General features: G+C 28.5%; 28 protein-coding genes and 1 riboswitch. All 28 genes read left to right on the top strand.

Annotation, left to right across the window (positions count from 1 at the left end):
* The first annotated feature begins 571 nt into the window (after window positions 1-571).
* The 28 genes from CSGHG_RS24135 (at window position 572) to CSGHG_RS20085 (ending at window position 48047) form a co-directional block, all read left to right on the top strand.
* Complete coding sequence (locus tag CSGHG_RS24135) at window positions 572-1135, top strand: Rpn family recombination-promoting nuclease/putative transposase (RefSeq protein WP_235700110.1); 564 nt, start codon at window positions 572-574, stop codon at window positions 1133-1135.
* A complete protein-coding gene (locus CSGHG_RS24130) occupies window positions 1104-1607 on the top strand; it encodes an RpnC/YadD family protein (protein ID WP_235700109.1) in 504 nt (167 codons plus the stop codon). The genes CSGHG_RS24135 and CSGHG_RS24130 overlap by 32 nt, the downstream gene beginning before the upstream one ends.
* A 1941-nt stretch (window positions 1608-3548) precedes the next feature.
* Entirely contained in the window at window positions 3549-4163 is a 615-nt protein-coding gene (locus CSGHG_RS06780) for a hypothetical protein (RefSeq protein WP_010293659.1), read from the top strand.
* 182 nt (window positions 4164-4345) lie between these two features.
* Complete coding sequence (locus CSGHG_RS06775) at window positions 4346-5038, top strand: hypothetical protein (protein ID WP_010293658.1); 693 nt, start codon at window positions 4346-4348, stop codon at window positions 5036-5038.
* Between the two features lie 253 nt (window positions 5039-5291).
* Entirely contained in the window at window positions 5292-7619 is a 2328-nt protein-coding gene (locus CSGHG_RS21805) for a cell wall-binding repeat-containing protein (RefSeq protein WP_010293657.1), read from the top strand.
* A 1457-nt stretch (window positions 7620-9076) separates the two neighbouring features.
* Window positions 9077-10438, top strand: coding sequence for a TIGR00366 family protein (locus tag CSGHG_RS06760; protein ID WP_010293656.1), 1362 nt, complete (start codon window positions 9077-9079; stop codon window positions 10436-10438).
* A 528-nt stretch (window positions 10439-10966) separates the two neighbouring features.
* A complete protein-coding gene (locus CSGHG_RS06755) occupies window positions 10967-12052 on the top strand; it encodes a hypothetical protein (RefSeq protein WP_010293655.1) in 1086 nt (361 codons plus the stop codon).
* A gap of 333 nt (window positions 12053-12385) precedes the next feature.
* Window positions 12386-13735 (top strand): Ig-like domain-containing domain, encoded by a 1350-nt coding sequence (locus CSGHG_RS06750; protein WP_010293654.1) that lies wholly within the window; start codon window positions 12386-12388, stop codon window positions 13733-13735.
* Window positions 13736-13832: 97 nt separating this feature from the next.
* On the top strand, window positions 13833-13964 hold the full coding sequence (locus tag CSGHG_RS24600) for a hypothetical protein (protein ID WP_268869843.1): 132 nt from the start codon (window positions 13833-13835) through the stop codon (window positions 13962-13964).
* Window positions 13965-14171: a hypothetical protein gene (locus CSGHG_RS06740; RefSeq protein WP_010293652.1), complete on the top strand. Its 207-nt coding sequence runs from the start codon at window positions 13965-13967 to the stop codon at window positions 14169-14171.
* 773 nt (window positions 14172-14944) lie between these two features.
* Window positions 14945-19120 carry a cell wall-binding repeat-containing protein gene (locus CSGHG_RS20105; protein ID WP_010293651.1) on the top strand — a complete coding sequence of 1392 codons (4176 nt, stop codon included), beginning with the start codon at window positions 14945-14947 and terminating at the stop codon, window positions 19118-19120.
* 768 nt (window positions 19121-19888) lie between these two features.
* Window positions 19889-20023 (top strand): hypothetical protein, encoded by a 135-nt coding sequence (locus CSGHG_RS24595; RefSeq protein WP_268869842.1) that lies wholly within the window; start codon window positions 19889-19891, stop codon window positions 20021-20023.
* 1207 nt (window positions 20024-21230) lie between these two features.
* Complete coding sequence (locus tag CSGHG_RS21800; RefSeq protein ID WP_010293650.1) at window positions 21231-23501, top strand: cell wall-binding repeat-containing protein; 2271 nt, start codon at window positions 21231-21233, stop codon at window positions 23499-23501.
* Window positions 23502-24528: 1027 nt separating this feature from the next.
* Window positions 24529-24741, top strand: a complete 213-nt coding sequence (locus tag CSGHG_RS06720; RefSeq protein WP_010293648.1) for a hypothetical protein — start codon at window positions 24529-24531, stop codon at window positions 24739-24741.
* A 117-nt stretch (window positions 24742-24858) separates the two neighbouring features.
* Window positions 24859-27840 carry a cell wall-binding repeat-containing protein gene (locus tag CSGHG_RS06715; RefSeq protein ID WP_010293647.1) on the top strand — a complete coding sequence of 994 codons (2982 nt, stop codon included), beginning with the start codon at window positions 24859-24861 and terminating at the stop codon, window positions 27838-27840.
* A gap of 411 nt (window positions 27841-28251) precedes the next feature.
* Complete coding sequence (locus CSGHG_RS24590) at window positions 28252-29541, top strand: collagen-like triple helix repeat-containing protein (RefSeq protein WP_010293646.1); 1290 nt, start codon at window positions 28252-28254, stop codon at window positions 29539-29541.
* A gap of 286 nt (window positions 29542-29827) precedes the next feature.
* Window positions 29828-29953, top strand: a complete 126-nt coding sequence (locus CSGHG_RS24585) for a hypothetical protein (protein ID WP_268869841.1) — start codon at window positions 29828-29830, stop codon at window positions 29951-29953.
* Between the two features lie 542 nt (window positions 29954-30495).
* Entirely contained in the window at window positions 30496-31983 is a 1488-nt protein-coding gene (locus CSGHG_RS20090) for a cell wall-binding repeat-containing protein (protein WP_010293645.1), read from the top strand.
* A gap of 458 nt (window positions 31984-32441) precedes the next feature.
* A riboswitch (Lysine riboswitch) is annotated at window positions 32442-32619 on the top strand.
* Window positions 32620-32794: 175 nt separating this feature from the next.
* Window positions 32795-33175, top strand: a complete 381-nt coding sequence (gene kal / locus CSGHG_RS06700; protein WP_010293644.1) for a 3-aminobutyryl-CoA ammonia lyase — start codon at window positions 32795-32797, stop codon at window positions 33173-33175.
* 295 nt (window positions 33176-33470) lie between these two features.
* A complete protein-coding gene (gene kce / locus CSGHG_RS06695; RefSeq protein WP_010293643.1) occupies window positions 33471-34298 on the top strand; it encodes a 3-keto-5-aminohexanoate cleavage enzyme in 828 nt (275 codons plus the stop codon).
* Between the two features lie 128 nt (window positions 34299-34426).
* Window positions 34427-35470: an L-erythro-3,5-diaminohexanoate dehydrogenase gene (gene kdd, locus CSGHG_RS06690; RefSeq protein ID WP_010293642.1), complete on the top strand. Its 1044-nt coding sequence runs from the start codon at window positions 34427-34429 to the stop codon at window positions 35468-35470.
* A 146-nt stretch (window positions 35471-35616) separates the two neighbouring features.
* Entirely contained in the window at window positions 35617-36906 is a 1290-nt protein-coding gene (gene kamA, locus CSGHG_RS06685; protein WP_010293639.1) for a lysine 2,3-aminomutase, read from the top strand.
* Window positions 36907-36979: 73 nt separating this feature from the next.
* Entirely contained in the window at window positions 36980-38002 is a 1023-nt protein-coding gene (gene kamB, locus CSGHG_RS06680) for a lysine 5,6-aminomutase reactivase subunit KamB (protein ID WP_010293638.1), read from the top strand.
* A gap of 2 nt (window positions 38003-38004) precedes the next feature.
* Window positions 38005-39477: a lysine 5,6-aminomutase reactivase ATPase KamC gene (kamC, locus tag CSGHG_RS06675; protein WP_010293637.1), complete on the top strand. Its 1473-nt coding sequence runs from the start codon at window positions 38005-38007 to the stop codon at window positions 39475-39477.
* Between the two features lie 123 nt (window positions 39478-39600).
* Complete coding sequence (gene kamD, locus CSGHG_RS06670) at window positions 39601-41157, top strand: lysine 5,6-aminomutase subunit alpha (protein WP_010293636.1); 1557 nt, start codon at window positions 39601-39603, stop codon at window positions 41155-41157.
* Window positions 41157-41945 carry a lysine 5,6-aminomutase subunit beta gene (kamE, locus tag CSGHG_RS06665; RefSeq protein WP_010293635.1) on the top strand — a complete coding sequence of 263 codons (789 nt, stop codon included), beginning with the start codon at window positions 41157-41159 and terminating at the stop codon, window positions 41943-41945. Before kamD ends, kamE begins: the two co-directional genes overlap by 1 nt.
* Before the next feature lie 317 nt (window positions 41946-42262).
* A complete protein-coding gene (locus CSGHG_RS06660; protein WP_010293634.1) occupies window positions 42263-42529 on the top strand; it encodes a hypothetical protein in 267 nt (88 codons plus the stop codon).
* Between the two features lie 1963 nt (window positions 42530-44492).
* Window positions 44493-48047: a S8 family serine peptidase gene (locus CSGHG_RS20085; protein WP_010293633.1), complete on the top strand. Its 3555-nt coding sequence runs from the start codon at window positions 44493-44495 to the stop codon at window positions 48045-48047.
* Window positions 48048-48183 lie beyond the last annotated feature (136 nt).

The raw sequence follows: 48183 nt of genomic DNA, 5'->3' as shown, positions 1-48183 counted from the left end.
GCCGTCCGAGAGTTTAGGATGAAAGTGGTAACCATTTTCTTTTAAATCTAATCATATAATTTGCTTTGCAAATTTATATAAAAAAGTACGTTTAGCATTACTATGAACGAAGTGATTAGTAATAACCATAACTGTTAACTATTCACTATTAACTTTTAACTGTAAAAGTCCCACTTGTTGTGGAGCTAATACTGTAAGGGTTTGATTGCTTAGATGTGTTGCTAAAACTGGTGATGGGGACCGACTTTGAGTACTATTGGAGAGAAACTAAAATCAACAAAAGTATATATCCAAAAGAATAGGAAAGTAGCCAATTACGCGTCTGTCCCTCTTGTAATGGAGGTAAAACTTTGAACGATTGCATACTTAGATTTTGTTAGTAAAACTAGATTCAAAAATACGTTTAGCATTACTAGTAGTAAAGCGAATAGTAATAACCATAAGTTAAATAAAAAATGTGATAGCTCCCTAAAAATATAACTATGAGGTAGTGAAAACATATAATAATTTAGATATAATATAAGTATAAGAATATTATAAATATAAAAAATTAACTAATGAAAGTAGTGAAATGATGAATAAACATATAGATGAAGAAAAGCATAACAAGGAGCTTTTAATAGAACGACAACAAGGAAATGAAAAGAAAGATAAAGTAAAATTAGATATTGTATTAAAATACTTATTTTCAACATCAGAAAAAGTATTAATTAAATTATTAAATGGAGTATTTAATGAAAACTTTAATGTTGATGAAGTGAAAATTTCTGTAAGTAATAATGAGTTTGTGGATAGTGACCTAAACATAATTAGAGGTGATGTGTTTTTTAACATGTTAAACCAAGATGACAGTAAAGTGAACTACCATATAGAATTTCAAACTAAGAATGATAATACAATGGTTATTAGGATGTTTGAATATGGATTTAACAAAGGAAAAGAAGATTTAAATACAAATAATCAGAATAAAAATACTCAAGATCACATAAAAACAATATACTTTCCAAGACAAAGGGTAATATTCTTTGAAGAAAATAGAGAAATAGAAGACATACTAAAATTAAGAATAATTTTCTCTGATAATCAAAAAAATAATATATACAGTGCCAGTAATAAAATATTGGGAGTACACTGATGAAGAACTTATAGAGAAAAAGATGTACCCATTACTACCACTACAATTATTTAATCTAAGAAAAGAGTTAGACAAAGCGCAAAGAAAAAATGATATAAATAGAATAAAAGAATTATCACTACAGGCAAGAGGAATAGCATCAAAAATAGCTAAAGAATCACAAGAATTGTTGCAAGAAAATGAGATATTACATCAAGATTTTCATAAAATGTTACTTGCAATACAAAACCTAATTGAATATTTAAATAGAAATTACTTTAAAGATGAAAGAATAGAAGAAGAGGTGATTACAATGACAAAAACATTATATGATCCAGAAGTTGAAAAAAAGGGGATAGAAAAAGGAATAGAAAAGGGTATGGAAAAAGCAATAGGGTTAATGTTGAAAAAAGGTATGGATGCTGAAACCATAGCTGAAACATTAGAAGTAAGTTTAGATGAAGTTAATAAAGTAAAAGATAGAAAACAATAATAAAAAAGCCAATCTCTAATAAGAGGTTGGCTTTTTTAATTGACATTTGACAATGATAGAGGAAACTGGAGTTTAGTTAGTTAAGAGTTAAAAGTTAATAGTTCAGGTTGAAACTGGGCTGCCAGTTTCTTTGAACTATAGGAATTAAATTCTAAGTTTATGATATTAAATTAAACAAAGTTGTATTCAAAGTTTACAGCCGTAACAAATGGGACAGGCACGAAAGGTGTATACCCATAAAATAGAGAGCATCTGTTTAAATTTAGTTATCATAAATAAAAAAAGTTAGCCAGTCCCTTAAATAGTTAAGAGTTAATAATTAATAGTTAAGAGTTCAGGATGAAACTGGATCACCAGTTTCTTTCAATTTAATAGAGTAAATTCTAGGTTGGGGGTATAAAACAAACAAAAGCTAGATTCAAAATGTGTAACCATAACAAGAAGGACAGGCGTACCAAAGTATATTTTCCATAAGTTATTTTTACAGTGAAATCGAAAAGTTATCAATAAAACCTAAAGCAATCAAAGCCGGTCCTTAAGATAGTTAAAAGTTAATGTTTAGTTAAGATTACGGTTATTTGCTATTAAGATTTAGAAAATATAATTAAATCAACAAGAAGAAAGGTGGAGTTAATTATGAAAAAAGTATCAAAGGTTACAATGGAAGTTTTAAAAGTATTATTTATAGGGGTATTGGTAGACGGAAGAAAGTTATTACATTAATATAAGGAAATATTACAAAGATGAAATTTAATTTTAATCCAAATAAATTTTTAGTTTAAAGCAAAGAGAATATAATTAAATCAACAAGAGGAAAGGTGGAGAGATGAATGAAAAAAGTAATAAAAATAACAATGGAAATAGTAAGAGTAATGTTTATAGGGGTGTTAGTAGATGCTAAAAGCTTAGCAAAATAAAAAATCAATTAAATAATAAAAAAAGAAAGGTGGAGTTAATTATGAAAAAGGCATCAAAGGTTACAATGGAAGTTTTAAAAGTATTATTTATAGGGGTATTGGTAAATGAAAGAAAGTTATTACATTAATATAAGAAAACATTACAAAGATGAAATCTAATTTTAATCCAAATAAATTTTTAGTTTAAAGCAAAGAGAATATAATTAAATCAACAAGAGGAAAGGTGGAGAGATGAATGAAAAAAGTAACAAAAATAACAATGGAAATAGTAAGAGTAATGTTTATAGGGGTATTAGTAGATGCTAAAAGTTTAGCAAAATAAAAAAATTAAATAAATAATAAAAAAGAAGAAAGGCGGAATGAATTATGAAAAAAATATCAAAAGTTACAATGGAAATTTTAAAAGTACTATTTATAGGGGTATTGGTTGATGGAAGAAAGTTAGCATAATAATTAAAATAACATATTAAAATAAATATAATTAGATTAACAAAAGAAAGGTGGAAAATTAATGAAAAAATTTTTAGATTTATCAATAGAGATTTTAAAAATATTATTTATAGGCATATTAGTTGATGGAAGAAAATTAATACAATAATAATAAAGAAAGTTGGATATAAGAAATATGATAATTGAGAATTACTTTATAACGTAAGGCTATTTAATCTAGAAAAGTTAGATTAAATAGTCTTTTTTTATGGAATTAATATTACTATTATTACAGTAAATTACAAAGAACTTTATTGTATTAAAGTCTTAAATTACAAAATAGTTACAGTTTTTAAAAAACTATGTACTATTTTACATATTAGCAGTACAATGATGTTGAAATTAATTTTAAGTGTACATTTAAAGAAGAATTTATTAAATTTATGTTTCATTTTGGAGTTTTTTAAATAAAAAACTCTAACATATTACAAAAAACATATAAAAGTAAAAAATAATTTAAAAACATAAAATAAATATATACTATTTTATACATTAATGTTAAAACAAAAATAGTTAATTTTGGAGGTATTATACCATGAATTTTAAAAAGGGTTTATTAATTTTAATGTGTACTTTAACATTGGTGGGATGTAGTTCTTCAAAGGAAGAAAATAAAAAAGAAGAAACTAAACCTAAAACTGAAAGTACTGAGAAAAAAGACGATAATAAAATAAAAGAAGAAACTAAAAAGGAAGATGAAAAAAAGAATACAGATAGTGAAGATAAAGAAAACGTTTCACAAAAAGAAAATGGTGCAGTAGAAAATAAACAACAACAAACAATAACAGAAGAAAAAACATCAAATGAAAATGTATCAAAGCCTAAAGATGAAACAATAACAGAAGAAAGTGCAAAAGACCTTATAAAGGTTGCAGATTCAAAAGATGTTCTAAAGAACATAGAAGATGGAGGAATTTTAAATAAAGTAGAATATTCACCTGATATGGGATGGTGTGATGTTTCAAAACATTGGGATATTCCACAAGAGGAATTTATATATTTTACATTAAAGAATGACTCCCATGTAATAAGAAATTATGTTGTAGGAATGAGTTCAAAGAATGTATATAGAATATCAAGTCAAGGCGGTGTACCAGCATATGTTATGGAAAATGGGGAAAGAGTAAAAGAATATAAGTGGAAAGAATAGTTTTTTATTATACATTGTGTATTATTTTATCTTAGTAAAAGTGTACTTAAATTTATAGAAAAGAAGGTAGTTAATAAAAAAATTATAAAATGTGAGCATGAATATTTTTATTATATTAAAGAATTAATTTATTTATATTAATCAAAAGATTATTTTGGATTTATTTCAGGAGGAATTATACTATGAATTTTAAAAAGATTATATCAATTTTACTTTGTGCTTTAACATTACTTGGATGTGCATATCCAACAAAAAATGCTAAAAATAAAGAAGCTAATACTATAACTATAAGTACGGAAAAGAGAAATGATACTAAGGTTAATGAAAAATTAAAGGTGGAAAATAACACTAACAATATAGAAAAAACTAATATTAGTGGCTGTAATGACATCGAAGAAAATCAAGAAGAAATTCAAAAAGAAAACCAAATAGATGAAAATATAGTAGAACAACCACAATATGAAGAAGAAATAGTAAAAGAATCAGATGAAAATAAAGAGGAAAATAGAGAATCTCAAGTAGATGAAAAAATTGAAGAAAAAGAAGAACCTCAAAATCAAGTTATAACAGCAGATGAGGCAAGAGAGCTTTTAATAGCAAATGTAAATCTTGTTAAGAAGTTTTTAGAAGAAGGACATACTGTTGGAATAATAGAAGATAGCAATAATAACAATTGGAAAGAGATAGTAAAACATTGGGGAATACCAGAGGAAGATTTCATCTGTTTTGCTGCACCACAAGATTTAGAATGGTCAATGGTATATGCAGTAGGTTTAAGTTCAGGAAATGTATATGAACTACCAAATCAAGGCTATGTTCCAGCATATCTTATGCAAAATAATAATAGAGTTCAAGAATATAACTGGATAGAATAATTATTAAAACAACATCTTAAATATTTAAGGTGTTGTTTTGATTTTAAAAGTCAACATGGAACCCCAGAGTAGTGGTAGATAAATCAGTTGAAATGTGTTATGAATAAAAAACTTTTATTTATAATTTAAGGCTTAATTTTGAACTTTTGTAAAGTGTTATATTGTTATAGTGTAAAATTTTAGTATGAATTTACGATATAATAATTAGGTTATTGTGAATTTAAAATACTTATTATATAAAGGGGCAATATTTATGATATTAAAAAGTAAAAGGTTATTAAGTCTTTGCATTGCAGGTATGTTATCTTTAACTACTATTCCTGTTTTAGCTGTAGATAATGAGGGTGAAGTTATAAGATTGGCAGGAGAGAATAGAATAGAAACTTCAATTAAAGTAGCAGAAGAATTTTATAAAAATAATTCTTTAAATATAAATAAAGCTATTCTAGCACCAGCTCCTGATAAGAATTTAGTTGATTCTTTAACAGTGGCACCATTGGCTTATGAATTAAAGGCACCTATTCTTTTAAATGATTTAAAAGATAAAGTAAATAGTGAAGTTTTAAAAGAGTTAAAAAGTAGAAATGTAAAAAAAGTATATATACCAACAGGAGAGTCTAATATTTCTCGTAAAGTTGAATTAGAACTTTTATTAAATGGCATATTAACTGTAAGGTTAGGGGGAGGAGATAGATACGAAACAGCATTAAATATATTAGAAGAATATAAAAGTTTAAATGGTGATTGTAAAAATGTTTGTTTGGTATCAGGAAGTGCTATACCAGATGCACTTTCTATAGCACCAATAGCATCTAAAAATTCTATGCCAATAATTTTAGCAGAGGATAGATATAATATTTCATCACAATTAAAAAGTGTAACTTATGATGCAGAAAAGGTTTATGCTATTGGTGGAGAAACTTTATTGTCAGAAAGTTTAATAAAGAGCTTAAAAGCAGAAAGAATATTTGGAAAAGATAGATATGAAACCAATGGTGAAGTTATTAAAAAGTTTTATTCTAGTGATTTAGAAAGTATTTATATAGCCAATGGAAATAATAATCATTTAGTGGATTCGTTAACGGCATCAGTATTGGCTGGAGATACTAATGGACCAATAGTTTTAACTAACAATGAGATTACTGAAAAAACATTAAATGTTTTACAAGAAAAAGTCACAGATAAAACTAAAATAATTGCTTTAGGTGGAGAAAAGTTTGTATCAGATGAATTAATTAAGAGCATAAAATCAAAAAAAACTCCTAATACAGATAGTGAAGATGTTAAATGGGCAAAAGAAAATTTAACATTAGGTAATTTGTCAAATGTAACGGATAATTTGAATTTACCTATAAAAGGTGAAAAAGATGTAAGTATAAAGTGGTCAAGTAGTAATAATGTAGTTATAAGCAGTGAAGGAAAAGTAAGAAGACCAATATTAAAAGATACTACTGTAAAACTAACAGCGACTTTAAGTAAGGGTGAAATTTCTGATATAAAAGAATTTTATGCTACTGTGAAGAAAAAAAGTATTACTGGAGATGAAACAGTAGTTGTAAATTCACAGGAGGAATATAAAGCCGCCTTGAAAACAGCACTAGAAAAGTTTGATAATAATTTAGTTTTAAAGATAAGTAATTATGATGATAATGATTATAACCTGAAAAAAATTAATGAGGTTCTTATTGAGAATCCAGATATAAACTATGGATATACAGGTGCAGAAGCAAGTATTTCAGGTGGTACCAATAGTTCAGAAAGAATTTTAAATATAAATTTTAAGTATTCTTTAGATAAAGAAACTATGGATATGGAAAAAGCAGCAGTAAAAGTTAAAGTTAATGAAATTATAAAAAATATTATAATTGATGATATGAGTAGTGCAGAAAAGGAATTAGCCATACATGATTATATAGTAGAAAATGCTGAATATGATGTTGAGAATTATGAACAGGGAATATATGTTCCAGAAGACCATAATTCATATGGAGTTTTAATTGATGGAATAGGGGTTTGTGAAAGTTATGCAAAGGCAATGTATGAACTATTAACAGCTGTGGGTATAGAGTGTAAGTATGTTACAGGAAATTTAGAAGGCAATGTTGGACATGCTTGGAACATGGTTAAATTAGATGATGGACAGTGGTATAATGTTGATGCTACTTGGGACGACCCTACTTACACAAATTCTAGTGATAGAATGTTAAAGGTTTCCCATAGATACTTTAATTTGAATGATGCAAAATTTAATGAAGATCATATAAGAGGCGAATATGAGCAAAGTTTCCCAGCTGCTAATGGAACAAAATATTCTGCTGAAAACATGAATGTTTTAGAAACAGATATTAATGGAAATGAATTTGTAAGAGTTTATAGTAAGGAAGAATTAGATGAAGTAATAAAAAATTCTCTTTTAAATAAAGATGATGTATTAAATTTAAATATTTCACAACTTGGAATGACAGTGAATGAAGTATCACAACAAGTTTTTGAAGTAGTTAAGAAGTATAATGTAGATTTAAAAGGTTATACTTTACGCGTTTTAGAAGAGGAATATGTTTCATATAAATATCAGTGGTAAAAAATACTAAGATGTTGTCTAGATGTTAGACAATTATGGATTAAACTGGAGTTTAGATAGTTAAGAGTTAATAGTTAACATTTAAAAGTTAAGGAGGAAACTGGACTTTAGTCCAGTTTCTTTGAATTTAGGGGAGTAGATTCTAAGTTGAGGGTATAAAACAAACAAAAGTTATATTCAAAGTTCACAACCGTAACAAATGGGACAGGCACGAAAGGTGTATACCCATAAAATAGAGAGCAGCTCTTATAATTTAATTACTGTAAATAAAAAAAGTTAGCCAGTCCCTTAAATAGTTAGGAGTTAAGAGTTCAGGATGAAACTGGATCACCAGTTTCTTTGAATTAGAGGGAGTAAATTTTGAGTTTGAGGGATAAAATTAGCCAAAGCTAAATTCAAGGTATACAGCCGTAACAAGAAGGACAGGCGTATCAAAGTATGTTTTCCATAAGTGATTGTCACAGTTAAATCAAAAGGCCATCAATAAGATTTAAGTTAATCAAAGCCGGTCCTAAAATAGCAGCTTTGCTGCGTAGAGGTTCGGGACTGGCTTTGATTTATTAGTGGAAAAATAAAAAAAATAGGAGAGCATCAGATATTAGCGAAGAAAATATAGCTTACCGTGCCTGTCCCATTTGTTATGGAGCCAATGCTTAGAGGCATTGCTTGTTTAAATCTTTAGATAAAACTAAATTAAAAAATACGTTGAGAATTACTAGGAACGAAGCGAATAGTAATAACCACAACTGTTAACTATTCACTCTTATCTCTTAACTGAAAAAGTCCCTCTTGTAATGGAGGTAGAACTTTAGAGGCTTACTTACTTACTTAGATTTTGTTATCAGAACTAGGGTTAAAAATGCGTTTAGTATTATTAGGAACAAAGAGAGTAGTAATAACTAAAAATAAGTTATTAGTTATAAATTTTAAGAGATTTTCAAAAAAATAATAGAAAAATATTAGGTTATAACAAAATTTTAGTGAAAAATTTGTAAGGTTTTGTATTTTTTAGATATATAAGTTGAAAAATATGCTGTAGAATTGTATAATTATTTTGAATTGAAAAACAAATATAGTGAAATATTCCCACTTTTAATTTGTTCAAGAAATTATATATTTTCTTGATTTTAAATTGAACTTGAGCATATGCTCACTTTTTTGCTGCTCAAAATTAAAATTTAATTTCAGAGATATATAGCAAAATAATTTTAATTTTATTTTTTATATATTTAATGCATTAATAAATATTATTTTGCTATAAATTTCAAGGAAGAAAAAATCAAATAGGTTTTAGGTAATTAAGAAATGAGAGGTGGAATCAAAGTATTTGTTTTTGTAATATATGTAGCTTTAGATGAATTTTAAATGAAATAGGTTTAGTCGCAATAAATGAAATAACTATACAAAATTAGTAATACTCTTAATTCTCAATTGCTTAGGCAAGAGGAGGGTGTGTTATGTTTAAAAAATTTACAAATGGTTGTGTTAAGTTAGTTCAAAAATACTTACCAGACCCATTTATCTTTGCAGCAGTACTTACAGTTTTAGTTTTTGTTCTAGGTATGATTTTAACAGGTCAAACACCGGTTCAAATGGTTGGACACTGGGGAAATGGAATGTGGACATTATTAGCCTTTTCTATGCAAATGGCATTAGTTCTAGTTTTAGGACATGCTCTTGCAAATGCTCCAGCTTTTAACAAATTACTAAAAAAAATGGCGAAGGTGCCTAAAAATCAATTTCAAGCAATTATAATAGTTACTTTTATTTCATTAGTAGCATGTTGGATTAACTGGGGATTTGGACTTGTTATAGGAGCTATATTTGCAAAAGAGGTTGCAAGTCAAGTTAAGAAGGTTGACTATCGTTTATTGATAGCATCAGCATATTCTGGATTTTTAGTTTGGCATGCAGGACTTTCTGGTTCTATTCCATTAACTGTAGCAAGTGGTGGAGAAGATGTTAAGCAATTAACTAGAGGGGTTATAGATAAAGCTATACCAACAAGTGAGACTATATTTAACCCTGTTATGTTAATAACTTTAATAGTACTTATGATAACATTACCACTTGTTAATAGAGCTATGCATCCAAGTGAAAAGGATACTGTTATTATAGATCCATCTTTGTTAGAGGACTCTAAAGAAGAAGTTGCAAGTTCTGTAGCGGTTACGCCAGCAGATAAAATTGAGACAAGCCCTGTAATATCAATACTTCTTTGTGTTTTAGGATTTTCTTATATAATTTATTATTTTATAACTAAAGGATTTAATCTAAACTTAGATATTGTAAATACTATATTCTTATTTACTGGTATATTGCTTCATAAAACACCAAGAAATTATGTTGCAGCAATAGGGGATGCTGCTAAAGGTTCAGCAGGAATTATACTTCAGTTCCCATTCTATGCAGGAATAACAGGAATGATGATAGGCGCTAATGCTGATGGAGCATCATTGGCAGGAGTTATATCAACAGGATTTGTATCTATATCTACTAAGACTACATTTCCAATATTCTCATTCTTAAGTGCTGGTATAGTTAACTTCTTTGTTCCTTCTGGTGGAGGACAATGGGCAGTACAAGCTCCTATAATGTTACCAGCAGGTCAGGCTTTAGGAGTTCCAGCAGCAATAACATCTATGTCTATTGCTTGGGGAGATGCTTGGACAAATATGATTCAACCATTCTGGGCATTACCTGCACTAGGAATAGCTGGTCTTGGAGCGAAAGATATAATGGGATATTGTTTGGTTGACCTTATATATTCAGGAATAATAATAATACTAGGATTTTTATTGTGCGGATTTATATTTTAGGGGAGTAAAAGAAAGAAACTGGATTTCCAGTTTCTTTTTTTGTGGTTAAATAAGTTATTAAAGTGATAAATTTATAGAAAAATCTATATACACTAAAGTTTTAGTGAAAAGAATACGTTTATACTAATAAGGAGTATATTTAAAAATTATTAAACTAATTAGTGACAGAAATTTATATAGCAGATTATAAAACTAAGCATAGGGCTTAGTTTAAATTATTTTAACAGAATAATTTATCTAATAAGTTGAAAAAATGTAAAAATATACTATAATTAGAATGGGTTTCTTATATGGGTATAAAAACTTATATTTAAATTTATTCATCAAATTTTGTTATAAGTTTATAAAAAGTACCACTAGAATTATTAACAAAACATCAACTTGAACAAGCCACATCCATTAGTATTGTGAGAATAGTAACTTTTTCATTTGATAAGAGCATAAGTTTAAATTGAAATTTAAAGCGTTAAGTTGATAACAAGTTATGTTATGTAGAAAAGAATATTTAAAATAGGGGAGGCTTTTATTATGATTTATATAAATTTATCTGAAATTATGGAGATAGAAGGATTTAATGAAGAGGAAGATAAGGTCGAAATTGTATTTAATAATAAAAATTTTGAGTTTAAGACTTTCAAAGATTATGGTGATAAATCTTCTATTGTTTTAAAAAAAATTTGTGATGAAGAGTTAAATAGTTGTTGTGAAGATATAGAAATAGTTATGGAAGATGATAAAAATAATATATTAAAACTTGAAGAAGATGAAGTTTTAGATGAAAAAGTAAATATAGATATAGAATTGAATTTAAATAATAAAGAAATTGAAAGTTATGAAGAAAGTGAGCATGTAGAAGAAGTTAATGAAGTTATAGGGGAACCTTTAAAAATTTTAAATGCAGACTATAATATTTTAACAAAAACTTTTTCTTTAAGTTTAAATAGAAATTTAGATAGTAACTTAATAAAAAATGATTTCTTTGATATTTTTGAAATAAATTTAATGGAAGAGGATAATAAGTATCTTAAATTTGTAAATAAGATTGAAGAAGTAGAGTTAGAAGAGAATTTAGTTAAAATTAAGTTTGAAAGTTTTCAAAGTCTTGATTTAAGTAAGGCTATAAGTATGAAGTTTGTTGAAAATAACATAATAGAATATGTTAATTTAGAAAAGATAGATGTTAAGATAGTAAAATACTTTATAAAAAATGAAAAGGAGAAAGTAAAACTTTTTAGTGGACAGGAATTAAATAAGATATTAACAGAATTTCATTTTTCAGGTATCGTAGAAGAATTTGAAATGACTATGGAAGGTGCTGGATATCTGTTTACTAATAGTAATATAAAGATAAAGAAAGTAAATAACGATATGTTTGCAATTAATGATGAACAAAATATAAAATTTAAAGATAGTGAAGAAAAGTATGTAGGATATGTTGGATTTAAAGAAGCGAATATAAGCTTGAAACTACCTACAGGTATAAAAAAAGTTTTTAATTTATCATTTAAATTTTTAGATGATAAAATTATAGCTATATGGGATTATAATGATCTTATGAATGAAATTGTAGAAACTATGAAACTAGAAAATATAGTAGTTTCTGCGAGAGGATAAAATTTACAGTAAAAAGCTAAATAGTTAAAATTTAACTAACTAAAGTCCGTTCGGATAATGATTATTCAATAAGAACTAAGTATAAAATAATTGCAACTTTGAACTTCTTAGTATATAATATTTCATAAGATGCGTAGCATCTATGTGTACAATACAGAAATAAACTTCATAGAGATGATATTTTGTTCGCTAAATGTATTGTCAAAAAAACCTAGCAAATCCCCTACTTGCTAGGTTTTTAATTTTGAAAAAATTTAAAATACTGAATAATTTTATCGCTTCTAGGAAAACTAAAAGGGTATTATGTTTTTTTAGAAAGGGAGCGATATAGCAATGAAGAAAAAATTTTTATTTGGGTTAGTGGTAGTAGCTACTACAGTTACATTAGGTTCTTATAAAGTTGTGCTTGCTAAAGATAGTTTAGTTAAAGGTAATAATCAAATTGAAATGGTATACACTCTAAATTCTAACCCAGCTGAGGAATTTAAAGTTAACTCTGCAAAATTTAAAAATTCCAAAGAGTTAGAGATAGTTTTTTCACAAAAAATAGATAAGGATTATATTTTATATAAAGACGGAAGATTAATTGGTCAAAATATGTCTATAACATTAAAAGATGGTAAAGGTAAAGAGAATGTAAAAGGCAAGCTATCAGAAGATGGAAAGACAATTGTAATAACTAAAATTGATGGTTCTGATTTTGATGGAGAATATGTCATAACTTTGAGTAAGGATATTAAGTCTGCTACAGGCAACCCAATGGGAGAATTTACAATGAACTTATCAGTAAAAAAAGAAGCTAATATGAAAGAACCAGCTGAAACTGATAATAAAAATCAAAATAATAAAGAAAATAAAAATGTAAAAGAAGAAGTTAAAAATGAAAAAGTTAATATGATTAAAGAACCTAGAATTACACATGGTAGTGAAAAAAATAAAAATATCTTTGTAGCAAGGTTTAAGAAAGAAGTTGCTGATGAATCACTAACTAAAGAAAATTTTAAAGTTATGACTAAAATGGGTAAAGAACTTCCTATAACTTTAAAAAAAGAAGGTAACACTGTAATAATTACAGTAGAAAAGAGTTTAGTTGAACCAGATAAAAATGGACTTATAAAGATATCTAATGTTAAAAGTATAGATAATGAAATGTTTAAAGAAAAGCTTCAAGAGGTTGAATTAATAGGAAATAATAATTCTTTATCAACAAAAACAGAAGATGAAAAGACTGATGAGAAAGTTGAACCTATTGAAGAGATAAGATTAGAAAAAGAAAATTCTAAAGAAGATAGAATAAAAAATAAAGATAATAAAAAAGAAACTATAAACTTAGAAGAAGATAAAGAGGACAAAAAAGAAACTATAAACATAGAAGAAAACAAAGAAGATAAAGAAGATAAGAAAACTATAAACATAGAAGAAAACAAAGAAGATAAAGAAGATAAGAAAACTATAAATATAGAAGAAAATAAAGAAGATAAAGAAGATAAAAAAATTATAAATATAGAAGAGAAAAAAGAAAATGATAAAGATAAAACAGAAACAATAAATATAGAAGAAAAAGTAGATGAAGGTAAAACAAAAGAACATGAAACAGAAACTTTAAATAAAAATGATGAACTGAAAAATAAAAAAGAAAGACCTAATGCAAAAGAAATAAATAGTAATTTAAAAATGAAATAATACATGTAAAAACACTCATATCTCGTAGAGGATATGAGTGTTTTTGTAAATTGACAAATAAAAATTAAAAAAGTCCCATTTATAATGGAGCAATTGCTTGTTTAGGTTTTGGGGACCGACTTTGAGTACCATTGGAGAAAAACTAAAATCAATAAAAGTATCAAGTCTAAAGTATAGTAAAGTAGCCAATTATGCGTCTATCCCTCTTGTGATGGAGGTAGAATTTTGAGTGATTGCTTGCTTAGTTGATATAGAGAGTTTAAAAAAAATTGACAATGGACAATTGACATTTGACAATGATGGAGGAAACTGGACTACCAGTTTCTTTGAATTAGATGGAGTAAATTCTAAGTTTATGATGTTAAATCAAACAAAGTTAGATTCAGGGTTTGTAGCCGTAACAAATGGGACAGGCTCGAATGGTTTAGATCCATAAAATAGAGAGTAGCTTTTAAAGTTTAGTTACTATAAGTAAGAAAAGTTAGCCAGTACCTTAAATAGTTAAGAGTTAAGAATTAATAGTTAATAGTTCAGGATGAAAGTGGAAAACCACTTTCTTTGAAATGAAGTAGCTCTGCTATGTAGCTGTTCGGGACTGGCTTCGAGGTATTGTGTTAGTAATATAAATTTAGGAGAGCATCAGATGTTAGCGAAGAAAATAAACTTACCGTGCCTGTCCCATTTATGATAGAGGTAGAACTTTGATAAATTGCTTACTTAGTTGAGGTAGTTCTTTGGAAATTGACAATGGACAAAGGACAATTGACAATGATGGAGGAAACTGGACTACCAGTTTCTTTTGAATTTAAGGGAGTAAAATCTGAGTTTAGGATATAAAACAAACTAAAGCTATATTCAAGTTTTATAACCGTAACAAATGGGACAGGCTCGAATGGTTTAGATCCATAAAATAGCGAGCAGCTCTTTAAATTTAATTACCATAAGTAAGAAAAGTTAGCCAGTCCCTGAGATAGTTAAGAGTTAGGATTGAAACTGAAATTTGGTTTCTTTAAACTCAAATATTTAATATTGGAGTTTTGAATTTCGGAAGTATTTTCAATTTATAGTGAGTTTTGTATAAAATTTTCTATAAAAATTCCGATAATATAGGGTAAGAATTAAATATTAATATTAATATTTATATTAATATAAATACTAAATTATTTAATTCTTAAATAAAGAGGTAGTTTTACCAATGGGGGGATTTGATTGAAGAAAAGAAACATATTGGCTATGATTTTAGCTGGATGTTTAGTTTTTTCTAGTGGTACAACTTTTGCATCTACACAAAAGTATGTATTAGCAGGAGAAAATAGATATGAAACAGCAGTCAAAGTTAGTGAGTATGGTTTTAATAGAGCAAGTAATGTTGTACTAGTAAACGGAACATCAATAGCTGATGCATTATCGGCAACACCTTATGCAAAAATGAAGGATGCACCAATACTTTTAACAGAAAAAAATAGTTTAAATTTTGATACTAGAGATGAAATAAGAAGACTTAAAGCTTCTAATGTCTATATTGTAGGTGGAAAAAGTGTAGTTTCAGATAATGTTGTTAACGATTTAAAAAAACTTGGATGCAATGTTTATAGAATTGCAGGTTCAGATAGATATGAAACTTCATTAAATGTAGCTAAGGAAATGGACAAGAAAGAAGATATAAGTGAAGTTGCAGTTGTAAATGGCATAACAGGTTTAGCAGATGCATTATCGGTAGCATCACCGGCAGCTAGTAGACATATACCTATAATCTTATCTTCAAGAGATAACTTATGGGGTTCAGAAAAATGGATGAATGATGAAAAGATAAGTAAAAGTTATATTATAGGTGGAAAGGCAGCTATTTCTGTTGATGTAGAAAATAAACTAAATAATTCAGAGAGATTATTTGGTCAAAATAGATGGGAAACCAATGCAGAAGTTTTAGAATATTTCTTTAATACTAATGATTTATACAATGTTTATTTAGCCAAAGATGGTAGCTTAAATCAAAATCAATTAGTAGATGCCCTAGCAGCAGGTTCAGTTGCAGCTAAAGAAAATTCACCGGTTATATTGTTGGGTACAGAGTTACATGGTACTCAAGAAGAATATTTAAAATCAAGAAATTCAAAACTTTTAACAGAAGTTGGATATGGGCTAAATAGAAAGGCTGTAGAAAAAGTAAACTTTACATTGAATTTTAAAAATGTAGGGGAAACAGAGGTAGGATTTGTAGATTATAAGAACTGTGAGCAAATTCAAATACATTTTGGTTCACCGATAGATGAAAGTACTGTTATATATAATGGAAAGTTAAAGAGAGATGTAATAGATATTTCCGCAACTGATGACCATACAATAGAAGGAGATATTGATGGTTTAGATGAGTTTTATGCAAGACTTGAAAGCGATAAGAAAACTTTAACAATAACAAGAGATATTAGTAAGGGAAAAATATTTAATGGAACTTATGATATAAGAGTATCTGATAAGGTGAAAACAAAAGATGGATTATCATTAGAGCCTTATGTGGAAAGACTTAGAATAGTAGATCAAATAGCACCACAGGTAGAAAGTGTTATTTATAATGATACTTATGGAGAATTAACAATAAACTTTAGTGAACCTATTAAAAAATTTCCTAATATAACTATAGACGGAAAATATGTAACAGAAGATCAAAATGTATCTTTTAGTAATACTAAAGATAAAGTTGTATTAAATAGAAAAAAATTAAATGAACTTGAATCAATAGGTAAGACTGTACAAGTTGCAGTAAGTGGGGCAACAGACTATAGAGGATTAGAAATGGTGAGATACAATCAAAATATTAGACTTGTAAAACCTAGTGAGGAAAGAAAAGTTGAAAGTGTAAAACTAATTAACTCTAAAGAAATGGAAATAGTATTTGCATCACCAATAAATGTAAGCACAGTTTTAGATGGAAATGGGAAGATATTAAAAAATAATATTTCTATAACTTCTGTAGGCGATAACAAAACGGATAGTAATATAGATTTTAGTGATGAGTTATATGGTAAGTTATCTCCAGATAGAAGAACATTAGTTATAAAAAGGGATTTTAATAATAATAAATTTTTTGAAGGTAAATATAATGTTTTAGTAACAGAAAATGTTGTAACTACAGATGGCGCTAACATAGTTAGATATAATGAAACATTGACGTTGAAAGATTCAAAGAAACCAGAAGTTACATCAATAAGATATGATGAAAGAACTGGAGAAATCATAATAAGGTTTTCAGAACCTATAAAGGATAAACCAATAGATAAAGAAAATTATCCAATAGCCAATGTAACTATGACTGGTGGGTATATTAGTGAAAGTATTACGTTTAAATCAAATGAAATCACGTTAGATACATTAACTAGAGATACTGCAAGAGTAAGTTATGAAGCTATAAAAAGCCATGAATTAGTTAAACCTGATAAACCAAATGGTGAAGATTATCAAATATCAGTTGAAAAAGCTGAAGACTTTGCAGGAAATGTTCAAGAAAAATATGGACCTGAAAAAATTCATATAAAACCTATAAATGAAGGTTTCAAAGTAGATAAAGTAGAGATATATACAGATAAGTCGGGACATAGGGGAGCTGGAGAAAATATATTTTTAGTTTATTTTAATGAAAAAATAAACACACCATCTTTAGAAAGTTTTAGTCTTAGTGATGACAATGGAGAAATTGCTAAAAAGGCTACAAAAATTGACTTTATAGAAGATGAAGCAAATAAAGTGAAAAATCTTATGGTAGCAAAAGTTACATTTGGAGATGGTACTGTAAATGTAGGGAATACAAATGGTGATAAACCAGAATGGAATGCTACTTTAAATATTAATAACATAAAAGCTCAAAGTGGAAGGGTTTTAAAAGAAGCTAAAGGAACGGTAACTGTGAGAGATAATACTGCGCCAAAAGTTTCAAGTGCAACCTACGATGAGGAAAACAAGCAGTTGAAAATAACTTATGATGAAGATATGAATTTTAAATTTATGGATGAACCGGGTGCCGATTTTAAAAATAAGTACCTTATTGAATCTAAGATAGATAGTGATGTATATAATAGTAATGATATTGATATAGAAAGTGTAGAACGTATTGACAATAGAACAGTAAGTTATAAATTTAAAAGTTCTGATGATGAATACTTAAGGAAGTTAATGTCTGGTAAGGATTTTACATTAACTTATAAAGGGCTTGAACTTGATAGTAATGGTGTTGATTCTATAAAAGCAAATGAAAAAGATAAAGTAAGACCTATAGAAAGGTTACAAATAACGGTTGGATATATAAAACAAGATGAAAATTTAAAATATGAAGATAAATTTGAAATATGGTTTAGTGAAATGCCACAAATAACTAATAGTCATATTAATTTTATGAAGGATAATACAAAAATTATAGAAGCTAAAGATATAATTGTTGAGAAAGACAATAAATCTAATAATAAAGTGTATATATCTTTGAAAAAAAATAGTGTAAAAGAGTCAAAAGGTGGTGTAACTTTAACTATTAGGAATATAATTAATCCTAAAAAGCTTGTTGGATATAGTAGTGAAAATGTAAGTCTTAAAGAAAATATGGAAACTAAATTAGAAACGGCAGAGTATAATTCAAACGAAAATAAGATTACATTAACATTTGATAAAAATGTTTATGGTGCAACTGCTAAAAATTTATTTAATTCCTTTGATTTTAAAAATGAAAATGGAGATATACTTCAGAGTAAACCTTCAATCAAGCCATTAACTAATGGCCAAACAAATAAAGTAGAAGTTAAATTTAATATTGACGGTAACGATGTATGTAAGAAATTTTTAGATTTTATGACTACAAGTAAAAATATTACCCTTGTTGTAAAGGATACAACAAAGGGAATTAAAGATTATAGGGAATGGGATATACTCAGTGGTTCACAAGCTGAGTTTGAAAATAAAGTAGTTCCAGAGAGTAGAGAGATTGGAGATTGCAAAATAACAGATGCAACTTATTATCTTGAGGATAATGTTTTACAGATTAAGACTAATAAAAAGCTTGATGAGATAAGTATAAAAAATGGATTGTTTAACTCTATAAGCTTTTATTCAAGTCAAGGTAAGATATTATTTAACGGATATCCAGATATTTCTAAAGTAGATGAACCTTCTTTAGAAAATGATATATATACTTATAATATTCATTTTGAATCTGGTGGAAATTTAGAAACATTCATAAAAAATAATAGTAGAGTTTATATAAAGAGTGAAGATATATTCTTTAAACATATTGAAGGTAGCAATTGCTTTATGTATGATGAGGATGGATATAAATTAAGAAATGAACAAGTGTTATTAAAGGTAGAAGATAAAATTCCAGATGAAATCATAAAAAGTAAATAAAAAACATAAAAGTACCTAAGTGATTTATCATTTAGGTACTTTTTATTGTAATTAATGACTAGAGAATTTAAAAAATTGACAAAGGACAATTTATTTAGAATTGACAATGGACAATTGACATTTGACAATTATGGAGGAAACTGGAATACCAGTTTCTTTTGAATTTAATGGAGTAAAATTTGTATTTGGGAGATAAAACAAACTAAGGCTAGATTTAGGGTTTGCAACCGTAACAAATGGGACAGGCACGACTAATATAGCTCCATAAAATAGCGAGCAGCTCTTTAAATTTAATTACCATAAGTAAGGAAAGTTAGCCAGTCCCCTAAAATAGTTAAGAGTTAAGAATTAATAGTTAAAAGTTAAGAGTTCAGGATGAAAGTGGACTACAAGTTTCCTTAAAATAAAGCAGCTTTGCTGCGTAGTTGTTCGGGACTGGCTTTGATGTTTTAGGTAGAAATGTAAAGTTAGGAGAGCATCAGATGTTAACGAAGAAAATAAACTTACCGTGCCTGTCCCATTTGTGATGGAACCATACTTAGAAAAAGTTCTTATTTAGGAGGTTTACTTTACTATAGATAAATATCTTAATAGAGGAAATTTAAAATTTATTATATAGAATTAAGGGAAGGTTAATATCTAAGGGTACATCCATAACAAGAAGGACAGGCGTACCAAAGTATATTTTCCATAAGTTATTTTTACAGTGAAATCAAAAGATTATCAATAAAATCAAAAGTAACCAAAGCCGGTCCTAAAATAGCAGCTTTGCTGCGTAGTTGTTCGGGACCGACTTCGAGCAGTATTGGAGAAAAACTAAAATTAACAAAAGCATCTATCCCAAAGTATAGCAAAGTAGCCAATTACGCGTCTGTCCCTCTTGTGATGGAGGTAAAACTTTGAATGATTGCATACTTAGTTGAGGTAGGGAGTTTAAAAAATTGACAATGGACAATTGACATTTGACAATTATGGAGGAAACTGGAGTACCAGTTTCTTTGAATTAGAGGGAGTGAATTCTAAGTTTAGGATGTTAAATCAAGCAAAGTTAGATTCAGGGTTTGCAACCGTAACAAATGGGACAGGCACGACTAATATAGCTCCATAAAATAGCGAGCAGCTCTTTAAATTTAATTACCATAAGTAAGGAAAGTTAGCCAGTCCCCTAAAATAGTTAAGAGTTAAGAATTAAAAGTTAATAGTTCAGGATAAAACTGGACTACCAGTTTCTTTGAATTTAAGGGAGTAAAATTTGTATTTGGGAGATAAAACAAACTAAAGCTAAATTCAAAGCTCACAGCTGTAACAAATGGGACAGGCACGACTAATATAGCTCCATAAAATACAGAATAGCTCTTTAAATTTGATTACCATAAGTAAGAAAAGTTAGCCAGTCCCTAAAATAGTTAATAGTTAAAAATTAACAGTCAAGAGTTTGGGATGAAAGTGGACTACAAGTTTCCTTAAAATAAAGCAGCTTTGCTGCGTAGTTGTTCGGGACTGGCTTTGATGTTTTAGGTAGAAATGTAAAGTTAGGAGAGCATCAGATGTTAACGAAGAAAATAAACTTACCGTGCCTGTCCCATTTGTGATGGAACCATACTTAGAAAAAGTTCTTATTTAGGAGGTTTACTTTACTATAGATAAATATCTTAATAGAGGAAATTTAAAATTTATTATATAGAATTAAGGGAAGGTTAATATCTAAGGGTACATCCGTAACAAGAAGGACAGGCGTACCAAAGTATATTTTCCATAAGTTATTTTTACAGTGAAATCGAAAGATTATCAATAAAACCTAAATTAATCGAAGTCGGTCCTTAAGATAGTTAAGCGTTAAGATTTAAAAATATGTTGAGCATTAATTGCTTATAAATTTTGCTAAATTCTTTAAATTACTATTTTATGTATTAATTAAAGATGTCATCTTTCGATAATTTAAGAAGAAGTTAAATATAAAAATTATTATATTCTATTCTTGGATTTGATATATTTTTATAGTAAACTAAAGGGAAATAAGTATAATATTATAATTTTTATAATTTATTGTATTAAATTTGTTTATAAAGTAATTTTAAATATTTACATATTCTTTGAAAGGAGAAAATTTATGAGAAAAGGGTTAAAGCTTGTTGCCAACCTTTTGTTAATTTCAACTATTGTTTTAGGTTCTACATTAAGTTCTATAGAAGTTTTTGCAGCTAATAATGATTTAATGGGAATGAAAAAATTACATGGAAATGATAGATTCAGCACTGCTGTTGAAGTTAGCAAAGATGGTTGGGGATATAGTAATTATGTTATTATAGCTAATGGTTTTGGTTTTGCAGATGCATTATGTAGTGCACCGCTTTCTAAAACATTAGATGCACCGATACTTTTAACAGATAAAACATCTCTTCCAACTTCAACGAAAAGAGAAATTGAACGTTTAAATGCAAGAAGAGTATATATAGTTGGAGGAGCTGGTGCAGTTAGTGCTAATGTTGCAAACCAACTAAAAGATATGGGACTAGCTGTTAGTAGAATTAGCGGTAGTGATAGATATGAAACATCACTAAATGTTGCAAAGGAAATAAATAAAACTAACACTGTAAAAGATGTGGTAGTTGCATCTGGTGAACAGGTGTCCCAGGGGGTAGATGCATTATCTATTGCACCTATTGCTGGAGATGCAAAAATGCCAATAATATTAAGTCCTAAAAATTCTATGACATCATCATCTAGAACATGGTTAAATAGCAAACACGTACATGCAACTTATGTTATAGGTGGAACTACTGCACTTTCTAACAATGTGTTTAAACAAGTTCCAAATGGAAAAAGGTTAGAAGGCAGAAATAGGTATGAAACTAATTTAGAAATATTACAAGAGTTTAGTAACTACTTAGACTTTGACAGTGTTTATATGGCTAAAGGAGAAAAATCATCAGTAATTGATGCATTAACAGCAGGACCAATTTCTGCTAGAGAGGGAAATCCTCTAGTTTTAGTTAGTGATACTTTAGACTTAACACAAGAAAAGTTCTTATCAAAATATACTCCAACACATCTTACTGCTATTGGGGGACAACTAAAAGATGAAACTATATATCAAGTAGGCAGAGTTTTAAATAGAGAAATAGCAACAGGTGTAAGTAAAGTTATCATAAATGATAAGAGAAGAATAACAGTTGAATTTAATGGAATTGTTAATGGTTATGAGGCTTCCAAAAAAAATAACTATACTATATGCGGAAGTATGGTCCAAGAAGCAACAATACAACCAGATTATAGAACTGTTGTTTTAAGATTAAAATACGATTTAGATAAGAGTGCTCTTTTAAACTTTGAAGGTGAAGCAGAAAATATATTAGGAATAAATATGAACTATATATTTAATAAAGGTAATACTAATATAGAAGACAATGTAACTGACGGAGATAAACCAAGAGTTCTATATGTACAACCTTTAGATACTATAGAAGAAGGCGGAAATAAACTTTTAGTTAAATTCTCTGAAAAAGTTATGGAGTCAGATGCAAGAAGATTTGAAAATTATAGAATTAAGAGAAGAGATGGAAGTTATTTAAGAGTAAATGACATTGTATTCAATAAGGAAACAGAAGACGAGGCAATTCTATATACAGAAAGCTTAGATTATGCAGGTAGATATTTAATAGAAATTGATGGAATTAAAGACCTTGCAGAAAATATAATGGAACCATATAGTAACTATATCGATATATTTGATACAGGTGCATTAAAGGTTATTGAATATAAAGTTAGAACTGGAGAATACTATAATTCTAAAAAAGTTGATATTATATTTAATAAAAAAGTAGATAAGATAATGTCAACGCAAACTAGAAATTATAGGCTGTTAGATGCTCAAGGAAAACCTATAAATGATGCTGTTACTCCACCTATTTTTGATGAATATTCTAGGGATAGAGTAACTGTAGATCTTATAAATCTGAAATATGATGGAGATTATACTTTAGAGGTTTCAGGAGTTACAGATTTATCAGGTAATACTATTGCAAGAACTAAACTTGAATTAAGAAATTTAATAGTTGAAAAACCAAAAGTAATAGATACTGATAATATATATGTAAGCAATGTAGGTAGTGATGGAAAATGTATAGTTAAATTTAACTTTAATCAAGAGTTGAATAAAGATGATTCTACAGATTCCAGAAATTATAAACTTGTTTATGATGGGTATAACCATGATGCTAATATTGATGAAATTAAATATGACTATGGCAGTGGAAAATCAACAGTAACATTATATTTAAGTAATGTAACTGATGGTAATTATACTTTAACTGTTGATGGAATAAGAAATATTGAAAACTTTTCAATGAATATGCAACAGATTCATTTTAAGGTTAAATAATATAATATCTTAAATTTGAAAAGTTGACTCAAAATAATATTTTATTTTGAGTCAACTTTTAAATTATATATAAATATATTTTTCAATTATTTAACAAAATAATCACCAAATATCGATGCAGTTTTAAAATAAGTTAAAAAATAGGAAACTTTACAATATGTAAAAAAATAAAAAATAAATTTTAAGATTTAATAATAAAGAAAAAAGGTCATATAAAAAAATAAAAAGTCAAATAAAAAAATAAAAAAAGTGAGATTACGTTACAAGTTTCGACAAATTAATATAATGACATATGATATAGTTAAATTGTAGTAAAAATATATATTATAACCGAATACAAATATTATACTAACGCAATAGGTAACTTTTCAGTTATGTGACTAAGAGTAATTTTTAGAAAACAGAAAGAAAAGCTTTACTAAATTAATCTCAAAGATAATTAATATCCTACTTAATGTTATTAAGTAGGATATTAATTTTAAAGAAATATATAGGATTCCAAGTTAACTTTTAAAACTATTCATTCTAAAATTTGGATACCCAAAATAGTGAGACATGCTCTGAATTATTTAGAATTCAACGCTATATCTTGTATAAAGTATTTTAAGGTTATTAAATAAATTAAAATTTGAGCTTGTTTCCCTATATAATTGGTAATTAAAACTGTAGAACACAATATTTAAGCATTGATAAAAATGATTAGATAGGATAAATAGTAAAGTAAATCATTGGTACTTGAGCTGTATCTAAAAGTATTGCTTTTACCAATATATAGAGTTATAATCGATTTGTAAACGTTGTTATGAAAAAGTTGTTTTTATATTATAAAGAAAAGCTTGTCATTTTGTTGGCAAGCTTTTGTAATAATAAATTTTAAAAATATATAATATGTATTCTTAAAATTTTATTTGATATTTTAGCCTAAAAATTTAAAGAATTTAGTGAAAAGTTGAAATTTTTAATAAGTATAAAGATATATTATTCTAATGCTGCATATAGAACAATTCATAAGACAGGGGGGATTTTTGTGATATGTTTTAAATGTGGTACTAAAGTTAAAAGGGTTACAAGCTATTGCGATAAATGTGGTGCATTTATTGGATATAATGATAGAAATTTAAAAGATAGATTTAAGGGGAAGATGAAAAGCTATAAATTAAAGGTTCGAGGATTGCCTATTCAAATTAAGGTAATGTTGGGTATAGAAATTATGGTTATTTGTATATTTTTTATGGGATAAAAGATTAATTCAGTACATTTTTCTATTATAGCTTAATAAATTTATATATTTTACGATAAAAGTTATATTAGAATTTTTAATTTTAATATAACTAATTATGTTAGGAGGGGGAAAGTTTTGAAACGATGTTTTAAAATTTTGTCTTCATTTATTATAGGATTAAGTATAATAATGAGTTCAATACCTACTTTTGCTGCAGTAGATATTGGAACAGATGTGAAAAAAATATATGGCAAGGATAGATATGCTACGGCAGTGGAAGTTAGCAAAGAAGGATGGAAAAATACTGATGTTGCTATAATAGCAAACGGTTTAGGGTTTGCAGATGCGTTGTGTAGTACACCATTATCAAAAGCTATAGATGGACCTATTTTGCTTACAAGTCAAAGTAATTTACCTACTGATACAAAAGATGAGTTAAGAAGACTAGGAGCTAAAAGGGTTTATATAATAGGGGGAACCAGTGCTGTAAGCACTAAGGTAGAAAAAGAAATAAAAAGTATGGGGATAAAAATATCTAGGTTAGGTGGAGTTAATAGATATGATACATCTCTTGAAGTTGCAAAAGAATTGAGTAAGTTTGTAAATATAAATAATATTATGGTTATATCAGGAGAGGAAAGTACTCAAGGTGCAGATGCACTTTCAGTTGCACCATTGGCTGCATTAAATAATATGCCAATGCTACTTACATCAAAAAAAGAAATGCAGAGTAATATTAAAAGTTGGATAAATAGACAATATCCAGACAATACATATGTAATAGCTTCAAACAAAACTATAGATGATAAAACAGTTGCAGATTTACCACGAATTGAAAGGATATATGGGAAAGATAGGTATGATACTAATTTAAAAGTTTTAGATAAATTTAATTTTTATTTAGAATATGATAATGTATATGTTGCTCAAGGAACACCTCCAGGAACAGTAGATGCGTTAACTACAGGTCCGTTAGCAGCTAAAAAGTCATCACCGTTGCTTTTAGTATCAAATAAAATATTATCATCTCAGAAAAGTTATTTAAAAGGCATAACAGCTAATGAAGTTGTAGGTGTTGGAGGAATGGTAGAAAATAATATTTTATTAGATTCTGCTCAAATATTTGATAATAGAATTGCAACAAAAGTTAAAAGTATGACTATATTAAATAGAAGAAATATAATATTGGAGTTTAATGGAATAGTGAAAGAATCTCCAGCTAATATAAAAGAAAACTATGAGATATTAGGAACTAATATAATAAAATCAGAATGTATAGATGGATATGATAAAGTTCAACTTACATTTAAATCTGATTTGACAGATAGCAAAATAAGTACATTAGAAGGTAAAATAAGTAATGTTGTAGGGAAAAACATTACAATAGGCTTTGATAGAAAAGATATACCAGTAAAAGATATGGTAACAGATAAAGTCAAACCTAAAATTTCTAATATAAGTGTTTTAGATTTTGCTGATGGAACAGGTGCAAACGGAGTTAAGAAAAAAATTACAATTAAGTTCAGTGAAGATGTTAATGAAGAAGATGCAAGAAACATAAAAAATTATAAAATAACAGATAAAAATGGAGATGAACTTAGAATTGTAAAAATAGAGTTTGATAAAGCAGTTCCTAGTGAAGTTAACATAATAACTCCAAGTGTTAATGATACATCTAATTATAAATTAGAAGTAAAAGGGATTAGAGATTTATCAAATAATATAATGGACCCATATTCTAAAACTATAAGTTTAAAAGATACGACAAAACCAAAGGTAATAAACTTTGAAATTACTAATACTTCTGCATCTAATATAGTATTTATTGATATAACATTTAGTAAGCAGATGGATGAAAAATCAGCTACAACTGTTAGTAATTATATAATTAAAGATTCAACAGGAAAAACTGATTCTAAAATGATTAAGGATATAGAGTTTAATCATCTTACAAAAGATAGTGTAAGACTAGTTATAGAAAATATTGCTTTAGATGGTACATGCAATATAACAATAAAGGGTATAAAAGATACTGTAGGAAATATTATGGAACAATATGATACTAAGTTAGTACTTAATTTAAATAGACCTAATATTATACGACCAGTTCCATATGATAATCCAGATAAGTCAGATGTAAATAAATTTGTTATAAGAGTTGAGTTTGATAGAACAATGAATAGTAAAGATGTTGAAAATATTAGAAATTACTCATTAATCTGTTCAAAAAATAATGCTTCAATTGGGATTGAAAGTGTAAAATATGATTTAAATACTAGAGTGGCAACAATTGTTACAAAAACAGTAACTGAAGAAGGGGATTATACTCTTACAATTAGAGGGGTTAAAGATTCAACAGGAGTAGAATTAAAACAAGAATTTGTATCAATGCATACTGATACAATTAAAAGGCCAGAGGTTATAAAGGCTACATTAGATGAATCAAATACAAGATCTAAACAAATTACAGTAGATTTTAAAGAAAAAATGGATTCAGCAAGTGTTAGAGATACAAGAAACTATGTTTTAACTAAACTTACAGGTAATCCTAGTAATCCTAGTGAAGTGGAAAGTGTAGGAATTGATTCAATTCAATACAAAGATTCCAATACAGGGTGCAGTGCTATATTAAAAACTAAGGATTTTAAAAGTAATGGAAAATATATCCTTGCAGTTAAAAATGTAAAAGATAAAACAGGTGTAGGTGTTAGTGAAACTGAATTTCAGATTGAAATAAAAGATATTAAACCACAAGTTTTAGAGGTTTCAGGAATACTGAATGAATATAAATTTTTAAAGCTTAACTTTAGTGAAGCAATGGATGATAAGAGTGTAAGGGAAACTTCTAATTACATTTTAAAACACATAGATTCTGATGGTAATGAAACATATGTGAGTATTAATGCAATAAATTTTGATGGAGAAAGAGAAGGTGGAATAGTTATTTCATTAAATGATGAATTGGAATCAAATGGAATCTATGAATTAACCGTTGAAGGAATTCAATCTAAGAATTCATATGATGGAATGCAGATTGAAATGGAAAAGTTTGATTTCAAATTTAGGAGAAAAGAAAACCCAGTTAATAATAAAGATGTAATAATACAAATAAAATAAAAGAAAACTGATTAGAAGCGTGGCTTCTAATCAGTTTTTTTATATTTTTAAAAAGGAATATTAAATTTTTATCCTATAAAAGTATTGAATTATGAACACAGTATACTCATATATTTGTAATGAATAGTTTATCAGTAAAATACTATAATTAGAGTTTATAGTCTCTCTTCATATTGTGATAAATATGATTCAAATATTTAATTTTCTATTTCTTCGCATATGTTAAAATTAAATTTAATATTTTTTATTTACATATACAAATTTTATAATTAAACAGTTTATGAAGTATTTATATTAAACTTATTGTAATTACCTATTATGTAACAAATTAAATAATATCGTCATAGTATATAGAGAAAACATTACAACTAATTGTAGTTTAATGGAGAACTATAGGAGGAGATATGTGTTATGAGTTTTAAATCACCTATTGATGTTAATAAGTTAGATTATAATACTAGAAGAAAACTAGAAGCTATAGTTAATTTTATTAATGAACAGCAAGGAAATAATAATGAAACTACAGAAAATGAAATTATAGAAGATGAAACTATAGAAAATTACGATGTAGAAGAATCTTGCGCTTATAATAATGGTGGAAATGACAATTATTATTGGAATGATAATTGCCATAACAATAATAATAATTGTTGTAAACCGCATCATGACGATTGTCACCATCATCATGATCATTGTTGTCCATGTCCAGACAATTTAGTAGGACCAAGAGGACCACAAGGTAATCCAGGACCAAGAGGACCACAAGGACCAATAGGACCAATGGGACCACAAGGACCACAAGGACCAAGAGGAGAAAGAGGCCCAAGAGGTTGTGCAGGACCAATGGGACCAAGAGGTGAAAGAGGCGAAAGAGGAGAAAGAGGTCCAATGGGACCAATGGGACCAAGAGGCGAAAGAGGAGAAAGAGGAGCAACAGGAGCGACCGGAGCAACTGGAGCAACAGGACCAATGGGCCCAAGAGGTGAAAGAGGCGAAAGAGGAGAAAGAGGAGCAACTGGAGCAACAGGAGCAACTGGAGCGACAGGGGCAAGAGGACCAATAGGACCAAGAGGATTAACAGGACCACAAGGTGAAAGAGGAGAAATGGGACCACAAGGTCCAAGAGGTGAAAGAGGAGAAAGAGGGGCAACTGGAGCAACAGGAGCAACTGGAGCAGCAGGCCCAAGAGGCGAAAGAGGAGCAACAGGAGCAACAGGACCAGCAGGAGCAACAGGACCAATGGGTCCACAAGGACCACAAGGACCAGCAGGCCCTCCAGGACCAGTTCCAGGTGGAGTTGGAGTAACAGTAGCTTTTTCAGGTGAAGAAAGTTGCCAAACTGTAAGACCGAATTATCCAATAATGTTTAATACATTATTAGCATTAACTGGTCATGACCATATAGAAGTTCCAACAAATAGAATACCACTAGAAACTCCAGGATTTTACTATGCAAGCTGGAATGTAACTAATCAAGGACAATGTCCGTCAGCAATAGCATTAGTATTAAATGGAGAAATAGTTGGCTCAAGTGCAGGAAATTTATGTGGAGAGTCAACTTGTGGAAGCGCAATATTTGAAGTAAGAGAATCTGGAGAATTAGAGCTTGTTAATATAGGTTGTTCTCCATTAGTAATTGGAAGTTGCCAATGTAATGTACCATTTGGCTGTACTTTAACAGTATTTAAAATATTAGAATAATAAATTAGGGTAACCTTTTTAGGTTACCTTTTTTTGTACAAAGTAGTTAAGATTTAAAAATTAATAGTTAATGAGAAAACTACAGTTAAATTAAGGATTAAGAATTTAGGAGAGTAAAATCTGAGTTTGAGAGATAAAACCAATTAAAAACTATGTCCAAAGTTCACAGCTGTAACAAGAAGGACAGGCGTACCGAAGTATATTTTCCATAAGTTATTTTTACAGTGAAATTGAAAAGTTATCAATAAAATATAAAGCAATCAAAGCCGGTCCTAAAATAGCAGCTTTGCTGCGTAGATGTTTGGGACCGACTTCGAGTAATATTGGAGAAAAACTAAAATCAACAAAAGGATCAAATCTAAAGTATAGTAAAGTAGCTGATTACTCGTCTGTCCATCTTGTGATGGTATGAAAATTTTGGTGAATTACTTTCTTAGATTTTTAGATAACTTTTTAGAAATTGTTAGTGGACAAAGGACAATTTGTTGAGGCATTGACAATAATGAAAGAAACTGGGCTGTCAGTTTTTTCGAATTGTTGGGGACTGGCTTTGATGTTTTAGGTAGAAACTTAAAGTTAGGAGAGCTTTAGATAGTTAATAGTTAAGAATTAATAGTTAAGAGTTTAGGATGAAAGTGGCATCCATTTTCTTTTTAATCTATAAATACAATTTGCTTTGCAAATTTATATAAAAGTACATTGAGAATTACTAGGAACGAAGTGAGTAGTAATAACCACAACTGTTAACTAGCAAAGCGTTGCAACTATTAATTCTTAACTCTTAACTGAAAAGCCTTGAGATATGAAATAAATGTAGATAAATAGATTATTACATAAAACACTTTAGATAATTTGCGAAAAATGGTAAAATCTAATATAGAAGATAGTTATTGTTATTTTAAAATTAGAAGAAAGTAAAATTAAAATAAAAAATTAAGAGTAAGGAGTATGAAAATGATAAAGAGAAGTAAATTTTTATCCATTATTCTAATAGGAATTATGGCTACAGTTTCAGTTATGCCTGTAAATGTTAAAGCTTTTGATTTATTTGGTAAAAGTAAAAGTGTACAACCTGTAATTTGTGAAAGAATACCCAATATTCCAAACGGTGATAGATATGATACTGCTGTAGGGATATCTCAAAAGGGATGGGAAAAGGGAAGTGATACAGTAATTTTAGCTACTGGGAATGGATTCGCAGATGCACTTTCAGCAACTCCTCTTGCAGGAAAGTATGATGCTCCAATTTTACTAACCCAATCTAATGAAGTTCCACAGTGTGTTTTAAATGAAATCAATAGATTAAACCCTAATGAAATAATTATAGTTGGTGGAACTGCTGTTATAGATACTAATGTTGAAAATTGTTTAAATAAGTTTGGAAGAAAAATTAGAAGGATACAAGGACTTAATAGGTATGAAACTTCTGTAAATATAGCAAAAGAAATTGGAGTAAAAAATGGTATAACAGTATCGGATGGTATGGGATTTGCAGATGCACTTTCAATAGCACCTATAGCATCTAACTTACAGATGCCAATAATTTTAACACCTAAGGATTCTATTACATCAGAGGTGAAAAACTTTATAACAGAAAATAGTATTTCAAAAAGTTATGTGATTGGAGGAACATCGGCGGTTTCTGAAAATGTGGCAAATGAATTTAAAAATATAGAAAGAATTTCAGGTGCAAATAGATTTGAAACAAATGCTAATATATTTAAAAGATTTATTAGTGATATAAGTTTTGATACTGCTTATGTTGCAACTGGTATGAATTATCCTGATGCCCTAGCAGGTAGTGCCTTAGCAGGAAAAACTAAGTCACCGTTAATATTAACAAATGGAAGCATTATAGAAAATGGTAATTTTGAATATATAAGAGGTCAAATGTCAAAAGAAATATATATATTAGGTGGACAAACTGTAATAAATGATTCTGTAATGGACACTTTAAAAAAGGAAATGGGCTATGGAGAAATAAAACATGTTATAGATAAAGATATTGAAGTGAAACATAAATCACAAGCTAAATTACCTACAACAGTGACAGCACTACTTACAGATGGAAGAGAAAAGGAAGTTTTTGCTGAATGGGATGTAAGATCAATTGATACATCAAAAATAGGAACAAAATCTTATACTGGAGTAGCTATGGGTAAAGAAGTTACTTTAACTGTTAAAGTAATTCCAGTGATAGAAAAACTAGATGACATAAGTGCGGTAATAGAAAAAGGTGATAAATTTACATTCCCTACAACAGTTAAGGCTACAATGAGTGATAATACTACAAAAGAGTTTAATATTGTTTGGAATAGCACTGCTTTAGATAGTAATAAAGTTGGTATTTATAAATTTATAGGTACAATAGATGGTGAAGATAAAAAAGTAAATTTAACTGTTACAGTAAAAGACATATTTAGGGTTTTAGATATTAAATAAATACAACTAGAATTATGAAATCAGACAGGATAAAAATTAATTTTAATCCTGTCTGATTTTTTCTTCAACTTTTAAAGTTTTAACATTAATTTAATCATAAAAACTAAAGTGATTATGCCTAATATCGAGTATTGAAAGAGACAGAATAAGTTTAGTTAAAAATTGAGTAATATGTAAAAAATAAGATATTATCATAGTAAAATGATGAAAAATGAAACTTTAGCTCAATAAAATATTTAAAAAAAATTAAAATGATACTAAACTAAAAGCTGTTTAATTTCAAATATACGAAAAAATATATAAAAAATTAATCGAAAAATACTTAACTTAACTTAAAATTGTCGAAACAAAATAAAATTTTCTGAAAATAATATTGATTTTTAAAACAATGAATATTATAATATATATAGACGGTGAAATTGCCGTTAAAATTTATTCTATAGCCAAACTAAATATTGTACATAAATAGAGGAGCAAATAATAGGCTAACAATTATGTGATAAAGTGAAGAACCACTGATAATAATTGTGAAGGGTTTATTTGCCGAAAGATTAAAGTTGTTCTTAAGTTTAATCTTGGGTGTAGAAAGGATATTTCTGCAACTGTCATAAGATTTTATGGTGCGCTATTTGTGTGATGAATTATGTTAAATTTCATTGCATCAATGGGTATTATATAATCTTTTGAAATTAAAAGAATATGTTATATAATGCTCTGATAAGTGCTGAAATTTTCAGTGCTTTTTTATTTTGTATAAAATTATTTTATACAAAACATTGTATTTCAATTATTATATGGGGGTGGATTACATATGAAATCTATTATTAGAATGAGAATGAGTGCTCATGATGCACATTACGGCGGAAACTTAGTTGACGGTGCTCGTATGTTACAATTATTCGGAGACGTAGCAACAGAATTATTAATTATCAATGATGGTGATGAAGGATTATTTAAAGCTTATGATAGCGTAGAATTTTTAGCACCAGTTTATGCAGGGGATTATATAGAAGCTGTAGGTGAAATCGTTAAAGTAGGAAATAGTTCAAGAAAAATGGTTTTTGAAGCTAGAAAAGTTATAGTTCCAAGACCAGATATAAACGATTCAGCTTGTGACGTATTAGAAGAACCAATAGTTGTTTGTAAAGCTAGCGGAACTTGTGTAGTACCAAAAGACAAAAAAAGAAAATAGGAAATAATAAATAAGAAATAGAATGAAAGTTTTATATAAAAAGATTTAGTAAATTGTTTAATATATTAATATTTCAATAAGAACGTTTAAAAGGGTTAAAAATATCAATAGATTATGGAAAAAATCTTTATTACAGGGAAGTTCTAAAGACTAATTGGATAAAGTAAAATTTTAAACATACTTATGATAACGTTTAGTTATAAAAAACTTGTTAAAAAAATAACAATAATTTATTTGTATGTGTATACAGACGCCAAATTAAATTATTAATGTGTTTTGAAAAGAGGGGAAAAATATGGATAAGTTAATTATTACAGCTGCTATATGTGGAGCAGAAGTAACAAAGGAAAATAATCCAAATGTTCCTTATACTGTTGAAGAAATAGGTGAAGAAGCATATAAAGCATATAAAGCAGGTGCAAGTGTAATTCACTTACACGTTAGAGAAGACGACGGTAAACCAACTCAATGTAAGGAAAGATTTAAAGCTTGTATTGATGAAATAAGAAAAAGATGTAAAGATGTTATAATTCAACCATCAACAGGTGGAGCGGTTGGAATGTCTAATGCAGAAAGACTTCAACCAGTTGAATTGAAACCAGAAATGGCAACACTTGATTGTGGTACTTGTAATTTTGGTGGAGACGAAATTTTTGTTAATACAGAAAATACAATAAAAGAATTTGGAGAAAAAATGATCGCTTTTGATGTAAAGCCTGAAATAGAGGTTTTTGATAAAGGTATGATCGATATGGCAATAAGATTAGAAAAAAAGGGATTTATTAAGAAACCTATGCACTTTAACTTTGTAATGGGTGTAAATGGTGGTATAAGTGCAGACATGAGAGACTTCTTATTCATGAAAGATAGTATACCAGCAGGAAGCACTTACACAGTTTCAGGAATAGGCAGAAATGAATTTACATTAGCTGCAATGTCAATACTTGCTGGAGGACATGTAAGAGTTGGATTTGAAGATAATGTATATATATCAAAAGGTGTGCCAGCAGAATCTAATGCTCAATTAGTTGAAAAGGTAGCTAAAATAGCAAAAGAATTAGGCAGAGAAATAGCAACACCAGCTGAAGCTAGAGAGTTATTAAACCTTAAACCATTAAGTTAATAAGGTGAAATTTAGGGTTAGATTTAATTTAATATAGTTATTTTGGGGAATTTAATTATATAGAGAAATATTATAAAAAACGGATAGAAAAAACGTGTTGAAAAACGTGATTTTGAAAGGGGATAATTATGAATAAAGGTTGCAAATACGGAACACATAGAGTTATAGAACCAAAAGGTGTATTACCACAACCAGCATTAAAAATAAGCAATGATATGAACATCTATGATAACGAGATATTAATAGATGTACAAGCTTTAAATATTGATTCTGCTAGTTTTACACAAATAGAAGAAGAAGCAGGACACGATATTGAAAAAATAAAAGCTAAAATATTAGAAATAGTTGCTGAAAGAGGAAAAATGCAAAATCCAGTAACTGGATCAGGCGGAATGTTAATAGGAACTATAGAAAAAATAGGAAAAGAATTAGACGGAAAAATAGATTTAAAAGTTGGAGATAAGATAGCAACACTAGTATCTTTATCATTAACTCCATTAAAAATAGAAGAAATAATAGACATTAAACCAGAAATAGACAGAGTTCAAATAAAAGGAAAAGCTGTATTATTTGAAAGTGGAATATATGCAAAACTTCCAGAAGATATGGAAGAAACATTAGCATTAGCTGCACTAGATGTAGCTGGAGCACCAGCACAAGTTGCAAAACTTGTTAAACCATGTGAATCAGTAGTAATACTAGGTGGAGCTGGTAAATCAGGAATGCTTTGCTGTTATGAAGCAGTTAAAAGAGTTGGACCAACAGGAAAAGTTATTGCATTAGTTAGAGATGAAAATGAAGCTGCAAGACTTAAAAAATTAGACTTTGGACCAACATTAGAAATAGTTATAGGAGATGCAACTAAACCAGTTGAAGTTATGGAAAAAGCTTTAGCTCATAACAATGGAAAAGAAGTTGATGTTTCATTTAACTGTGTAAATGTACAAAATACAGAAATGTCAACAATATTACCTGTTAGAGATGGAGGAACAGTTTACTTCTTCTCAATGGCAACAGGATTTGCAAAAGCAGCTTTAGGAGCTGAAGGTGTAGGTAAAGACGTAACTATGATGGTTGGTAACGGCTATACTATAGGACATGCAGAAATAACTCTTCAAGAAATAAGAGAAAATGAGAACTTAAGAAAAATGTTCACAGAACTATACGCTTAGTTAAATAATTGAAGATTTATTTTTATAATATAGGGGAATTTTTCGTTTCAATTATAAAATAATAAAAACATTGTAAAAACAGGGTTGTCAAAATAATATTTTTTAAAAGCATAGAAAGAATATTTTAAAAATGGGGGAAAATAATCATGGTAAATAGAAGATATGAATTATTTAAAGATGTTACTGACGAGCAATGGAATGACTGGAGATGGCAAGTTAAAAACAGAATAGAAACAGTTGAAGAATTAAAAAAATACATACCTTTAACTGCAGAAGAAGAAGAAGGAGCTAGACAATGTTTAAAAACTTTAAGAATGGCTATAACTCCTTACTATCTATCATTAATAGATCCTAACGATCCACATGATCCAATAAGAAAACAAGCTATACCAACAGCTTTAGAACTTAATAAATCTTGTGCAGATCTTGAAGATCCATTACATGAAGATACAGACTCACCAGTTCCTGGACTTACTCATAGATATCCAGACAGAGTTTTATTATTAATAACTGATATGTGTTCAATGTATTGCAGACACTGTACAAGAAGAAGATTTGCTGGACAAAGTGATGATGCTATGCCAATGGCAAGAATTGATAAAGCAATAGAATATATCAGAAATACACCTCAAGTTAGAGACGTATTATTATCTGGTGGAGACTGTTTATTAGTTGATGATAAAACTTTAGAGTATATCATAAGTAAATTAAGAGAAATTCCACACGTAGAAATAGTAAGATTAGGCTCAAGAACACCTGTAGTTCTTCCACAAAGAATTACTCCAGAGCTTGTTTCTATGCTTAAAAAATATCATCCAGTATGGTTAAATACACACTTTAACCATCCAAACGAAATAACTGAGGATTCAGCAAGAGCTTGTGCTATGCTTGCAGATGCAGGAGTACCACTAGGAAACCAAAGTGTTTTACTAAGAGGTGTTAATGACTGTGCTCATGTTATGAAGAAATTAGTTAATGAGTTAGTAAAAATAAGAGTTAGACCATACTACATTTATCAATGTGACTTATCAATGGGATTAGAACACTTTAGAACACCAGTTTCTAAAGGAATAGAAATAATGGAAGCTTTAAGAGGACATACTTCTGGATACTGTGTTCCAACATTTGTTGTTGACGCTCCAGGTGGTGGTGGAAAAACACCAGTTATGCCAAACTACGTTATTTCTCAAAGTCCAGAAAAAGTTATATTAAGAAACTTTGAAGGTGTTATAACTACTTATACTCAACCTTCAGATTATACATCTGACTGTCACTGCGAAGCTTGCAGAGGCGAAAAAGAAACTCATAAGGTTGGAGTTGCTGGATTATTAAATGGAGAAGCAATGGCTATGGAACCAGTAGGTCTTGAAAGAAATAAAAGACATGCTGGAAGCGAATGTAGCTGTGGTGAAGTTGCTTCATGTAAAACAAACTAATATTAAAGTTAATTAAAAGAGAAGAGAGAGTATTCTCTCTTTTCTCTAAAATTTAACTTAATTAGAGAGTTTAGTGAATATTTTAGATTTAATAAAGGGCTATGAAAGTTTATCTATCATTGGCATGAACAAAAATGTAGGAAAAACCACTACATTAAATAAAATTTTAGAAGATACCAGAGGTAAGTATACTCTTGGATTAACTTCAATTGGCCGTGATGGAGAAGAACTAGATAGAGTTACAGCAACTGAAAAACCAAGAATTTATGTTGAAAAGGATACGATTATAGCTACAGCTAAAGAATGTTTATTCAATAGCGATATAACTAGAGAAATATTAAAAACTACTAATATACACACTCCAATGGGTGAGATTGTTATATGTAGGGCCTTAAGTGATGGATATGTTGATTTAGGAGGTCCTTCTGTAAACTCTTATATGGCAGATATAAAAAATGAACTTTTAAACTTTGGATGCGACTTAGTGATTGTTGATGGTGCTTTAAGTAGAAAGACTTTTGCATCTCCCACGATAACAAAAGCTACTATTTTATCCACCGGAGCAGCACTTTCAAGAAGCATGAGAAAAGTTGTTGAGGAAACTTCGCATACTGTAAATCTTCTAAGTTTACCCCATGAAACAAATGAAGATATATTAAAGATATGCAATGAAGAGTTTGAAGATAAAAGGGTTGGAATTATATTTAAAGATTTAACTTTTAAATCTCTAAATATAAAAACTTCTTTAGAAGCAGCAAAAGAAGTATCATCACTTTTAGATGAGAACGTAGCATATGTCCTTATAAGAGGTGTTTTAACAGATAGCGTTATAGAAGGAATTATGAAATCTACTAATTTTTATAAAAATATAACTTTCCTTTGTGAAGATGGAACTAAGTTATTTTTATCAAAAGATAATTTATACAAATTTACAAAACAAGGAGGAGTTATAAAGGTTTTAAGTCCTATAAAGGTTTTGTGTGTTACAACAAATCCAAAGTCTCCATATGGATATGAGTTTGATAAGCAGAAATTTGTTGATGCTTTAAAAGAAGAACTTGATATACCTGTTTTTGATGTAATTGGAGGAGTATAGTAATGAAGTTTTTAGATAATGAACAGAAAAAACAAATTGGTTTTGATTTTCTTATGGAACAATTACAAACTATAACATTTTATGGTTTAGAAGAAAAAAAGAAATTAAAACCATATAAAAAAGACGAAAGAGCTAATTTAATTGTTGAACTTGATGATTTAGATAAGCTTATAAAGGCTATAAATGACAATAAAGATAAATTTAATGAAGTACAAAGACTTTTAAGAAAAGTAAAAGATATAAAGAATTCCATAAAAAGAATGCTAAAGGAAGAAACTTTAGATGAAGTAGAATTATACGAAATAAAATATTTTTCCATGATTATAGAAGAACTAAAAATAATTATAGAAGATTTAAACTTACAAATTGAATCCATAAACTTTATTTCTCTTAAAGAAGTTATAAAGATTTTAGACCCAGAAGATAAGAATATACCTACTTTTTATATATATGACGATTATTCCAATGATTTAAAAGAAGTTAGAAGAAAAAAATCAAATATAGAAAAGAAGATATTTTCAACAGATGATGAAGATACAGTATGTACTTTAAAAGAAGAAAGACTAAAACTTGTAATTGAAGAGGAAAATGAGGAACTAAGAATAAGACAAGCTCTTACAAAATCCTTGAAAGAGTTTGGAGAGAACATATTATATAACATAAAATGTATAGGAATCCTTGATTTTAAAATAGCAAAAGCTAAAATGGCAATTGATTATAATGCTATAAGGCCTAATATTATAGACCATATGAATATTGAACTTGTAGAGGCTTTTAATCCAGAAGTAAAAAGTGTTTTAAATAAAAAAGGAAAGAAATTTACCAATCAAACAATTACTATAAAAAGCGGCACAACAGTAATAACTGGGGCAAATATGGGAGGAAAAAGTGTAACTTTAAAAACTATAGTTTTAAACTTGTTTTTAGGACAAATGGGATTCTTCGTATTTGCAAAAGAGGCTACCTTCCCAATTTTAGACTTTATACATTTCATATCTGATGATATGCAATCTATATCTAAAGGTCTTAGTACTTTTGGAGCAGAGATTATAAAGTTAAAAGAAGTTGTTGAATGTGTAAAAAGAGGAGATGGATTTGTAGCATTAGATGAATTTGCTAGAGGAACAAATCCAAAAGAAGGTTTTTATCTTGTAAAATCATTAGCTTTATATTTAAATAACTTTTCAACTATTAGTTTAATATCAACTCATTATGATGGAATTGTTGAAGAAAACATGGAACATTACCAGGTTATAGGACTTAAAAATATGGATTTTGAAAGTCTAAAATATAAGATAGATTTAAATAAGACAAAATCAGTAGAGACTATACAACAGCATATGGAATATAGATTAGAAAAGGTATCAAAGGAAGATAAAGTTCCTAAAGATGCTTTAAACATAGCTATGTTATTAGGTCTTGATAATGAGATTGTTGATATAGCAAAAGAATTTTATGAAGAACAAAAGGCATAAGCTAGAAATAATTAAGAATTGGGAATGAAATTTTATTTTGTTTCATTTGTCTCTTGTCTAATAAGATTCTCAATTCTTAATTCTTAATTTTAATTATTATTATTTTTTATAGGGGGTATGGCAATGGAAAGCAAATTAAATTTAAATTGGGAACTTGTAAACAAAGCTAGAGAATCAGCAAAAAATATTGCTAAAGATACTCAAGAGTTTATAGATAGACATACAACTGTTGCAGTTGAAAGAACAATTTGTAGATTACTTGGAATTGATAATGTAGACGAATTTGGTGTTCCACTACCAAATATAGTTGTAGAGAATATAAAAAATGGAAATGGTTTAGGTGTTGGAGCATCTAAATTTATTGGTAATGCTATGGTAGAGACTGGACTTTCTCCACAAGAAATAGCAGAAAAAGTTTCAAAAGGTGAATTAGATTTAACAAAATTACCTATGCATGATGATTTTGAAATAAAGATGGCTATATCTAAAATTGCTAAAGAAACAGTAACTAAAATAAAAGCTAACAGAGGAAAAAGAGAAGATTATTTAAAAGAATTTGGTGATAAAACAGGTCCATATTTATATGTTATAGTTGCAACAGGAAACATATATGAAGACATAATACAAGCTAAAGCGGCTGCAAAACAAGGTGCAGACATAATAGCTGTTATAAGAACTACAGGTCAAAGTCTTTTAGACTATGTACCATATGGAGTAACAACTGAAGGTTTCGGTGGTACTTTTGCTACTCAAGAAAACTTTAGACTTATGAGAGAAGCTTTAGATGAAGTTGGAGAAGAATTAGGCAGATACATAAGAGTTTGTAACTACTGCTCAGGACTTTGTATGCCAGAAATCGCAGCTATGGGAGCATTAGAAAGACTAGATGTAATGCTTAATGATGCGCTTTATGGAATACTATTTAGAGATATAAACATGCAAAGAACTCTAGTAGATCAATATTTCTCAAGAATAATAAATGGTTATGCGGGAGTTATAATAAATACTGGAGAAGATAACTACTTAACAACAGCAGATGCAGTAGAAGAAGCACATACTGTTTTAGCTTCTCAATTTATAAATGAACAATTTGCTTTATTCGCAGGATTACCAGAAGAACAAATGGGACTTGGACATGCTTTTGAAATTAATCCATGCGTTGAAAATGGATTCTTATATGAGCTAGCACAAGCTCAAATGGCAAGAGAAATATTCCCAAAAGCTCCATTAAAATATATGCCTCCAACTAAGTTTATGACTGGAGATATATTTAAAGGACAAGTTCAAGATGCATTATTTAACATGGTTACAATAATGACAGGACAAAAATTACATCTTCTTGGAATGTTAACAGAAGCTATACACACTCCATTTATGAGCGATAGAGCTATTTCAATAGAAAATGCTAAATATATCTTTAATACAATGAAAGATTTAGGAAGCGAAGTTACATTTAAAAAAGATGGAATAATGGACAGAAGAGTAGAAGAAGTTCTAGGAAAAGCTGCTGATTTATTAAGTGAAATAGAAAAAGAAGGTCTATTTACTACTATAGAACAAGGTAAATTTGCAGGAATCAGAAGACCATTCAATGGTGGAAAAGGACTTCAAGGTGTTGTAGAAAGAGAAGAAGGTTACTTCAACCCATTTATAGAATTAATGTTAGGAGGGGACAAATAATGAGTGGTGGATTATATTCAACAGAAAATAAAGATTTTGATAAAACTCTTGATTTGACTAAACTTAAACCTTATGGCGATACAATGAATGACGGAAAAGTACAAACAAGTTTTACCCTTCCAGTTGAGGATAATGAAAAAGGTGTTGAAGCTGCAATACAATTAGCTAAAGCTATGGGACTTAAAGATCCTAACGTAGCTCATCATGAAGCATTAGATAAAGAATTTACTTTTTATGTTGTTTATGGATCATTAATTCATACTGTAAACTATGAAGAAATTCATGTACAAACTGTAGAAGTTGATACAATGGACATGAAAGAAGTTGGCGAGTATATAAAAGAACACATAAAAAGAGAAGTTGTAATTATAGGTGCAAGTACAGGAACAGATGCTCATACTGTTGGTATAGATGCTATCATGAACATGAAAGGTTTTGCAGGACACTATGGTCTTGAAAGATATGACATGATAGATGCTTACAACTTAGGAAGCCAAGTTGAAAACGAAGAATTTATTAAAAAAGCTATAGAACTTAAAGCTGACGTTCTATTAGTTTCTCAAACAGTAACTCAAAAAGATGTTCACATACAAAACTTAACAAATCTTGTAGAGCTTTTAGAAGCTGAAGGAATAAGAGATAAAGTTATATTAATTTGTGGTGGACCAAGAATAACTCACGAGTTAGCTAAAGAACTTGGTTATGATGCTGGATTTGGACCAGGAAAATATGCTGATGATGTTGCATCATTTGCTGTTACAGAAATAGTGGCAAGAGGCTTACAATAAAATATATGAAAAGAGTTATCTTTAGGATAGCTCTTTTTTTATTTTTAATGAAGTAAGGTCTAAGGTTGAGGTATAAAGTTAATTAAAGTTAAGTTCAAAGTTTACAGCCGTAACAAATTATATAATTGACAAAGGACAATTTACATTTGACAATTATGGAGGAAACTGAAGTATCAGTTTCTTTGAAATATAGGGATTAAATTCTAAGTTTATGATATTAAACAAACAAAAGCTATATTCAAGGTTCGCAGCCGTAACAAGAAGGACAGGCGTATCTAAGTATATTTTCCATGAGTAATTTTTAAAGTGAAATCATAATGTTATCAATAAAATCTAAAGCAATCAAAGCCGGTCCTAAAATAGTAGCTTTGCTGCGTAGAGGTTTGGGACCGACTTCGAGTATCATTGGAGAAAAACTAAAATCAACAAAAGTATATATCCAAAAGAATAGGAAAGTAGCCAATTACGCGTCTGTCCCTCTTGTGATGGAGGTGGAAACTTGGGGGATTGCTTGGCTAGTTGAGGTAGAGAGTTTAAAAGAAATTGACAATGGACAATGTTGGTTTAAACTGGGGTTTAGATAGTTAAAAGTTAATAGTTTAGGATGAATTTGGATTCCAATTTCCTTGAAATAAAACAGCTTTGCTGTGTACATGTTTGGGACTGGCTTTGAGTTATTAGTTAAAAAATATAATTTTAGGAGAGTATAAAGTGTTAGCGAAGAAAATAAGTTTATCGTGCCTGTCCCATTTGTGATGGAGCCAACACTAGTAGTAATTGCTTATTTTAAAATTTCACTATAACTAATATAGAGGTACTGGTTCTTTGCTTATTTTATTGTGAAAATAAAATAAAAAAATTAAGGATTAAGAATTAGAAATTAAGAATTCAGGATGAAAGTGGCAACAACTTTCTTTTAAGTCTATAAATATAATTTGCCTTGTAAATTTATAAAAAGTACGTTTAGTATTACTAGGAACGAAGCGAGTAGTAATAGCCACAACTATTAATTGTTAACTCTTAACTGAAAAAGTCCCTCTTGTAATGGAAGTAGAACTTTGAGTGATTGCTTGATTAAAATTTGCTAGTAATAACCATAACTCATAACCATTAAAGTCTTTTACTTAAAAATATTTGTTGTTCAGGCATTTTATAGATAAATACTGAAAATTTTAAAACAGTATTTTCAAAGTCATAACATGGTATAAGATATTGGATTCTAACTAAAAAAACTGGTAATTAAGTATTAATAATAAAATTAATTTGGAAATTATTTTGTTTAAATATAAGTCATTAACGAATAAATACACAAAAATAATATTATTAATTTAAAACAAAAACGCATTTATATAGTGTTGCAATTGAATAAGATACAAAATGAAATGTAAAAATGTATCAAATAAAGGGAAAAATAAAATTTAGTATAAAAATGTCGAAAAAGTAATAGTAACAAAATAAAAAAATAAAAATCTAAATAAATCATAAGAAACAATATTGCAAAGAAAAAGTATCGAAGTATAATAAAAATATAACATGAAATTAAAGAGTTTATGCTATGTTGAGAGGTATAAAAAATAATTAAAGACATATTTAAATATATTTTTAGAAATTTGTTTTGCTAAAAAGTATATCACATCAATATTTTCAAAGCACATATAGTTTACTTTAAAATTACATCTTAAAGGCTTACTGTAATTATTTAAAGTATATTAAAATCCCAACATAATTATTAGTAAATCTAATTTAATAAATACACAACAAAAAGTTAATGTAAATTTAACAAATAGAATATTTATACACAAACTTAACGGAAAATTTTTAAATGGTTATAGATATTTTCAAATGAATATATTCCACTTGCTATGGAGCTATACTTGGATCTATAAATAATTAATAGATTAGATAATTAATTTTAAATATAAAAACAACTAAAATTGTATCCAAAATTCACAGCATGTCTTAAAAATATTTAACTATTATTAGGATATATTTATAGGGAAACAAGCTCAAATTTAAATTTATTCAATAACTTTAAAATATTTTCATACAAGATGAAGTGTTGAATTCTAAGTGATTCGGAGCATGTAATGATTTAAAAAAATCTATCAATATAATTTGCTTTGCAAATTTATAAAAAGGTACGTTGAGAATTACTAGGAGCGAAGTGAGTAGTAATAACCATAACTGTTAACTATTCACTCTTAACTTTTAACTAAAATAATCTATTAGTTATTTATAAAATATTAATTTGAATTTTCTAACTTTGTAAATGGATAATTTAAAATTTTAGTTTAGAACTACTATATGTACATAGCATATAAATTTAAAAAATATTTTATTTTTATATGTTTAGGCATAATCAAATAAATAATAAGCTAGTATTCTCACCTATTTGCCATGAATACTTCTTTCGTAACATTCAGTTATGGGCCTACTGTAACTAAATTTCATCATCTTGTCTCGTGACAAATATGCTTGGAATTTTTGACTTCTTATTTCTTTTAATATGCCTTATTAAAAATTTAAAATCTAAGGGGGAGAGAATTTATGCACAATAAATTCCGAAAAAATTTATCCAAGGTTATAACAGTGGCATTATTAGCATCCTTAACAATGGGTTCAATTCCTAGTATGGCAAAGGCAGAAGAAGCAGATAAGCTTTTAAATATGCCTTTATCAGTTGAAACAAAGGAAAAAATTTTAAAAGATTTTGAATCTTATTTACCAGAAGTAGATACTATATTAAAAAACAATGAAAACCAAGAAGAAGTTATAAGAGTTATCGTTGAAGTTAAAGGACAATCTGCACAAGAAATGTTAAAAGGAGCTGGAGAAGTTACACAAAGCCAAAAGCTTATGGTTGAAGATTCCCAAAAACCAGTAAAAGATGCTGTTTCTAATTTGGAAGATGTCAATATACGACATAGCTATACTAATGTATTTAACGGATTTAGTGCAGAAGTAAAAAGAAAAGATATAAAAACTATAGAAAATATTCCTGGTGTTAAAAAAGTAGTAGAAGTTCAAAGATATAAAGAAGATATGAATAGCGCAAGAAAACTTACTCAAATAGAAAATGTTTGGAAAAAATACAGTATGAAGGGCGAAGGCATGGTAGTTGCCATCGTAGACACAGGAATAGATTACAAACACAAAGATTTTAAAAACCCTGATGATTCTTCAAAATTAAAGTTAAATAAAGAAAAAGTAGAAGGAATAAAAGCAAGTGGCGTTTTAAAAGCTGATAAAAATGCAACAACTTACTTTACTGAAAAAATTCCTTTTGGATATAATTATGCAGACAAAAATAATGAAATTGTAGATTTAAGAGATGCTAAATCACCACACGGTGCTCACGTAGCTGGTATTGTTGGTGCAGATGGTGATGAAAAATTAATGGAAAGCAATCAATCAGTAAAAGGTGTTGCACCAGAAGTTCAATTACTAGCAATGAAAGTATTTTCAAATGGACCTAATGGACAATACACTTATTCTGATGACCAATTAGCTGCAATAGATGATGCTGTTTCTTTAGGCGCAGATGTTATAAATATGAGCTTAGGTGCTCCAGCTGGATATAGAAAAGATTCAGATCCAGTTCAAGATGCAATAAGAAGAGCAACAGATGCAGGGGTTATGGTTGTAGTTTCAGCTGGTAATAGTGGATATTCAACTGATCCTTATGGATTAGGAACTTTAAATGACCAAATAACTGTTGGTGATCCAGCTCTTGCAAAAGATGCATTTATGGTAGCAAGTTATGAAAATTCAAACATCGCTAATAAGATAGTATCTTTCAAAGATGGAAATGGTAAAGTTGTATCACAAGGAAGCTTTAAAGATCATCAAGTTGATTTTGAAAGTATCTATAATAAAGACTATGAAATAACAGATGGTGGAGTAGGTAATAAAACAGATTTAGGTTCAGTTAGAGGTAAGGTTGCACTTATAAAAAGAGGAGAATTAGGTTTTACAGATAAAATACTAAATGCTCAATCTAAAGGTGCTATTGGCGTAATTGTTTATAATACAGATGGTGATGAGTCACTTATAAATATGGCTACAGATCCAAATATTAAAATACCAGCTATATTTGTAGGAAATAGTACAGGAACAAAAATTTTAGATGCTAGCAAAAATGATAAAGTATACTTTAATGGTGATATAACATCTTCTACTGGAGAAAATCCAAATGCAGCTGATTGTTCAGAGTTTACATCTTGGGGTCCATCTCCAAGTCTAGAATTTAAGCCTCAAGTTGCAGCACCAGGTGGACAAATATTCTCCACTTTAAATGAAGGTAGTCATGGAACTATGAGCGGAACATCAATGTCCGCACCTCATGTTTCTGGTTCAATGGCATTGTTATTACAAGCTATAAAAGAATATGCACCAGAATTAAAGGGAAGAGAGCTTACAGACTATGCTAAAAATATAATGATGAATACTTCAGCAGTGAAGATGGATAAGAGCGAAACACCTTATTCACCAAGAAGACAAGGTGCAGGACTTATACAAGTTGAAGATGCTGTAAAAAATAAAGTTATGGTAACTAATAATGGCGAAGCAGCTGTAGCATTAAAAGAAATAAAAGGAAATAAAGCTACCTTTACTTTAGATATTAAAAACTACGGTAATGAAAAAGCAGAATATAATATAGAAAGCTTAGGTGGAGTTTTAACACAAAGAGCTGAAGACAAAGCAGGCGAAATGATTAAAGATGTTATACTTTCAGATAAGGAAGCAAACTTGACTTTTGATAAAAATACAATTTCAATTGCTCCAAAAGAAAGCGTAAAAGTTGAAGTTACTTTAAATATTGGCTCTAGTATGGAAAAAGATAAATATTTAGAAGGTTATATTAAGTTAAACTCCAAAAATTCAGCATCCCCATCATTAAATATACCATATATGGGATTCTATGGTGAGTGGGATAAAGAAAGTATGATAACTAATAATGCTTGGGATAAAGATAAGCATAAATTAGTAAATACTTTAATTGCAGATGGAAAATACTCTTCAGTTTTAGTAGAAAACTTAGCATTAAGTAACGTTAGAAGACTTGGTAAAGATTCAATAAATATTTTAGGTGTTGTTGGACAAAATCCTGATAAGACTTACCAATATGATGGATCTAAAATAGCAATAAGTCCAAATGGTGACAGGGTTAATGATGTTATTTATCCAGCATTATATTTAATGAGAAATGCTAAATCTGTTAACGTAGATATTTTAGATTCAAATGGAAAAGTTGTGAGAACTTTAGGAGAAGTTAATAATTTAAGAAAGAATTTAATAGCTACAGAACAAGGTCAAGTTCCAACAGTTATTCCTAATTTAGTTTGGGACGGAAAAGTATTTAATAGCTCTACTGGTAGATTTGTAACTGCAGCAAATGGACAATACACTTATAGAGTAAAAATGAAGATAGATTATATTGGAGCAAAAGATCAAATAGTTGATATTCCAGTAAAAGTAGATACTAAATCTCCTTGGTTTAGTGCTGAAAAATATGAAGATCTTGGGGATGGAAAGGTAAAAGTTTACTTTAAGGCAGTGGATGAAGAGTCAGGAATTTTAGATAGAGCTAAATTCCCAGTTTTAATAAATGGCGAATTAAATAAAGAGGCAACAGATGCTAAAGTAGAATATGATAGTAACACTGGATTGTATAGCAAAGTTATAAATGGATTAGATCCAAATGGTAAAAATGAAATAACAATAGGTATTTTAGACTATGCTAACAATTTAGGTGGTGGAACAGTTTCTATAGATTTATCAAAAGAAGAACCTAAACAAGAACTTAAAGAAGAAGGTAGAGACAATCTAATTACTTTTGATGATAAGAATTTTGCAGAAAATAAAGTTTTATCAGACAATGAAACTTACAAAATAGCTGGTAAAGTAAATGAAAGCATAAATGAAATAATAATAAATGATGCTAAGGTAGAATTAGTAAAAGACAATTCCCAAAGAATAATATTTAAGTATGATGTTAAATTAAATGAGGGAGAAAATCTAATTAAAATTGTATGTAAAGACTCAAATGGTAAGGTAGTTGTAGAAAATCAATACAAGGTTAATTACGAAGTAAAGAAGTAGAAGAAAAAGTTAACTAATAATTATATTTTTGTTAACAAAAAAATTTTTAGAAGAAATTGCTTGTGCAATTTCTTCTTTAATTTAAAATGAAATTAAAGAAGAAACAAAAAAATGAAGTGATAGTATCATTTAAAAA

The sequence above is a fragment of the Clostridium senegalense JC122 genome (genome assembly GCF_000285575.1).
Lineage (GTDB): Bacteria > Bacillota > Clostridia > Clostridiales > Clostridiaceae > Clostridium_J > Clostridium_J senegalense.
This window is presented reverse-complemented; position numbering and strand designations above follow the sequence as displayed.

What these genes read in the sequence shown, in the direction of transcription:
- CSGHG_RS24135 (WP_235700110.1), top strand. Translation starts at nt 572, where the DNA reads ATGATGAATAAACATATAGATGAAGAAAAGCATAACAAGGAGCTTTTA.
- CSGHG_RS06780 (WP_010293659.1), top strand. Translation starts at nt 3,549, where the DNA reads ATGAATTTTAAAAAGGGTTTATTAATTTTAATGTGTACTTTAACATTG.
- CSGHG_RS06775 (WP_010293658.1), top strand. Translation starts at nt 4,346, where the DNA reads ATGAATTTTAAAAAGATTATATCAATTTTACTTTGTGCTTTAACATTA.
- CSGHG_RS21805 (WP_010293657.1), top strand. Translation starts at nt 5,292, where the DNA reads ATGATATTAAAAAGTAAAAGGTTATTAAGTCTTTGCATTGCAGGTATG.
- CSGHG_RS06760 (WP_010293656.1), top strand. Translation starts at nt 9,077, where the DNA reads ATGTTTAAAAAATTTACAAATGGTTGTGTTAAGTTAGTTCAAAAATAC.
- CSGHG_RS06755 (WP_010293655.1), top strand. Translation starts at nt 10,967, where the DNA reads ATGATTTATATAAATTTATCTGAAATTATGGAGATAGAAGGATTTAAT.
- CSGHG_RS06750 (WP_010293654.1), top strand. Translation starts at nt 12,386, where the DNA reads ATGAAGAAAAAATTTTTATTTGGGTTAGTGGTAGTAGCTACTACAGTT.
- CSGHG_RS21800 (WP_010293650.1), top strand. Translation starts at nt 21,231, where the DNA reads ATGAGAAAAGGGTTAAAGCTTGTTGCCAACCTTTTGTTAATTTCAACT.
- CSGHG_RS24590 (WP_010293646.1), top strand. Translation starts at nt 28,252, where the DNA reads ATGAGTTTTAAATCACCTATTGATGTTAATAAGTTAGATTATAATACT.
- CSGHG_RS20090 (WP_010293645.1), top strand. Translation starts at nt 30,496, where the DNA reads ATGATAAAGAGAAGTAAATTTTTATCCATTATTCTAATAGGAATTATG.
- kal (WP_010293644.1), top strand. Translation starts at nt 32,795, where the DNA reads ATGAAATCTATTATTAGAATGAGAATGAGTGCTCATGATGCACATTAC.
- kce (WP_010293643.1), top strand. Translation starts at nt 33,471, where the DNA reads ATGGATAAGTTAATTATTACAGCTGCTATATGTGGAGCAGAAGTAACA.
- kdd (WP_010293642.1), top strand. Translation starts at nt 34,427, where the DNA reads ATGAATAAAGGTTGCAAATACGGAACACATAGAGTTATAGAACCAAAA.
- kamA (WP_010293639.1), top strand. Translation starts at nt 35,617, where the DNA reads ATGGTAAATAGAAGATATGAATTATTTAAAGATGTTACTGACGAGCAA.
- kamC (WP_010293637.1), top strand. Translation starts at nt 38,005, where the DNA reads ATGAAGTTTTTAGATAATGAACAGAAAAAACAAATTGGTTTTGATTTT.
- kamD (WP_010293636.1), top strand. Translation starts at nt 39,601, where the DNA reads ATGGAAAGCAAATTAAATTTAAATTGGGAACTTGTAAACAAAGCTAGA.
- kamE (WP_010293635.1), top strand. Translation starts at nt 41,157, where the DNA reads ATGAGTGGTGGATTATATTCAACAGAAAATAAAGATTTTGATAAAACT.
- CSGHG_RS06660 (WP_010293634.1), top strand. Translation starts at nt 42,263, where the DNA reads ATGTTATCAATAAAATCTAAAGCAATCAAAGCCGGTCCTAAAATAGTA.
- CSGHG_RS20085 (WP_010293633.1), top strand. Translation starts at nt 44,493, where the DNA reads ATGCACAATAAATTCCGAAAAAATTTATCCAAGGTTATAACAGTGGCA.